Source organism: Demequina sp., from assembly GCF_049841215.1.
In the GTDB taxonomy this organism is placed as follows: Bacteria; Actinomycetota; Actinomycetes; order Actinomycetales; family Demequinaceae; genus Demequina.
In genome coordinates, this window is record NZ_JASGEO010000013.1 from 344,701 (window position 1) to 395,788 (window position 51,088).

Sequence of the window (51,088 nt, forward strand, 5' to 3'; positions counted from 1 at the left end):
AAGGGGCGCAACAACTCGCTCAAGGCGGAGGCGGGAGACCCCGGCAGCCCGTACGCGATTGGCGCTGCGGAGGGCGGCCACGACGCCATTCACCCGCAACTGGGCACGCTGCGGCAGTTCAAGAACTTCACGGCTCGCGCGCGCGAACTTGGGCTCGAGGTGGCGCTGGACCTCGCGCTCCAGTGCTCGCCCGACCACCCGTGGGTAACCGCGCACCCGGAGTGGTTCACCACGCGGCTCGACGGCACCATCGCGTACGCGGAGAACCCGCCAAAGAAGTACCAAGACATTTACCCGCTCAACTTCGACAACGACCCGCAAGGCATTTACGAGGCCATTCGGGACGTGCTCGAGCACTGGGTGGCCGCGGGTGTGACGCTGTTCCGCGTTGACAACCCGCACACCAAGCCGCTGACGTTCTGGGAGCAGTTGCTCGCGCACTTCGCGCAGCACCATCCGGACGTCATCTTCCTCGCGGAGGCCTTTACGCGGCCGGCGATGATGCACACGCTCGCGAAGATCGGCTTCCACCAGTCGTACACGTACTTCACGTGGCGTCAAGACGCCGCGGAGATGGCGGAGTACCTCACCGAGGTGAGCGGGCCGTCGTCCTTCTATATGCGACCCAACTTCTGGCCCACAACGCACGACATCCTCACCCCAGACATGCAGCACGGCGGGCCCGCGCTGTACCGCATGCGCGCGGTGCTTGCGGCGACCGGCTCCCCCAGTTACGGCATCTACACGGGCTATGAGTTCGTGGAGAACGTGCCCCGGCCCGGCGTCGAGGAGCAGATCGACAACGAGAAGTACGAGTTCAAGGCGCGCGATTGGGCGCAGGCCGATCGCTACGGCATCGAGACGCTGCTCACTACGCTCAACCGGCTCCGCGCTCGCCACGTGAGCCTGCGGCGGCTGCGAGGGCTCACCGTGCACCCAAGTTCCAACCCCAACGTGCTGTGTTATTCACGCCACTTGAGCGCGGAAGAGTCACCCACGGGCCGCGCGGACACGGTCATCACCGTGGTGAGCTTCGATCCCCACCACACCCAAGAGGGAGTGGTGTGGCTAGACCTCGGCGCACTTGGGTTAAGGGACGACGCTGTGCTCACCGTAGACGACGCCGTCACCGGTGCCTCGTTCCAGTGGGGGCGTGAGTTCTTCGTGAGGTTCGATCCCCACGTGACCTTGGCGCACGCGGCCGCCGTCCGCCCGGGGGTGTCGTCGTGAAAGAACTCTTGCGATCACTTCCCAAGCGCGAGCGCGATCTCACAAAGGACCCCCTGTGGTACCGCACCGCGGTGTTCTACGAGGTGCTGGTGAGGGGCTTTAGGGACAGCGACGGCGACGGCCTTGGAGACCTTCGCGGTCTCATCAAGCGCCTCGACTATCTGGCGTGGCTTGGCGTGGATGCGCTGTGGCTGCCGCCGTTCTACCCGTCGCCACTGCGCGACGGCGGCTACGATGTTGCGGACTACCGCTCGGTGGATCCGCGGTACGGCACCATGGCAGACTTCGAGGAGCTCATCGACGAGGTCCACAAGCGCGGCATGCGCATCACGATCGACCTCGTGATGAACCACACGAGCGACCAACACCCCTGGTTCCAGGCCTCTCGCCACGATCGCAACGGCCCGTACGGGGACTACTACGTGTGGTCGGACACGAACGACAAGTGGACGGATGCGCGCGTTATCTTCACCGACGTGGAGACCACTAACTGGGCGTGGGATCCGGTGCGCGAGCAGTACTTCTGGCACCGCTTCTACTCTCACCAGCCCGACCTCAACTTCGAGAACCCCGCGGTGCGCCAAGAGATGCTCGACATCGCGAGTTTCTGGCTAGCAAAGGGCATCGACGGCTTCCGCCTCGACGCCGTCCCATACCTGTTCGAGGACGAGGGCAACGCCGGGGAAAACGACCCCCGCACACACGCGTTCCTGCGCGAACTGCGCGCCCTCGTGGACCGCGAGGCGCCCGGCGCGGTGCTGCTCGCCGAGGCAAACCAGCCCCCTCATGAGGCCGCCGAGTACTTCGGCACCGACGAGGAGCCGGAATGCCACATGTGCTTCCACTTCCCCGTCATGCCCCGCATCTTCTACTCGATCAAGGCGGAGGACGCGACGCACTTACGCGCGGTGCTCCACGACACCCCGGTACCGCCAGCCAACGGGCAGTGGTCCACATTCCTGCGCAATCATGACGAGCTCACGCTTGAGATGGTGAGCGAGGACGAGCGCGCCCAGATGCTCGCGTGGTACGCGCCGCACCCCCAGATGAAGGCCCACACCGGCATCCGCCGGCGCCTCGCTCCCCTGCTCGACAACTCGCGGCACGCGCTGGAACTCGCCCATGCGCTCATCCTCAGCCTGCCCGGCACCCCGTGCCTGTACTACGGCGACGAGATCGCGATGGGCGACAACGTGTGGCTCCCGGATCGCGACTCCGTCCGCACCCCCATGCAGTGGACCCCTGACCGCAACGCGGGCTTCAGCGCTGCAGATCCCGGTGCGCTCTACCTGCCTATCGTGCAATCCCTGGTGCACCACTACAACGGGGTCAACGTGGAGTCGTCGCTCGCTCAGGACACCTCGCTGCTGTACTGGTTGCGGCGGTTTCTCGCGGCGCGCGCCCAACACCCCGCGTTCAGCGACGGCGGCTATGAAGATGTGCCGTGCGACAACCCGTCAGTATTCTCGTTTCTCAGGACCCATCCGGAGGAGTCAGTGCTGGTGGCGATGAACTTCTCATCGCGGCAAGCATCTGGCCTGCTATCCCTCCCGGAACACGCGGGCAGGAAGGTGAGTACGATCGTCCATAAGACGCCGTTCCAGGACGTGTCGGAGGACGGTACGTTGCGCCTCACCTTTGCTCCGCATTCCTTCTATTGGTTGGTGGTTCGCCGTGGCTAAGGTTGACGACTCCGTACTCGCCGACGTTGCGGCCGGCACCTACTATCAGCCGCACTCGGTTTTGGGTCCCCATGTGGCCGACGGCGTGGTCACCATTCGCGTCTTGCGTCCGCTTGCGTCGTCTGTGGTCATTGAGACGCTTGACGGCGATGTCGACGCAAAGCACGAACACCACGGCGTGTGGCGTGCCGAGGTGCCCGGCAAGGAGGCACCCGACTATCGCGTGCGGGTGACCTACGATGCCGAGCCCGTCACCACTGATGACCCGTACCGCTTCCTTCCGACGCTTGGCGAACTTGATCTGCACCTCATTCGCGAGGGCCGTCACGAACGGCTGTGGGAGGTGCTTGGCGCCAACGTCAAGCGCTACCCGTCGGTGCTCGGCGACGTGACGGGAACGGCGTTCGCCGTGTGGGCTCCAAATGCTCGCGCAGTGCGCATCGTTGGCGACTTCAACATGTGGCAAGGCGCTAGCCACGCCATGCGCTCGCTTGGTGCCTCCGGCGTGTGGGAGCTCTTTGTGCCGGGCGTAGGCGCCGGCACCACCTATAAGTTTGAGATTCTTGGCAAGGACGGGCGGTGGCGCCAGAAAGCCGACCCCATGGCCAAGTCCGCTGAGCGCCCGCCGCAAACTGCGTCGGTCGTTGCCGAGTCTTCCTACACGTGGAGCGATGGCGCGTGGATGGAGGACCGCCCGCGTCACCAACCGCACCAGTCCCCCATGAGCGTCTATGAGGTGCACTTGGGCTCATGGCGTCAAGGGCTCTCGTATCGCGACCTGGCGCGCGAGCTCGTCGCGTACGTGAAGGAGCTGAACTTCACCCATGTGGAGTTCATGCCCGTCATGGAGCACCCGTTTGGGGGCTCGTGGGGCTACCAGGTGTCGTCGTACTTCGCGCCCACGTCCCGCTTTGGCTCTCCGGACGACTTCCGGTTCCTCGTGGATTCGCTGCATCAGGCGGGAATCGGCGTGATCCTCGACTGGGTGCCAGGGCACTTCCCCAAAGACGAGTGGGCACTTGGGCGATTTGACGGCACCCCCCTCTACGAGCACCCGGATCCGCTGCGCGGAGAGCAGCCGGACTGGGGCACGTTCATCTTCGACTTTGGGCGCCCAGAGGTGCACAACTTCCTCGTCGCGAACGCCTCCTACTGGCTGCACGAGTTCCACGCCGACGGCCTGCGCGTGGACGCCGTCGCGTCCATGCTGTATCTCGACTACTCGCGTGAGGCCGGTCAGTGGCGCCCCAACGTCCATGGAGGCCGCGAGAACCTCGACGCGATCGCGTTCTTGCAGGAGGCGAACGCGGTGGCCTATCGCGCCAACGCGGGGATCGTGATGATCGCGGAGGAGTCCACCGCGTGGCCCGGCGTCACGGCGCCGACGAACGCGGGCGGGCTTGGCTTTGGCCTCAAGTGGAACATGGGCTGGATGAACGACACCTTGCGGTACATGCAAGAGTCGCCAATCAACCGCTCGTACCACCACCACGGGATCACGTTCTCACTCATGTACGCGTTCTCAGAGCAGTTCATGCTGCCCATCAGCCACGACGAGGTGGTGCACGGCAAGGGATCGCTCATGGACCGCATGCCGGGCGACCAGTGGCAGAAGGTGGCCGGAGTGCGCGCGCTGCTCGCGTACCAGTGGACCCACCCGGGCAAGCAGTTGCTGTTCATGGGTTGCGAGTTTGGCCAAGAGGCGGAGTGGTCAGAAGGCCGTTCGCTCGACTGGTGGCACCTGGAGGATGGCCTGCACGCGGGCCTGAAGGACCTCACGCGGGACCTCAACGCCCTCTACCGCTCCACGCCGTCGCTGTGGGAGAAGGACTCCGACCCCACGGGCTTCCAGTGGATCGATGCAGACGACAGCGAGCACAACGTCTTGGCATATGCCAGGTACGACGCCGCCGGCAACGTGGTGGTGGTAGCCGTGAACTTCGCGGGCGTGCCGCACGAGGGTTACCGCCTTGGCCTCCCCTTCGCCGGTGGCTGGGACGAGGTGCTCAACACGGACTCCTCCATCTACGGAGGTTCCGGCGTGGGCAACATGGGCCACATCGAGGCGCAGGCCAAGGGCTGGAAGGGTCAGCCAGCGGTCGCGACGCTCCGCCTGCCCCCGCTAGGCGCGGTCATCCTGCGCCCCTCGAACTGATCACCCCTCCACACAACCCAAACAACTCTCCACACAAAATGTGGTCGTGAAGGAGTCTGCGACTTCACTCCCCGCACACACGCTGCGTCACACGCAGGCCGCTGTGTGGAGAGGCATTCGCTGTGTGTGGAGAGGTGATTCTCAGTAGAGGGCTGCCGCCAGGGCTCGCCTTGCCGCCGCCACGCGCGGATCCTCCGCACCAACGATGTCGAAAAGCTCCACAAGACGCTCGCGCACCGCATCGCGCTCGTCGCCCGCGGTGGCGCGCACTACGTCAATGAGCCGCGCAAACGCGTCCTCCACGGCTCCCCCAAGCACGTCCAGATCGGCAACCGCCAGTTGCGCGGCAACGTCGCTGTCCGACGCTGCGGCGGCTGAGCGCACGGCCTGCGGATCGGCGTCACGAGTTCGGTGCATGAGCCGCACCTGCGCAAGGCCGGCTTTGGCTTCGGCATCGCGCGGGTTCTCCTTGATGGCCTTCTCGTACGCGGCGATTGCGGCGGGTAGGTCGTCCCGCTCGATCGCGTCGTACGCCTCTTGGTGCAAGGGCGGCAAGGGGGCCTCGACGGGCTCCTGGGGGGCGTCGCCGTCGGCCGCGCCAAGTCCTGCCTCGCGGGCCACCTGGACGATCTGCTGCACCACGGAGCGCAGCTGCTGGTCGTCCGCGGACCCCTGGAACACGGGGGCCGGCCGGCCACCAAGCAGCGCCACCACGGAGGGCACCGCGTTGATCTGCAGCGCCTGCGCGATGGCGGGCTGAGCGTCAACGTCGCACACGCCGATCACCACGTCGCCTCCCTCCTCCGCGCTTAGGGTGGCGAGGCGCTGTGCGAGGTCGTTCGATGCCGGGGACGCAGAGGACACGAACACCATCAGCACGGGCGTGGTCAGCGAGCGCTGTGCGAGGTCGTTCAGCGACTGTTCGGTGATTTCCACGGCACCCTGGGGCGTGCCCTGTTCTGAGCGGCGAGCCTGGGCCGCGAGCGCGGCGAGGTCTACCGCGCCGCGCACGGGCGGAACTGTCACTTGGGGCTCACCTTCACGAGGTTGTGGTCCGCGGCAACGACTCCGGGATTGGAGTCCGTGGCCGGGCCGGGGATGTAGAGCACGAGCTGGTCGCGGTACGTGTGCACCACCTGGGTGGTGAGCTTCCCGCCGCTAAGCAGCGCCTTGTCAGCGGCGGGCACCGAGACCTTCGCGCCCTTGACCTTGAAGGTTGACTTGATCGTCACTGGAGCGAAGATCAGCGCTCCCCCATCCGCGGTCTGCAACACGTACGCCGACTCTTCGTCGTAGGCCACTGTGTCCTTGTACGAGCCCTTGGCCTTCTTCGCGGCCGCGGTCAATACCTTGCGCGCGGTGAAGAGCTGTTCCCGGTACGTGTCCGGAGCAAAGTCGTCGTTCAGCTCGCTGCTCTTTCCTTCGGTAAGCAGTTTGACGTAGTTCTCGAGCACCGTGCCCGGCGTGGGGTCCATGTCGGGGTCGTTGAGCGCAAGCTGCGCGGCGCCCGTTGCGGGGCTCGCCATCGCGGGCAGGGTCGCTCCAGGGATCATGTGCGCCCAACTGCGCAATTGGTAATCGGTGTCCACGGAATCCTGCACCCACAGCATCACCACGGGTGTGATGTCCTCTGCAGGCTGCTCCGTGACGCCAACGAGCACGCGCGGCCACGTGTCGGCGCCGCTCACGTAAACGGCCTGCATGTCGTCGGGCAGCACGTCTGGCGTGAGTTTCTTGTCCGCCTTCGCCTGCTTGTATTGCGCGGCACGCACCGTCTTGGCGTCGCCGCCTATCCGGTTGGTGAGCAGGCTCGAGTCTTGCGCCTCGTCCGCGGCGGCTAGCTCGGTGAACGTCTCAGGGATGATGCGCTCCGCTTGCGACTCCACTACTGCCGCCGCCTCGGAGGGCGAGGGAGCGGGAGACACCACGGGCACGGGCGGTGTGCATGCGGACAGCGTCAGCACACCCGCGGCGGCGACGATGAGGATGGCCGTGCGCTTCATGAGCGGTCCTCCTCAGTCTCGGTTGCGGGTGGTTGGAACGCCTCCAAGGCAGGCTCTGCCGCCGCGGGAGGCGGTGCTGGCTGCCCGCGCTCGGCGATCGCGATCATTGGCACGTCCCCGGTGGACGGCTGCTCCTCCACGAGGATCGGAATGGACCCGGTGGTGGTGGGCTCCGCGGGAAGCAAGGCGACGGGCATTGCCGCGCCACGTTCGCGTCGCTCGCGGCGGCTACCGGGCTTAGGCGCCTGCTTTCCGGAACCGATCGCGGAACGCTGAGCAATCCACTCCTCGCCCTTCTTCTGCGCGGGCCGCACGTCGACAAACAGCGCGATAAGCGCGATCAGTCCAATGATCGTGAGGCCAACGCCCCACCAGATCACTTGCATGATCCAGTCGTCGTCGACGGTACGCGGCAACGTCAGGGACGCGTCGGTGAGCTTCGCATCGCCAAGCGCCTCCACCACAAGCGCAAGGCCAGCCGGCACATCCACCGTGGCGATCGTGTACTCGTTTTCGCTTTGCGCGGTGTTGCGCCAAATGTCTTGCGAACCCAAAGGCGTAGGCCCGACGCTGGGGCTGGGGCTCGCTGTTGGGCTCGGCGAGGCGCTCGTCGAGGGGGAGGCAGTGGGCGAGGAGCTCGGCGAAGTGCTTGGTGACGCACTCGGGGAGGGACTCGCCGACGTCGTTGGAGAGACAACAACGGGGTCTGCCGTATCAAAGGTGAGGGTGTCCCAATCGGCAACCCCAGTCAGCGTCACCGCACCGCGCGAGGCCGTCCAGGCGTCGGCATCCTGCACCCGGGCCGTGTGCGTCGCATAGGCGCCGCTTGCCTCGATGGTGAGCACGCCGTCGGGCGAAAGGGCAAGGAGGTCAGGGGTGACCACCACAACGGTGGTGTCAAAGGCTGCGCTTGGCGAGCCCTCGGAGGCCGGTTTGACCGCATTGGCGATGAGTCCCACCGCCAGCAGGATCACACCAAGCACACCTGCAATGAGGCCTGCTGTTCGCAACGTCACTGGAAAAACTCCTTACATTCGTCAAGACACTCTAGAAGTAACGCACGAGAGGGGCCAACCGTCGCTTTGTTCCTCATCCTGGCGCGCACTACCCTGTTACCGGCGCACTTTTGCGGCGCTACTAAGGAGCACACATGTCCGACGAGAACCTCCCCTTCCCCGTAACGATGCGGGGCTATGACCGTGATGCGGTCTCGGCCCACATCGCCCGCCTCGAAGCGGAAGTTGCGAGCGCGAAGAAGGCGGCGGCGGACAACGCGGAGAAGGCTGAGGCCGCCGCGAAGTCGCTCGACGAGGCCAACAAGGCGCTTGGCGAGGCGGAAAAGCCCACGTACAAGGGCCTTGGCGCGCGCGTGGAGAACCTCTTGCGGTCCGCAGAGGAGCAGTCCTCAGACGTGCTGGCTCGTGCCACAACGCACGCTCAAGACACCGTTGCCCGTGCCACTGTCGCGGCGCAACAATTGCGCGCGCGAGCGGACAATGAGGTTGCCGAGATCCTCGCGCAGAGCAGGCGCGAGGCGGATGAGATCAAGACGCAAGCGGAGAACGCTGCCGCGGCGCTCAAAGAAGCCTCCGACCGTCAGGCTCAAGAGATCCTCGACCGGGCCAAGCGCGAGGCAGAGCGCAACGCCCAGAACGCCGACGCTGAGATTGCCGACAAGAAGGCGTCCACCGATCGCGAGCTTCACACGCTGCGCGCCACGACGGAGCGCGAGACCACAGAGGCGCTCGTCACGAGCCAGCGCGAGGCCCAAGAGCGCGTCGACGCCGCCCAGGCCGAGGCGGAACGGCTCACGGCGGAGGCCAACGAGGCGGCGAACGCCCAGCGCGCCGAGGCGGAGGCAATCCTCGCCGCCGCCCGCAACGAGGCGGAAGCCCTGTCCACGGCCACCCAAGAGGAGGCGACGCGCCTCACGAGCGAGGCCGAGCGTCGGCTTGCTGACGCTCGCGAGCACGCGGACGAGCTGCTAGCCAACGCCGATGCGGACATCGTCAAGGCGCGCACCCTCGCGGAGGCCGAGGCGGCCGATCTCCGCTCCACTGCGGATGCGGAGGTCACGCGCCTGCGGGCAGAGTCCGCAGAGGCATTCGCCGCAGCGGAAGAGGAGGTCGCAGAGATGCGCGCCTCCGCGGCCGCCCAGGTTGACCAGGAACGCGCGGCTCACGACGCGATTCTCAAGCAAGAGCGCTCGCGCCACGAGGGCGAGATCGCCAAGGGCAAGGCCCAGTTCAACGCAACGATCGCCGAGGAGCGTCAGGCTCACGACGCGCGGATTGCGCAAGAGCGCTCCGAGCATGAGGCGGCCATCGCCGCGGAGCGCGCGGCCCACGAGGCCGCTATCGCGGACGAGCTCGCCGCACACCGCTCGCGCATCGCCGCCGAGCGCGCGGCCCACGAAGCCACGATCAAGGACGAGCGTGCGGCGCACGACGAGCAGATCGCGTCCCAGCGTGCGGAAGTTGCTGCGGCGCTGAGCCAGGCGAACACCGACATCGCCAAGGGACGCGCGGAGCACGAGGCCACCCTCGCCGCCGCGCGAGAGGCGCACGAGGCGCAGATCGCGAAGGAACGGTCAACGCACGACGCCCTTATCGCCTCACAGCGCGCGGAGGCCGCATCCACTCTCAAGCAGGCCAAGCGAGACGCACAGGAACTGCGCGCCGAGGTTGACGCCGAGGTGGCGGAGCTCCGCGAGACCGCCGCTCGCGAGACCGCGGAGCTTCGTGCCAGCGCAGACGCCGACACCGCGGCGCTGCGTGCAGAAACCGACGAGCACGTCGCGGGGTTGAAGTCCAAGGCAACGGCCGCGTTCGAGGCCGCCGCTGCCACGGCAGCGCGACTACGTGCGGACGCGGAGCGGGACGGCGCGGCGGCCCTCGAGGCGGCTCGCGAAGAGGCCACTGCGCACCTCGTGGAGGCCCGCGAGGCGGCCGCGAGCGAGCGGTCGGCAGCGAATGCCGAGGCGGAGGCCGTGCGTGAAGAGTCGCGCCGCGCCCGCGAAGACCTGCAGATGGAGATCGCAAAGAAGCGCGAGGATGCGGAGCGCGAACTCACGCGCCGCAACCAAGAAGTGCAGGCGGAGATGCAGTCGCTCGTCGCCGATGCTCAGGCACGCGCGGAAGAGGCAGAGGAGCGCCTCGCCGCGACCCTAGAGCGCGCAGAGGTGGTGCGCCGCGAATCCGAGGTGCACTCGCAGACCCTGCTGTCCAACGCCCGCAACAACGCGGACGAGATCGTCTCCGAGTCCCGCGAGCACGCGGAAGGCATCATCTCCGAGGCCGTCGCGGACGCCGAGCGCGAGCGCACCAACGCCCAGAAAGAGGTTGAGGAACTCAACCGCCAGCGCGAGTCCATCACGGGCTACCTCGACGACCTGCGCTCGCTGCTGTCCAACGACCCCATCGGCAACCTCGCCGCCGCCGCCAAACTCAAGGCGCCAGAGGTGGCGGAGGAGCCCTCCGAGTCGTGAGCGACAACCCGCACGTTCGCAAGGCGCAGGCGATGGCCCGCGCCCGCGAGGCGGAGGCCGCCACGGCGCGAGTGCTCGTGGAGCAGTTCGCTCGTGACGCCATCGCGGCTGGAGTTCGCCCAGAGCGGCTCACGGCTCGCGCCTACAACGGATCTACCAGGTACAAGACTCAGGTCACGGGCTGGTACCTGAAGCGCGATCGTTCGCTCGGCATCTCCACGGACGGCGTCTTCTACGTGCTGTCCACCGCCGGCGGCGTCGCCGCCCGGTTCACGGGCGTGACGCTCGAGCCGGGAGAGCCGCTGCTTGAGATTGGCCGTGGAGCCCGCGATGGCGAGTCCATGCCCCTCACCGACGCGCTCGCGGGGCGCCTCGCGGCAGGCAACGACTGGAAGCCTGCCTAGGTAACCGTCTGAAACTCGGCCTTCCCAGCGTCGGCAGTGACCAGCCGCACCCGCTGGCGCTCCCCCACCTTTACCTCGCCCGCGCACGTGGCGACGACGGCCGGGTTCTCCAGTTGGATGGTGCGGTCGTCCAGCCCGACGGCGGTGAAAGTCTCCCCAACGTGCGGCTTGAGCACGGCGGCCTCCACGGCATCGACGCACTCGCGGTCAATGGCCGAGCCGACGCGCACACCGGCCATCATCGTTTCGCCGAGTCGCGGAAGTGCCGCGAGTACCCACTCCGGAACAGCGCGGCCCGAGGTGTGCGCAAGGCACACCTCGGTGCCGTAGCGATCCACGAGGCGCCGCAGCGGCGCCGTGACGTGCGCGTAGGGGCGGGCCAGGGCCCCGTGCGTGGTGTGTTCGGGCACCGGCAACGCTTGGCCATCGAAGGGTTCCCACGCGGCGCCGCGGAACAGCCTCGTTGCCTGCGTGAGGAACGCCGCGGCCTTGGGCGTTGCGGGGTCCAGCGCGTCGAGAACCTCACCGTATGAGGCGCCGTGCGGCCACTCCACGCCGATCGCGAGCGCTTGCCTCCGCAGCCGCTCAATGTCCTCTGGCTGCGCGGGAGGCATGGTGCGCAGCACGCCAACGCCGGCCTCAAGCATCATGCGCGCGGCGGCCTCCCCAGTCAGGAGCGAGATTTGAGCATTGTCATCCTCAATACCCGTAGCCGCGCGGAACTCGAGGGTGAGCTGGCCGTTGTCCACGTCCACCTCTTGGCTGGGCTTGGGGAGCGTCACGCCGCCTCCGGCGCGGACATACTCGCGGCGCGCGTCGCCGAGCGTTCGCATGACATCTACCAGGGATTTTGCCTCATCGGGAGGCGCCAAGCGTAGCTCGTCATACGAGTACTGGCGCCTGGACGTGACCCACGCGCGCTCCACACGCGCCGCGCCGAGCGCCCCGTCGCTCGCCACCTCGAGGGACCACAACACGGCCTTGGTGCGCTGTCCGGGGAGGAGCGAGGCGAAGCCTTCCGAGAGCTGCGGCGGGTGGAGTCCCACGCGCTTGTCGGGGCAATAGACCGTCTCCACGCGCGACCACGTGTCGCGGTCCAGCGCCCCTCCGGGAGTGACGTGCGCGCCAACATCGGCGATCGCGTAGTGGACCAGCCACCCGGCGTCAGTAGCCTCGACCGCGAGCGCCTGGTCAAGATCCCGCGAGCCCTCGGGGTCAATGGTGACGAGTTCGAGATCCGTGCGGTCCGCGCGCTCCCCGTCAACATGAGCCAGCTCCCCGCCATGGGCATTCGCCGCACGCGCGGCGTCAACGTCCGCGAGCGCATCCCGCGGGTACACCTCCGCCACCTCGTGGCGCCTGCGGATCTCGGCAAAGGTGGGCGCGAGCTCATCCAAGGGCACGCGCGCGACAAGCCTGCGGACCGCCACCGGTAGCCCTTACTCGAACAGCGGCGCGAGAGCTCGCGCCACCGCATCGGGGGCCTCAAACGCGGCGAGGTGACCAATCCCGGTCAGCACCACCGGTTCCACCCCTAACGCCGCAGCCATTGCCTCCGCGTCCGCGCGGGGCACCAGGCCGTCGTTCTCCCCGATGACCACCACGGCGGGAGCGTCCACGGTGCGCAACACCTCGGTGCGGTCGGGGCGCGCCGCCATGGCGCGCTGACCCCAGGCAATCCCGGCGCCGGAGTGGGTGGCGACGTTCGCCTCAATCGCGCTCACGAGAGCCGGCCGGCGCTCCCCCTGTGTGCCGATGAGATCCTCCGCCACCTGGCGCGGGTTGGGGTGCCGCTCCGCATCCTCCACGGTGCGCGCAATCTCCAAACGCTTTGCAGCACCCGCCGCGTCGTCCGCCGTTGCCCTGGTGCCAATGAGACCTAGGCCAGCCACCGCCGTCGGCTCGCGTTCAGCAACCGCCATGGCGATGTAGCCGCCCATCGAGCAACCAACCCACACCGCAGCGTCATGGCCCGTTGCCTCGCGCATAGCCACCACCGCGGCGTCCGCGATGAGTTCCAGCGAGGGCTCCTCCTCGGTCATCGGCATCTCGCCAATACCAGGGATGTCGAACGCGATGATGTCGCCGTGCACAATGTCCGCGAGTTCCGCGATGAGGCCCTCCCACTGGCTGCGATCCACGGGGAACGCATTGAGAAGGACCAAGGGCGTGCCGTCCGGAGGGGTGCTCACTCCCCTATTCGACCACGGACGCGTCCACCTCGGTGGGCAGCGGGGCCTTGTGGGGCGCAACCACGGAGACGATCTCGTCGAGCACGCGCCGCACGTACGGCTCGCCCACCCAGAGGTGCTTGGCGCCCTCGACGGCAATCAGCTCCGCTTGGGTAAGCGGTTCAAATGCCTGGGTGGCGGCCTCCGGGCGCAAGTAGTCGTCGTGCTCAGGCACCAGCACGGTCACCGGTTTGCCCGACGCCGTCCAGGCTTGGAGGTCCGCCTCGCCTGCGCGGTGCAAGGGTGGGGAAAGCAGGATGGCGCCTTCCACGTCGAGCTCGGCTCCGTGCATGAGCGCGAGCTCGGTGCCGAAGCTCCAGCCGACGAGCCACCGGTTGGGAAGGTCATGCGTGACGGCGTAATCGACGGCGGCGTGGACGTCCGCCTCTTCCGGTCCGCCTCCTCCAAACTCTCCCTGGCTGGTGCCGCGCGGCGAGTGGGTGCCGCGCGTGTTGAACCGCAGCACGGCCACGTTCGCGAGGTGCGGGAGCCGCCACGACGCCTTGCGGTAGATGTGCGAGTCCATGAAGCCGCCATGTGTGGGCAGCGGGTGAAGTGTGATGAGTGTGGCCTCGATGGGGCCGCTCGCGGGGGTCGCGAGTTCGCCGACGAGGGTCAGCCCGTCCGAGGTGCGCAACTCGATGTCCTCGCGGTGCGCGGGGAGCACGGTCATGGACTTGAGTTCTTGGATGCCCACGTCAACTACCGCCAAACCGGCGCCAACAGGCTAGGTGCCAGTGCCGTCGGGCATCTTTCGCGGCCGCCTCGCCAAACATGTGCTCAACCGGCCAGGCGGCGATGTGCTGCATATCCCCTGGTATTTCCTGCTGGCAGCCGGGGCAGATGTAGGTCTTGTCCGTGGGGCGAGGGGTGGCGACATAGAACCTCTCCCCGCCGGGGCCAGGCTCGATGCGAGGGCCGCCGCCCATGGCGCGCTCGGGATCGAACTCCTCGTGAGGCTTGCCGTACGGGCGCTTGTTGGAGCGACGACCGGTGGGCATGAGATAAGTCTAGGTTGGCCCCGGAACGTGACGGACTGGCTGGCCGTGGGTCCGTTGGATTCCGCGATTCCACGGAACCCAACGGACCACAGCGCTGTTGGTCCGTCAGTACGCCCTCGGCGGAGTCGCGACCAGACCCTCGATCGCCTCCAGCGGCGTCACCTCGCGATTGCGGATGGTCTCTGCGTACCAATACGCCGAGTCCTTCCACGTGCGCACCTGGGTGTCGTAGTCCACGCGAAGCATGCCGAAGCGCTTGGAGTAGCCCCAGCCCCACTCAAAGTTGTCCATGAGGCTCCACGCCATGTATCCGCGGATGTCGGCGCCCTCCGCGCGGGCGAGCAGCAAGGCGCTCAGGTGGTCGTGGTAGTACGTGTAGCGGTCGATGTCGCGGATGCGGCCGTCCTCGTCCACCTCGTCGGGCCACGACGCGCCGTTCTCGGTGACGATGATCGGCACGTCGAACGCGCGCGAGATGCGCATGAGGTGCGCGTGGAAGCCGCTTGGGTCCACGTTCCAGCCCATCGTGGTGCGGCGGCCGATGAGCGGCATGAACTCCACGTCATCCGCGCCGGGCCAGCAGCTGAAGCGCGTGGTCTTGTGGCCGTCCTCGCCCGTGTCGTGGCGCGGCCCGTCGTGGTGGCGCACCGAGTGGCTCGAGTAGTAGTTGACGCCGATGAGGTCCAGCGAGCCCTTGATGGCGTCGAGGTCACCGTCCTGGACAAACGCCCAGTCGGTGATGTCCTTCGTGGACTCAAGCGTGATCTCCGGGTAGCGACCAAGCGTGAGTGGCTCGATAAACACTCCGTTGGCGAGCGCGTCGATCTTCTGCGCGGCGTGAAGGTCACGCGGGTCCGCGACGTTCCACGGGCGCGGAAGGTGAGAGTTCAGGACGATGCTCACGGTTGCCTCGGGGGCAACCTCCTTGATGGCGCGGTACGCGAGTCCGTGGGCGAGGTTGAGGTGGTGCGTCGCGGCAAGTGAGTCCGCATGGTCGCTGCGCCCGGGAGCGTGGGCGCCGGAGCCGTACCCAAGGAACGACGTGCACCACGGCTCGTTGAACGTGGTCCAGTACCGGATGCGGCTACCAAACTCCGTGGCCATGATCCGCGCGTACTCGACGAACGCCTCCGCCGTGGAGCGCACGGGCCAGCCACCTTGCGTCTCGAGAGCCTGAGGCAGGTCCCAGTGGTAGAGCGTGGCGATGGGCTCGATGCCCCTGGACTCCAGCTCGTCGAGGAGGCGGTGGTAGAACGCGATGCCCTCGTGGTTCACCTCGCCGCGGCCCGTGGGCAGAATGCGCGGCCACGAGAAGGAGAAGCGGTAGGCGGTGAGGCCGATCTCTGCCATCGCCGCGACGTCGTCCGCGTAGCGGTTGTAGTGGTCGCACGCGACGTCGCCGGTGTCGCCGTTGAGGGTCTTGCCTTCGGTGTGAGAGAAGGTGTCCCAGATCGAGGCGCCGCCACCGCCGTTGGTGGCCGAGCCCTCGATTTGATACGCGGCCGTTGCCGCACCGAAGAGGAAGTCTGTGGGGAACTGAGAGGGGGACTGCGTTGTCATGCGGGCCAGCCTACCGGGCGGTAGGCGCGCTCGCGAAACGTTTCGCCATACAGGACGTTGCATCACGCCAACCCGCGTGCGATGCTGGACCCAACACCGGTCTGCAGTGAGACGCTGAGCGACTTCTGGGCGCAGGAGGATAACCTTGACGGCACCAAAGATCCCCCAACGAACCGGGACGGCACTAGCCCTGGCTCTATCCCTGTCCCTCGTTACGGCCGCGCGAGCCTCCGCGTACTGGATATCGCCGTATATCACAGACGACTCGGGAAACTACTACTTCCCCGATCCAGGGTGTACGACCTCGGGATTCGCATTCTCGACAAACGCCACCGTGCACGAACTGTCAGGCACCTGTTCCCATGACATCGGTGGACGAGCGTGGAACACGAGTGGCTCGTATTCAATCGTCTTCTGGTACTCGAGTTACGGGCCCGCGGTGGTTCCCTCCGGAACCCTGGCCAAATACAAGATCTACCACGAGGACGCGAGCGGCAACTAGGGCCCCACTCCGCCGTGAGAAAGTCGACGCCTAACGGTTGGGCATCAATTGCCGCCTCAGCGTCGCTTTCGGTCTGCTTGATGCTCGCTGGCTGCGGCGGAGGCGCCGCATCTCCCAGCGCGACGGAGGATGGCGGCGAAGGGTTCGATGAAGTGATCGGGCAGGCGCTCGAAAGTGCTCGCGAGGGCGAAGCGAGTACGGCCCAGATTGCGTTGCTTGAGGACGCGGAGCGTGTGGGCGAGGTCACCCTGGAACACGCCCACGAGGCAGCACTCAATGCCGTCCAGTGCATGACCGAGGCAGGAGTTAGCGCATCATACGTGCTGTACACGGTTCAGGGTTTGGACATCCCGGGATACGAAGCACACGTGGGGCTCGAAGACAACAGCAAGCTCGAAGCGCTCGCAGACCGGTGCGACACGAAGGAGTTTCAGTGGATCTCTCAGGTGTACCAGACACAACCGGCAGCGACCGAGGCCCACGCCCAGCATTTCGTTGAGAGCGTCCCTCTCATCAGAGCGTGCCTAGAGTCACATGGGGTGCGCGTAGACGCAGATGCAACCGCGGACGAAATCGAGCAGGCGATGACCCAGGCGCTCACGGACTCTGCAGGAGATGTCAACTGCTTCACGGTTCTCGACGGTGGAGATCCCGCCAAAGGCTAGCCATTCACATCCGCTGGAACTCGTCGCGGTCGTGCTTGCCCTCGACGTACGTGAACACGTCAGGAAGCGGCGGGCGCTCGCGGATGATCGTCCATCGAATGCCCGCGGCGAGCGTGCGCCTGCCCACGATGGAACTCACGGCCCCCAAGAGCGGCGACGCCCACATGAACCCCGCGAACGCCGAGGCGTTCCAGAAGTCAAGACTTCCCTCAGTGTTGTACGCCTGCACCAGGATGAGAGAGACGATCGCGAGCAGCCACAGGCCTATCGCCCCTGCTATTGCGTACACCGTGTAGTGCACCCAGGTGCGGAAGTCGAACCGCAGCCGATGGAGCAGCCCGTAACTCATCAGTGCCCACAGAGTCGCAAAGATCGCCAACACCGCGGGTCCAATGATGAAGCCGCCCATCGTCAACGTCTGCACCGCGGCGCCAAAAGGCTGCGTCGTGAAGTAGATGATCATGAATGGGATGAGGCTCGCGGCCCCCGCGCGCCAGTGCACCCCAAACTGGGCGTACAGAAAGGCGCCGGGCTCCTGCTCCTTCACGGAGGTGCGCAGCGGCTTGGGTGCGGTGGCCATGGATCAAGGGTACGCGGCTTTGAGCTTGGCTATCCATGGGCCAGATTGCGGTTAGGGCACGTTTGCCCGCCTGCCCGACGCTGGGGCGAGTACGCGGGGACCTCACCTCTGCCTGCGTGGACCAGGAGAGGCTAGAAGAGCCGCTTCTCGGCGTCGTCTTCGCCCTTCATCTCCTCGTAGTTGAGGATGACGCAGCGGATGCCTCTGTCCTCGGCGAGCACGCGCGCCTGAGGCTTGATCTCTTGGGCGGCGAAGACGCCGGCCACGGGTGCTAGCAGCGGATCGCGGTTGAGCAGCTCCAAGTAGCGGGTCAGCTGCTCCACGCCGTCAATGTCGCCGCGTCGCTTGATCTCCACGGCAACGGATGCTCCACCTGAGTCGCGCGCCATGATGTCCACCGGACCAATCGCGGTGGGAAACTCGCGGCGCACCAGGGTGTGGCCCGCGCCGAGCAGAGTGATCTGCTCGGCGAGCAGCACCTGCAGGTGAGCCTCAACGCCGTCCTTGATGAGGCCGGGGTCCACGCCCAGTGCGTGTTCGGAATCGGAGAAGACCTCGTAGAGCTCTATCTCGAGGCGATCGTCCGTCTTGTCGTGCTGAACCACCCACACGGCCGTGACGCCACGAGAACTTGCCTCAGCGTCGGGCAACGCGGAGCGCAGAGTGCATGGTGGGCTCATCCAGTTGAGCGGCTTGTATGAGCCGCCGTCGGAGTGCAAGAGGACGGAGCCGTCTGCCTTGACCATGATCGCGCGCGTTGCCAGGGGCAACGACGCGTTGAGACGGCCCGTGTAGCGGGCCGCGCACTGCGCAATCACAACACGCATGCGATGAGGACCCGCACGCTCGTCTACGCGTTGTCGAGCTCTACGGGCTCCGCGACGATCGTGATCACATTGTGGTCAAAGGAGACGAAGCCGCCAGAGATCTCCACGGCCGTGTCGCCAGCCTCGCCGTGCACGCGCACCGTGCCGGGACGCAGCACGGAGAGCACGGGCTCGTGGTTGGCGAGGAAGCCGAGGTCACCCTCAACCGAGGGCGCGACGACGCGATCCGCGGTGCCGGACCACAGCACGCGGTCCGGCCCCACGATGTCGACGGTGAGAGCGTCGGCCATGGCTTAGCCGATCTCCTTCTGGATGCGATCCCAGTTCTTCTCGAGGTCTTCGATGCCACCGATGTTGAAGAACGCCTGCTCCGCAACGTGGTCGTACTTACCGTTGACGATGCCGCTGAAGGCCTCGATGGTCTCGGACAGCGGAACCGTGGAGCCGGGCACCGAGGTGAACTGGGTGGCCATGTAGGTGTTCTGCGAGAGGAACTGCTGGATCTTGCGGGCGCGAGCCACGATGATCTTGTCCTCTTCGGAGAGCTCGTCCACACCGAGGATCGCGATGATGTCCTGAAGCTCCTTGTTGCGCTGCAGGATCGACTTGACGTCGTTCGCGGTGGTGTAGTGGTCCTGGCCCACGTAGCGGGGGTCGAGGATGCGGGACGTCGAGGTGAGCGGGTCCACGGCGGGGTACAGACCGCGCGAGGCGATCTCACGGGAGAGCTCCGTCGTGGCGTCAAGGTGCGCGAACGTCGTTGCCGGGGCGGGGTCCGTGTAGTCGTCAGCGGGAACGTAGATGGCCTGCAGCGACGTGATGGAGTGGCCGCGCGTCGAGGTGATGCGCTCCTGGAGCAGACCCATCTCGTCGGCAAGGTTGGGCTGGTAGCCCACGGCCGACGGCATGCGGCCCAGCAGGGTCGACACCTCGGAACCCGCCTGCGTGAAGCGGAAGATGTTGTCGATGAAGAGCAGCACGTCCTGGGCCTGCACGTCGCGGAAGTACTCCGCCATCGTCAGGGCCGAGAGCGCCACGCGAAGACGCGTGCCCGGCGGCTCGTCCATCTGGCCAAACACAAGAGCGGTCTGCTTGATAACGCCAGACTCGGTCATTTCCTGGATGAGGTCGTTGCCCTCACGGGTGCGCTCACCCACACCGGCGAACACCGACACACCGTTGTGGTTGTTGGCGACGCGGTAGATCATCTCCTGGATGAGGACGGTCTTACCCACACCGGCACCACCGAAGAGGCCGATCTTTCCACCCTGCACGTACGGCGTGAGGAGGTCGATGACCTTGATGCCGGTCTCGAACATCTGGGTCTTGGACTCGAGCTGGTCAAAGGCCGGGGGCTTGCGGTGGATGGGCCAGCGCTCGGTGATCTCGAGCTTCTCGCCCTCCTCGGCGTTAAGCACGTCGCCGGTCACGTTGAACACGTGACCCTTGGTGACGTCGCCAACGGGGACGGAGATCGCCGCGCCGGTGTCCTGCACCAGGGCGCCGCGCACGAGGCCGTCGGTGGGCTTCAGGGCGATGGCGCGCACCATGTTGTCGCCGAGGTGCTGCGCAACCTCAAGCGTCATGTGCAGAACGCCCTCATCCTCACCCTGGCTCGACAGGTCGATGTCGACCGTGAGCGCGTTGTAGATGTCGGGAATCGCGTCCGCAGGGAACTCGATGTCAACGACGGGGCCGATGACGCGGGCGACGCGGCCCACGACGACGTCGGGGTTGGCGTCCTTCTTCGCGGCCGGAGCCTTCTTGGCGGGAGCCTTGGCTGCGGGAGCCTTCGTGGTCTTCGCGGTGGGGGTCATGGTCTCTCGTTTCCGATCACGAAGCCGAAGCGAGCGCATCCGCGCCCGAGACGATCTCGCTGATTTCCTGGGTGATCTCAGACTGGCGCGCCGAGTTGGCGAGCCTGGTGTACTTACGGACGATCTCTTCGGCGTTCGACACCGCGGTATTCATGGCCCGCTGACGGTTAGCGAGCTCAGACGCGGCGGCCTGGAGAAGAACTGAGTAGAGGCGTGCCTCGATGTAGCGCGGCAGCAACGCGTCGAGCACGTCTTCGGCGCTTGGCTCGAAGTCATACAGCGGAGCAACGCCCTCTCCGGGCTCGCTGACGCCTTCCACGATCTCGAGCGGAAGCAGGCGAATCACGCGGGTCTCTTGCGACACCATCGACGTGAAGTGGGTGTAGACCACGTGCAGCTCGGCAACCCCGCCGTCCTCGGGCGCGGCCGTGAACGCGTCGAACAGCTTCGCCGCGATCTCCTTGGCGCGTGCGTGCGTTGGGGCGTCAGAGCCGCCGGACCACTGCCCCGCGAGCTCACGGCGACGGAAGCCGTAGTAGCTCACCGCGCGCCTGCCAGAGGCAAACTGCACTACCTCGTGACCATCGCGAGTGAGGCGCTCGCGCAAGCGCTCCGCCTCACGCAGCACGTTTGCCGTGTACGCGCCCGCCATACCGCGGTCGGCGGCAACGGTGAGCACGGCAACCCGGTTGGTGTCCGTACGCATCGTGGTGAGCGGGTGGTCCACAGACGAGTGAGTGGCGACGGCGCTGATGGCACGCGTCAGGGCGCGCGAGTACGGCGTGGCCGCGGCCACGTGCGCTCGCGCCTTTCCGATGCGTGAAGCCGCAATGAGCTCCATCGCACGGAAGATCTTCTTCAGCGACTGTGTCGACCGGATCCGTTGCCGGTAGACGCGCTGCTGTCCACCCATTCGCTACTTCTTCTTTGCCGTGACGATCTGCTCCTGCTCGACCTCAACCTCGCCGCCACCTTCGATGGTGGACTCGGTGGTGAGTTCGACGCCCTCGCCCGCAAGGAACGTCGAGACGTAGTCGTCGACGTTCTTCTCGAGCTCGGCCTCTGTCTCCTTCGCGAGCACGCCAGAAGAGGCGATGTCGGTGAGGATCGAGGTGTTACGACGCAGGTGGTCAAGCAACTCGCGCTCGAAGCGGAGAACGTCCGCAACGGCGATCTTGTCGAGCTTGCCCTTGGTGCCGGCCCAGATCGAGACGACCTGCTCCTCGACGGGGTACGGCGAGTACTGGGGCTGCTTGAGCAGCTCCATGAGGCGCGCGCCACGGGTCAACTGAGCACGCGATGCGGCGTCAAGGTCGGACGCAAACATCGCGAACGCCTCGAGCGAGCGGTACTGCGCGAGGTCGATCTTGAGCGTTCCGGACACGGACTTCATGGCCTTCACCTGAGCCGAACCACCAACGCGAGACACCGAGATACCCACGTCAATGGCGGGGCGCTGGTTGGCGTTGAAGAGGTCGGACTGGAGGAAGATCTGGCCGTCCGTAATGGAGATGACGTTCGTGGGGATGTACGCCGAGACGTCGTTTGCCTTGGTCTCGATGACGGGAAGACCGGTCATCGAGCCCGCGCCCATGTCGTCGGACAGCTTGGCGCAACGCTCAAGCAGACGGCTGTGCAAGTAGAAGACGTCTCCGGGGTACGCCTCGCGGCCCGGGGGACGGCGCAGCAGCAGGGACACGGCGCGGTAGGCCTCTGCCTGCTTCGACAGGTCATCGAAGATGATCAGGACGTGCTTGCCGTCGTACATCCAGTGCTGGCCGATGGCAGAGCCTGTGTAGGGCGCGAGGTACTTGAAGCCCGCGGGGTCCGACGCAGGAGCAGCGACGATCGTCGTGTACTCCAGGGCGCCTGCCTCCTCGAGCGCTCCACGCACGGACGCAATCGTGGAGCCCTTCTGGCCGATGGCGACGTAGATGCAGCGCACCTGCTTGGTGGGGTCACCGGAGTCCCAGTTGGCCTTCTGGTTGATGATCGTGTCGATCGCGATGGCGGTCTTGCCCGTCTGGCGGTCGCCGATGATCAGCTGGCGCTGGCCGCGGCCGATCGGGATCATCGCGTCGATGGCCTTGAGGCCCGTCTGGAGCGGCTCGTGCACGGACTTACGGGCCATCACGCCCGGGGCCTGCAGTTCGAGGGCGCGGCGACCGGAGGTCTCGATCTCGCCGAGGCCGTCGATGGGGTTGCCGAGCGGGTCAACAACGCGACCGAGGTAGCCGTCACCAATCGCAACGGAGAGCACCTCTCCGGTGCGGCGAACTTCCTGGCCCTCTTCGATGCCGGTGAACTCGCCGAGCACAACGACACCCACCTCGCGAACGTCAAGGTTGAGCGCGAGGCCGAGCGTGCCGTCCTCGAAGCGCAGCAGCTCGTTCGCCATGCAGCCCGGCAGGCCCTCAACCTGCGCGATGCCGTCGGCAGCGAGCACCACGCGACCCACCTCGTCGCGAACGGCGCCCTTGGGCTCGTACGACTTCACGTAGGTGTCGAGTGCGGCCCTGATCTCGTCGGGGCTGATCGTCACGTCAGTCATGGTTACTTCTCCTGTCAAAGGTGCGTCGGCTTAGCCGACCAGGCGTCGTCGTGCGTCGTCGAGGCGGGCCAGGACGGTACCGTCCACAACCTCCGCCCCAACCTGAACTCGAATGCCACCGAGGACCTCGGGGTCCACGTTGGCGTTGATCTGGATTTCGCGGCCGTACGCCTCGCCAAGAATGGTGGCAAGCCGCGAGCGCTGGGCCGCGCTCAGCTCCACCGCGGCGGTGACGTTCGCAATGATGCGGTTGCGTCGGCGCGCTGCGGCCTCCAGAAGGAGGTTGATGGTGGGAACAAGCCGACGGCCACGGGGCACTCCCACGGTGCGCGCCAGCATGGCGGTGGTCACCTCGGAAAGCTTGCTGTCGAAGACGTCGTTGAAGACGCTGAGGCGCGCCTCTTTGGTGGCCGAGCGGTTGCTCACGGCGGTGAGGAGGTCACGGTTCGCGGTGAGCACTCGCTCCACGCGGAACAGCTCTTCCTCCACCTCGCCCAACGTGCCCGCCTGCTCGGCGTACGCGAAGAGCGCGTGCGCTCCGGCGTACTCGACGGACTCGGGAAGGTCGCGGTCGTCAGACCAGCGCGCGTGCGCGAAGTCCTTGAGGACCGCGACCGTGCGGGGGTCGAGCGAACCGAACAGTGAGTCCACAAGCTCGGCCTTGTCGTGGCCTGGGCGAGCGGGGTCCGTGAGCGCGCGGCGAAGCGAGCCGGAAGAGTCAAGGACGTCGACGACGGAGTACAACTGCTCCGCAATCGTGAGCGCGTCCTTGCCCGCGGCGGTGGCCACGGGGTCGAACGTCTCCAGCACGTCGTCACGCGACGCCTGACTCGTTCCGCGCATGCTTACGCCTCCGCCTTGCTGTTGGTGACGGTGTTCTCGAGGTCGTCGAGGAACGTGTCGATGACACGCTGCTGACGGGCGTCGTCGGCCAGGGACTCACCGACGATGCGCGAGGCGAGCTCGGTCGCGAGCGCGCCAACCTCGGAACGCAGAGCAACGATCGTCTGCTGACGCTCCGCCTCAAGGGCCTTCTGTGCGCCAGCGGCGATGCGCTCGGCTTCCTTCGTGGCCTTCTCGCGGGTCTCCGCGAGAATCTGCGAAGCCTCCGCACGCGCATCCTCGCGAATGCGTGCAGCCTCAGCCCTAGCGTCGGTCAGCTGTGCCGTGTACTCCTCAAGGGCAGCAGCAGCCTCTGCCTGAGCCTTCTCAGCCTTGGTGATGCCACCCTCGATGAGCTCAGCGCGCTTGTCGAGGTTGCCAAGCAGCGACGGCAGCACCCACTTGAAGAACGCGCCGAAGATGATCGCCAGGGCAACGAACGACCAGAAGATCTCGAAAGGCTCCGGGAGCAGAGGATTGTGCTGTGCACCTTCCTCCGCTGCCAAAACCACGCTTGCAAGCGTCGTCATGGCTTATTTCGGGAGGAAGAAGGGGGTGGCGATACCGATGAGCGCGAGCACCTCGATAAGACCAATACCGATCCACATGATGCCCTGGAGCTTGCCGGCCATCTCAGGCTGGCGGGCCGTGCCCTCGACGACCTTACCCATCAGAATGCCAAGGCCGATGGCCGGGCCGATTGCGGCGAGGCCGTAACCGATGGTGTTCAGGTTGCCGTTGACGGCGACCTCAGCAAGCGTCGTGACGTCTGCCATGGTGTTTCCTTTCGTGTCCGGTTGCGGCCCGGACGGTTAGTGGTCCTCGCTGATGGCCATGTTGATGTACACGGCCGAGAGGATGGCGAAGATAAACGCCTGGAGGGTTGCCACGAAGATCTCGAGGCACGTGATGAAGAGGATGCCAACGAACGTGATGGCACCGTAGGCAAGGTTGAAGTTGGACGGCGCCTGCACCCAGAAGTAGTTGGTTGCGGAGTACGTCAGCACGATCAGCAGGTGGCCGACGATCATGTTGATCGTGAGTCGCAGCGCGAGCGTTGCAGGGCGAATGATCAGCACCTGCAGGAAGTCGATGAACGCGATGAGCGGCTTGAGCGCGACGGGTACGCCCGGCGGGAACAGTGAGTGCTTCACGTAGCCGCCCGCGCCGTGCTTGCGCACACCGTTGACGACGTACACGATCCACGTGGTGGCGGCGAGCACGAGGCACACGCCGATGAGGCCCGTGGAGGCGATGTTGAGGCCGGGAATAATGCCCGTGATGTTGAAGGCGAAGATGCCGAAGAACATCGTCAGCAGCATCTTTTCGTACTTCTTGCCCTCGACCTTGCCGAGCGTCGAGTACACGACGTTCTCGCGCAAGTAGTCGATGATGATCTCCACCACCGACTGGCCGCGCGTGGGCACAACCGTTGCGCGGCGAGCAACAAACATCATGATGCCCACGAGCAGCACGGCGGCGATGAGGCGAACCATCATCACGCGGTTGAACTCGTAGAACGTTCCGTCGCCGAACAGGGCGTCGGGATAGAAATCGTTGATCGTGGGCGCGTGGAAACCGTCGCCACTTTCAGCGGCGATGAGGCGGGTCAGCGCGACGTTCAGAGCACACTCTCCGGATTTGGGGCCGCGCAGGGAGGCAGGCCAAGAAATGGTCTGGATCGGGGACTAGCGTACCCCATCGTCGGGACCTTTGGCTCCCTCAGAAGCGGCAGGCTGGACGTATGGGATGCGCCCACGCTGGTAGACGATGATGTCGATGATAATCGCGGCAATTGAGCCGGCGAGCAGGGTGGCGCCAAACGCGGGGCGCACCAGGGCGTCCACGTTCTGAGCCACCATCGCGGCCACGATAAGCAGCAGGATTTTCGCCATCGACGAGACGGCAGTTGCGCCAACGAAGATGAGCGGATCCTTGCGCACTGTGAGCAGCGCAACCACCTGCGTACCGAGCCCAAACACCGCAGAGAGCCCCGCTCCCGCGAGCGCGCTCCACAGCCCCGGCAGCCCTGCGGCAAGGTACGCAATGGCGGAGCCCACCACGGCAACGATCGCGATCGCGATCGACGACCACACCAGTCCCTTGCGGAACACCTTCTCTTGAGGGCTGATCTCGACGCTCACGCGTCCTCCTTTACAACGTGACGGCCCGACGCTCCGCGCACCCCTCGTAGCACCACTCCCCAGAGCGAGGTGATGGCCATGCGGCACCGCTCGGAAAAGGTCACGAGGCAGGCAACAAGTATCCCGGCCCCAATCAGGATCGCGGACTCCCACCATGGCAAGAACACCACGGACACCGTGCCAAACGAGAGCACGAACGTCCACAAATACATCACGCCTACCGCCCACCGGTGCGAGTGCCCGTGGCGCAGCAGCACATGGTGCAAGTGATGCGCGTCCGCGGCGAACGGAGATTGCCCTTTGAGCGTGCGGCGGATGACAGCGAGCGACATGTCGATGAGCGGCACCGCCACCACCATGAGCGGCAGCAGGATGGGGATGAAGGCGGGAATCCGCTCGCGCTCGGAGACCACCTCGGGGTCAATCTGCCCGGTCACGATGATCGCCGCTCCCGCGATCGTGAGCCCAAGCACCATCGAGCCCGAGTCGCCCATGAAGATCCGCGCGGGATGCACGTTGTGCGGCAAGAAGCCGATACACGCGCCCACCAGCACCGCCAGAATCAGCGTGGCGAGGGACGAGTAGTCGCCTGGCGATGCGCTGCGGGCGAGCACGTAGGTGTACGTGAAGAACGCGAGCCCGCCAATGGCCACCATGCCCGCGGCAAGTCCGTCGAGCCCGTCCACAAAGTTCACGGCATTGATGGCCACGAGCACCACCACCACCGTGACGATGAGCGAGACGTACGGCGAACCGATTGTGAGCCCAAAGATGGGGAATGTCACCAGCTGCACGCCACCCCACGCCATGATGAGCGCCGCGAGCACCTGGCCCGCGAGCTTCGCCATCCAGTCGAGGTCGTAGATATCGTCCGCGATGCCAAGCGCACACACGAGCGCTGCCCCGCCAAGCACTCCCCACGCGCCGCTGCGCGAGGAGAACACAGGATCGAGGAACGGGATGGCGCTGGCAAAAACAACGCCCGACGCTATGCCCACAAAGATTGCCACCCCACCTAGGCGCGGGGTGGGCACCTTGTGCACATCCCTGTCGCGCACGGCCGTCACCGCGCCAACGCGGAACGCGAGGTGCCGCATGGCGGGCGTTGCGACGTACGCGAGCAACGCCGCGATCGCCATCAGGATGAGGTAGACCTTCACGCAGGTGATCCCTGGGTGTCTGCAGGCTCGAGCGCATCGCTGCCGATGACGTCGACAATCTCGTCGCGCGACACCCCACCCTCGCGCACAATCCGCAACCGCTCCCCCGTCGCATCCACCATCGTCGACGCGAGCCCAAGCGGGCTCTCCCCCGCGTCAAGGTAGATCGCCACAGAGTCCTTGAGCTGGTCGCGGGCATGCTCCGCGCGCGTTGCCGCAGGGGCGCCCGCCTTGTTGGCGCTCGTCACTGCCAGCGGACCGGTGCGCTCCAAGAGGGCCAGCGCAGCGGCGTGCGCCGGAACGCGCAGCGCGACCGTGCCATGAGTCTCCCCCAGGTCCCACGCGAGGCTCGGCTGGGCCCAGACGATCACGGTGAGCGCTCCCGGCCAGAACTTCTCCATGAGCGCCCGCGCGCTATCCGGGACGTCCCTCGCCAAGCCGTCCACCGTGCGAACCGAAGGGATAAGCACAGGGGGCGGCATCTGCCGTCCCCGCCCCTTGGCTGCGAGCACAGCTGCCACAGCGTCGGGCTGGAAGGCGTCAGCGCCAACGCCGTACACCGTGTCCGTGGGAAGCACGATGACCTGGCCGCGTTCAACGGCGGCGACGGCGGCGTCGAGGGACGGGCCCCACGTTGCGGGGTCAAAGCAGGGCAGGATCACGGGGACCAGTGTCCCAGAATCAGGCGCCGATGCGGCGCGCCACCAGCATGCGGTCCCTGCCCGTGAGGTCCTTGAGGGTGCTCACGCCTTCCCAATACACGGAGGACTCGGCGAAGGCGCGCATGGCCTCGCCCTGGCGGTCGCCGTGCTCGAGGATCAGCACGCCGCCGATGCGAAGGAGACGCACCGCCTCGTCGGCGATGTCCCGCGGCACCTGCAGGCCGTCGTCGCCCAGACCGTAGAGCGCCTGCGGGGGGTCGTAGTGCTCCACCTCGGGATCAATGGGCACCATGTCGCTCGGGATGTACGGCGGGTTCGTGACGACGACGTCGGCACACGCGTCCATGTGGCGCAAACAATTCCGCGCGTCGGCGAGCACCGTGCGGACGCGCTCGCGCACCTCCACCGGTTGGGCGCGCACGTTGCGGCGCAAGTACACCCACGCGTCTTCGCTTGCCTCGACCATGGTCACGAGCGCGTTGGGCACCTCGTTGGCGATGGCGAGCCCGATGGCTCCGGAACCCGCGCAGAGGTCGGTGACGCGCACCGGGTTTCCGCTTTCTGCGGCCGCGCGAGCGGCGTCGATCGCGGCCTGCGCCACCATCTCCGTCTCCGGGCGGGGCACGAACACGCCGGGCCCCACCTCGAGCGTGAGGTTGCGGAAGTGCGCCTTGCCCGTGATGTGCTGGAGCGGTTCGCGATCAACGCGCCTGGTAACGCGGGCCTCAAGCAAGTCAAGGTCGGCGCCATCCGGCCAGTGATCGTCCCGTGCGGCGGCCAGGCGAACGTCCTTGACGTCCCAGCCAAGCGTGTGGGCGATGAGTTCAATGGTGTCCACCTCGGGAGAGGCGACCCCAGCGTCGGCCAGTCTTTGGGCGGTGGCGCGAACGCGCTGCCCGATGGTGGGCACTTACTCGCCGCCAGCCGCGAGGCGAGCGGCCTCATCGGCGTCGATTGCCGACTGAATGACGGGCGCAAGCTCGCCCGCGAGCACCTGGTCAAGGTTGTAGGCCTTGTAGCCCGTGCGGTGGTCCGCGATGCGGTTCTCGGGGAAGTTGTAGGTGCGGATGCGCTCCGAGCGGTCCACGGTGCGCACCTGCGACTTGCGCAGGTCGCTGGCCTCGGCCTCAGCGGCCTCCTTCTGCGCGGCAAGCAGGCGCGCGCGGAGGATGCGGAAGGCGGACTCCTTGTTCTGGAGCTGGCTCTTCTCGTTTTGGCAGCTCACGACGATGCCCGTGGGGATGTGGGTGAGGCGCACGGCGGAATCCGTGGTGTTGACGGACTGCCCGCCGGGGCCGGAGGAGCGGAAGACGTCGACACGCACCTCGTTGGGATCAATCTCAATATCACCCTGCTCCTCCGCCTCGGGGAACACGAGCACGCCCGCCGCCGAGGTGTGGATGCGACCCTGCGATTCCGTGGCGGGGACCCGCTGGACGCGGTGCACGCCGCCCTCGTACTTGAGGTGAGCCCACACGCCGTCCTCTGGCTGCACGTTGCCGGGTGCCTTGACGGCAACCGAGACGTCCTTGTAGCCGCCCATGTCGGTGTGGTTGGCCTCGAGGACCTCGGCCTTCCAGCCCTTGGACTCGGCGTACTTGAGGTACATCTTCAGCAAATCGCCTGCAAAGAGGGCGGATTCCTCGCCGCCCTCGCCGGACTTGATCTCAAGGATCGCGTCGCGAGCGTCGTCAGGATCGCGAGGGATGAGGATGCGGCGCAGTGTCTCCGTGGCCTCGTCGAGGTTCGCCTCAAGGTTGGGGATCTCCTCGGCGAAGTCCGGATCCAGCTCCGCCATCTCGAGGCCTGCCGCAAGATCATCGGAGGCCGCGGCCCACGCAGTGTGGGCCGCGACCACCCGCCCAAGCTCCGCAAAGCGGCGCCCAAGCGTGCGAGCCCGCCCAGCGTCGGCGTGGACGCTGGGGTCGGCTAACTGCCGTTCGATGTCTGCGTACTCATCCAGCAAAGGCTGGACGGCCGCGAAGGCCTCGGCCAAGTGGGGGCGGCGTTACTTCTTGGCGCCGTAGCGCTTCTCGAAGCGCGCAACGCGACCACCGGTGTCCATGATCTTCTGCTTGCCCGTGTAGAACGGGTGGCAGGCGGAGCACACCTCGACGCTGATCGCGCCGGACGTGACCGTGGACTTGGTCTCAAAGGTGTTACCGCAGGTGCACGTGACAGTGGTGGCCACGTACTCGGGGTGGATGTCCTTCTTCATGATCTCCCTTAAAGGTGGCGCCGGGTCCTTGCTCGTACTTCGGGGTCGGTGAACCGGCTGGCCAGCGTTCCATTGTGCCAGGTTTGCGGCTGAACCGCTAACCCTCAGCAGGTATAACGAACGGGCATTCCCGGCGGGCGCCGTGCTCCCTGAGTGCCTGGGTGCCGGATTCCGCGCAAAGCCAGCACTGAGGCACTCAAGACGTGGCCCGACGCTGTGGCAAGTTCGGCTGCCCGCGTCACCGCAGCGTCGGAACGTTCCCTGAGTGCCTGAGTGCCGGATTCCGCGCAAAGCCAACACTGAGGCACCCAAGGAGCGCTCGGCAAGTTGCGTCCCCCATCCGCGACGAAATCCGCTTCATCCACAGATCGCCCCTGCGGCCGGGCCACCTACGTGGGTGGGATGGTTCGCTTCCCGCATGCGCCTGCCCATCAATCCCCCGGCCCCACGCGAGACGCTATCCGCGTATCTCGAGCGAACCGCCGCTAGTCTCACCCGGGCGGACGTGCTCAGACACTGGACCCGCGCAGTGCTTGATCGAGCCCTCCACGACGGCAGCGTGATGCGCATCCTGCCAAACGTCTACTGCGCAGCATCGCACAGCAACACCCCCACGACGCTAGGGCAGGCGCTCAATCTGTGGATCCCCAGGGGCCTCGTCACCGGCCCGCTCGCGCTCGCGCTGATTGCTCCCAAATTGCCTGCCCCCGGCCGAGCGCACGTCATCGTTCCCTACGGTCATCATCTCGAATCGCCGTCGTGGGTGCGCCTGCTGCAACGGCCAGCGTTGCGCACCGCGACGGTCGCTCAGTCCGTTCGTTGCGTCTCTGGCGAACGAGCACTCCTCGACGCGTGGGCCCACGCCCCCGCCGGGGCTCGTGTTGACCTGTTGTACCGGGCGCTCTGGGAACGCGCATGCACGTGGAAGCAACTCAAACGGGAACTCGATCGCACGCCGAGAGTTAGTGGGCGCCGGGAGCTCGATGAGCTGCTGGGATGGTTCGAACGCGGCGCTACAAGCCCGCTCGAGGTCAGAGCCCATCGCGATGTCTTCACCGGCCCGCGTTTCGCGGACCTTGAGTGGCAAGCAGACCTCGCCGTGCCGCTAAGGAAACCGGTCGCGGACATCCTGCATCGCAAGGCGAAAGTGGTCGTCGAACTGGATAGTCGAGAGTTCCACGGCGATCGCGAGGGCTACGACCGCGAGCGCGACATCGACCTCGCCGCGGCCGGCTATGTGACTATCCGCCTCACGTGGGACGACATCGTGACACAACCGGAATGGTGCCGAGAGCGGGTACTCGCGGTGATCGCGGCTCGGCTCGCCGCCCTGTGAGTGCCTGAGTGCTGGACTTGTCGCAAAGCCAGCACTCAGGCACTCAGGGAAGCGGCCCGACGCTGGGGCGGCTTGGGAACGCAAGGTCACCACAGCGTCGGGCGGTTCCCGGGTGAACTACGACACGGAGACCGTCGTGTAGTTCTTGTGCTCCGACTCCACCCGGATCTTGACGCCAACCGCGGGCAGCTTCACGCCGTGGTTGGGAAGTTCCGGGTACCAGTACTTCTTGGTGTCGTCGAAGACGGGCGCCGCCTTGGCTCCCGTGATGCGGCTCTTGACCCCGTCAACGTGGAGCGTCAGCGACTCGGGCCCACGCAGGCTGAAGGGAGCGTCGTATACCTGCACGCGCGCCCGCCAGTAGTTGCCGTTGACGTCCTTGACCGGCTTGGGGTGAGCGTCGATGTAGAGGTTCCTACCGCTTCCCGGGTGGTCGAAGGTGTCGTTGTCCTCGTATGACAGATCCCAGTACGAGATCAAGAGGCCTTCCTGATACGAGAAGTGATCCACGAAGTCGGGCTTGGTGCTGGCGTAGCCAAAGAAGTACGGCCCGGTCTTGAGGTACTTGTCGAACGACGTGTACGAACGCGTCGCGGCGATGTAGTAGTTGGGGTACTCCTCTGTGCTGGTGTCGCCAACGGCCGCGAAGCCGTCCGCCGTCCACCCGTTGTCGCCGTCCTCTGCCCCGTCCTGGAGCACGCCATCGATAGCGATGTCGTCGAGGAAGATGCCGTCCACAACCGCGGGGTCGTTGCCCGCAACGGCGCCGTCGGTGGTGTACCGGAAGCGCAACTGCACCGTCTGGCCGGCGAAGGCACTGAGGTCGTAGCTCGCCGCTGTCCAGTCGGCTTGGGTGCCGTCGGTGCCAACCACATCGGGCGCGGACGTGATGCTCCCAACAACCGGAACAAACCCGCTTCCGCTGTCCACCTCGACGAAGAAGTAGTCATACCCTTCCTCGATGTCGTAGCGAGTCTGGAACGTCAACTCCGGATTGCCTGCCGGCAACACCACCTCGCGCGTGAGCGTGCTGTTGAGGTCGTTGCCCGTGCCGCTGTACCACTGGGCATCACCGGTGGCTGGCGACCCAAGGTCAACCGTCACCGACTTGAGCGGCAACCCAACGATGAGCGCCTGCGGCCTGCTGGTGTTGTACTCCGACGGGCCGAGGGTGATCTTGGCCTTGGTGCCCGCATCGACGTACTTGTAGTTGAGCCACCCCAGTTGGAGTTTGTTCCACGCGCCAAGATCACCGCCGCGCTCACCGAGCCCGCCGTCATTCTTCGCGGACAACCTGCTCTGCGCCATGAGGGTCCAGTACTCGTTGTTGTTGTCCCCGCCGTTGGTGACGTTGTAGTCGTCTGGCAGCCCTAGATCGTGTCCGTACTCGTGGTAGAACACGCTGCGCCCACCGTTCTCCGGCTGCATGGTGTAGTCGCCAACCCAGACCCCAGAGGTGCCGATCTGCGTACCACCGAGCGGATTGTTCGCGGGGCCAGCCGCGCCCACCTGGTTCACGTAGGCGTACCAGCGGTGAGACCAGATGGCGTCGTCGCCGTAGATGGGATCGCCGTCAGCTTGGTCGCCACCCGCGTGCACGATCTGGAAGTGATCGATGTACCCGTCCGGCTCGTTGAAGTCGCCGTCGCCGTCGAAGTCATAGCGGTCCCAGACGTCGAACGACTGGAGGTCCGCATTGACCTCCGCCTCGGAGCGTCCCTGATCCAGTTGGTCCTGGTACCAGACGTTCGCCGCATCGCGCACGAGCGCCCACACACTCGTGCAGACGTTGTCGCCGCAAAGGTCGGTTCCGTAACGGCCCTGGGTGTAGTCAACCTTCACCCAGTCGGTCACCTCTCCCTCGACGCTGTACCGGCCAGACGACTCCGTCTCGTAGTACGCGCGCAGCGACTCCGCGTTGTCGTCGAAGTAGAGGTTCTGGAAGTAGCCCTGCGAGTAGTCAGCGCGCCACACGGTGCTGTTGTCCACCTTGCGCTTTGGCTTGGGAATCTCGTTGTGCAGTGGGCCCTCCGTGCGCTGCGCGTTCGCAGCCGGGGCGTACGGAGACGGGGTGTCGCCGAACTCGGCGAGGATCACGAAGATGCGGTCTGTGGTCTCGCGAGACAGCTCCACGTACTGACTGCGGTGCTTGGACTTCGAACTGCCGCGAGCCGCGGCGCCGGCGCTTGACGCGACGGTTTCCGAGCCCACGTTGACCACGGTGCTATCGCCGTTCTGCTCCACCTCGAGGTCGCCACTCAGCACGCCGGTGATGGCGGTCTGGCGTAGCGCGGTGCGCTTGTCCTCGAGCGGGTTTGGCAGGTTGTCAGGAGGTGTCACCTCCGACGATGCGGGAGCCACCGGTGGTGCTCCACTGGCCGTTGGGGCAACGACCAATGCCGCCCCAAACATCGCTACTGCTGTCACTGCAACTGCGGTTCTGCGCACGTTCTACCTCCTTGTAGGTGGAGCGCCGCGGGCGCTACTTGCCCCCGCAACGCGCATGAGGAGAGGGCGCGTCGGCGCCCTCTCCTCAGTCATGTGCTGGTGCCGCTCCCCCGATCAGGGCGAGCGACTCGTCCATACTGCCCAGTTTTTCCGGATTGCGCATTTCGAGAGCGGAATCCCACTTACAGTGGCGGTCCTGCCCGACGCTGAGGCCACGTGGGTGCGGGAGGTTGCCACAGCGTCGGGCAGGAAAAGCAGAAGGGCCGGGCCGCCTTTCGGCGAGCCCGGCCCTGGAGCGAGAGACGTTACTTCTCGTCGAGGTTCGTGTCAGGGGTGGTCTTGGCCACCTGCATGAGGAACTCGGCGTTGGTCTTGTTCTCCTTGAGGCGACCAAGCAGGAGCTCCGCCGCCGCCTGGGTCTCGAGGCCGGTAAGCACGCGGCGCAGCTTCCACGACACCTTGAGCTCCTCGGGGCTGACCAGAATCTCCTCGCGGCGTGTGCCGGACGCGTTGACGTCCACGGCCGGGAAGATGCGGCGATCAGCAAGCTGACGCGAGAGCTTGAGCTCCATATTGCCCGTGCCCTTGAACTCCTCGAAGATGACCTCGTCCATCTTGGAGCCCGTCTCTACCAGGGCAGTTGCGAGGATCGTGAGCGATCCACCGTGCTCGATGTTGCGTGCGGCACCGAAGAACTTCTTGGGCGGGTACAGCGCAGAGCTGTCCACACCACCGGAAAGGATTCGGCCCGACGCTGGAGCGGCAAGGTTGTACGCGCGGCCAAGGCGCGTGATGCCGTCGAGCAGGATAACGACGTCCTGGCCCATCTCCACGAGACGCTTGGCGCGCTCGATCGCGAGCTCGGCAACCATCGTGTGGTCCGCGGCAGGGCGGTCGAAGGTGGAGGCGATGACCTCACCCTTGACGGAGCGCTGGAAGTCGGTGACCTCCTCGGGACGCTCGTCCACCAGCACGATCATGAGGTGAACCTCAGGGTTGTTGGTGGTGATGGCGTTCGCGATGGACTGCATCACAAGCGTCTTACCGGCCTTCGGCGGCGACACGATGAGACCGCGCTGACCCTTACCGATGGGAGCGACGAGGTCGATCACCCGGTTGGTGAGGTTGCGCGAGTCCGTCTCGAGGTGCAGGCGCTGCTGCGGGTAAAGCGGCGTGAGGTCGCCGAACTCAGGGCGAGCCTTGGCTGCCTCCGGGTCCATGCCGTTGACGGTGCTGATGGTGCCAAGCGCAGAGAACTTCTGGCGCTGGCCGCGCTCGCCCGGGCGGGGTGCGCGAGCAGTACCGGTCACGGCGTCGCCGCGGCGCAGGCCGTAGCGCTTGACCTGGTTCATCGAGATGTAGACATCCGACTTTCCGGGCAGGTAACCCGTGGTGCGGATGAACGCGTAGTTGTCGAGCACGTCGACGATGCCGCCAACCGGGGTCAGCTCCTCGTCCTCGCGCACCTCGTCCTCGTCTGGCGAGTCGATCTGCTGGCCACCCTGGGGGCGGTCGTTGTTGCGACCGCGGCCACGGCCGCGTCCGCGACGGCGACGACCGGAGCGGTCGTCGTCATCACCCTGGTTGTCGCCGTTGTTGCGATTGTCGTTGCTGCGGTTGTCGTTATTCTGCCCGCGGTTGGACTGCTCGCCGCGCTGGCGCTGCTGACGCTGGCCATCGCCGGACTGAGTGTCACCGCCAGAGCCGCCCTGGCCGTCGGCCTTGGGAGCCTCAACGCGCACGCCGTCGTTCTGCGCGGCCTCCGTCACCGCGAGCGCGGCGCGGCGAGCGCGGTCGGCCGCGTCCTCCGCCTGAGGCTGCTGGGGAGCTGCGTCCTGCTGAGGAGCGGCGTCCTGCTGCGCGGGCGCGACAGGCTTCTCGACGGGCGCGCCGCCGTTCTGAATTGCTGCCACGAGGTCACTCTTTCGCATCTTGGCAGTGCCAGATACGCCCAGCTCGGAGGCGAGAGCCTGCAACTGGGGAAGCTTCATGGCACTGAGGGCCGCGCTGTTATCCGCGGCGGTAGTGGTGGTGTCTGTCACCTTGGTAATCCCTCCCTCGCACGAGCCCGGGTGGCTCCAGAAGTGCGAGATTGTCCACGTAAATGCGCTTGGCAGAACTCCATCGCCCGCAGGCGCGTGAAACGTGGATTGCTGTCCGACGGGGCGATATGCGCCTTCCGGGGGAAGCGTGTTTAGCGTAGCACCGTGCGCCGTTCGCGAACAAACCGCCGCGCCGTGCGCCAGCCGTTGCTCGGCGCGTGGCGGGGGCCTACGCTCGCAAGTAGAACGGGCATTGGGCCCGTCCTATTCCATTGAGGAGGTGCACCCGTGGGTGCAGGACCTGTAGAGATCGTCACGATCGGGTTCGAGAAGGGGAAGTTCGACGGTTCGATCATCGCCGAACTGTCGAAGGTTGTTGCCGACGGCACAATCACCCTGATCGATGGCGTCTTTGTTCACAAGACCGGAGAGCACTCATTCGAGATCGCCGAACTCTCAGAGGACCCAGACCTCAACGAGCTCGTGGGCATCGCGGCGCGCGTTGACGGCCTGCTCTCAGAGGACGACGTCGACACCGTCGCCGATACCCTCCCCGTGGGTAGTGCCGCCGCCGTGCTCGTGTTCGAGCACACCTGGATCATTCCCGTGCGGGACGCGATTGTCGCCGCTGGTGGCGAGCTACTGGACACCGTGCGGATCCCCGGACCCGCAGTAGACGCACTGCTCGACGAACTCGCCGAGCTTGAGGAAGAGGAGTAGGACATGCCTATTGGACGGATCGGACGCCCGGGGCTCGTAGGCACGATGGCCCGCACCGCGGTGATCGCGGGTACTGCGCAGGCGGTTGGCGGCGCCACGGCACACCGCCAGCAGCAGAAGTGGGCCAATCAGCAGGCCCAGCAGGATCAGGCCGCTTACGAGGCTCAACAGGCCGACTACAACGCTCAGCAGGTGGCGCAGATGCAGCAGCAGATGGCGCAAATGCAGGCCGCTCAGCAACAGCAGCAAGTTGCTGCCGCCCCTGCCGGAGACGACCTCATGACCAAGTTGCAGCAACTTGCGGACCTCAAGGCCCAGGGAATCCTTTCTGACGAGGAGTTTGCAGCCGCGAAGGCGAAGCTGCTCGCGCAATGACCGACGCGTCAGCGCCGCGCACCACCAAGTGGGGCGCGGCGCTGAACAGCGTTGACTACATGCGCGAGGCCGTCTTCTTTGACGGCCCAAGCAAGCGCGCGCAGTACACGCGCTTCTGGTTGCTCCTCACGCTCGCCTCGGCAATCGCTGCCGCTGGAGTTGTCGCGAACTCCACCGCCACGGTCATCGGAGCCATGATCGTGGCGCCCCTCATGCGCCCCATTCAGGGCACCATGCTCGCCGCGGTGCTCGGCGACCGAGCCAACTTGCGCCGCTCCATTCTCACGATGATCGCGGGTGCGTGCGGCTCTATCGCGGTTGGTGTGATCGTGGGCCTGCTCGTGGTTCAGTCGATCACCGCGCAGACAAACGACCAAGTGGCCAGCCGCGTCTCCCCCGGGCTCATTGACCTCTTCGCCGCCCTCGCCACGGGCGTCGTCGGCTCGATCGCCTTGCTGCGCTCCGACATCTCCGACACGCTTCCCGGCGTCGCTATCGCCATCTCGTTGGTGCCGCCGCTGTGCGTGGTTGGCCTCACGCTCGAGTCGGGCGAACCGGGCCAGGCGTTCGGTGCGCTGCTGCTGTTCCTCACCAACGTCGCGGCAATCCTCGGCTCCGGCGCGGTGGTCATGGCGATCTACGGCTTCTCGCGCGTGCGCATCGAAGAGGCCGAAGACAAGGAAGCCGCGCGCAAGCAGCGCGCCACCGCGTACGTCACGATGGCCGCGCTCGTGGCGATCATCGCCGTACCGCTTGCGTACTCCACCGTGCACGCCATCCAGACTCGCTCCGCGCTTGGGCGCATCACGACGTACGTCGAGGAGGCCACGGCCGGCACGGCGTGGGACCTCGTGTCCATCTCGCAACAGGAGAACGACACGTTCCACGTCATCGTCAAGGGCGAGCCGCCCATCCCTGACATCGGCGTGGTCTACGACCGACTCAGTGAGTCAGGGCTTGACCCCAGCAAGGTCACGGTGGAGTTCGTGCCCGCGTACAGCTTTGACTCGACCCACACGGCGGTTCCCGACGCCGTAGCCCACTAGCCGAGCGACCGCCCTCTACTTATGACGGCCAACATACGAAAGTTGTCCGTTTAGGCTGTCGGCGGCGAAGATTGGGAGCCCGCGCGCGATAGGATTTTGAGCATGCTCGACGCACGCGGACAAGAGACCCTCACGGGTTCCGCGCAGTCGGAGATCTTCCAGATTTTGCGTGACGGACAGCCGCGCACCCGTTCGGAACTCGCCGCGCTGACCGGCCTCGCGAGGTCGACCGTCGCGGCGCGCGTCGACGCCCTCTTGCGCGCAAAACTCATCTCACCGATCGCCGATGCTGCCTCCACAGGCGGGCGGCCGTCTCGTCAGTTCACTTTCGACGGGACGCGGCATAGCGTGCTCGGCGTCGACATTGGCGCGACGCACGTGCACATCGCCCTCACCGATCTTCACGGCACGATGCTCGCCGACATCCAGGAGTCCATCCCCGTCGCGGACGGCCCCGAGCGCGTGCTGGGATGGGTCATCGACGAGGCCCGCCGCTTGCTCACCGAACACGGCACCGGCCTTGCGCTCCGCGCAATCGGCGTCGGACTTCCGGGACCCGTAGAACACTCCACAGGGCGCCCAGTCGATCCCCCGATCATGCCGGGATGGGATCGCTTCGACGTGCCGGGCATGCTCTCGCAAGCGCTTGGCGTGGCCACCCTGGTCGACAACGACGTCAACGTGATGGCGCTCGGCGAGCACCACGACTTCTGGCCCGATGTTGAGGACCTCCTCTTCCTCAAGGTCGCCACGGGCATCGGCGCAGGCGTGATCACCGGCGGTCGAGTTCACCGTGGCGCCCAGGGCATCGCGGGGGACATCGGTCACGTCTGGGTACCGGAGGCAGAGGGCGTGCTGTGCCGCTGCGGCTCCATCGGGTGCCTTGAGGCGATCGCGGCCGGTCCAGCGATCGCCGCACGCCTCAACGCGGGTGGAATGGATGTCGCTGGCACGCAGGATGTTGTCGCCGCGGTTCTGCGGGGAGACATCGAAGCCATTCGCGAGGTCCGCGAGGCCGGCAGGGTCATCGGGAGGGTGCTCACCACCTGCGTGAGCCTGATGAACCCCTCGGTGATTGTGCTCGGGGGACCGATTTCGAACGCTGGCGACCACCTGCTCGCCGGCGCCCGCGAGATCATCTATACGCGCTCGGCACCGCTCGCGACCTCAAACCTCCAGATAGTTCGCTCGCGCGGCGGCGACAAGGCCGCGGTCTCCGGCGCCTCGTCGATGGCCATTCAGCACGTGCTGTCCATCGATTCGGTGGAGGCGCTCGTACGCGACGCCGCCTAACCGCTCACCGAGCTGCCCACGCAAGGCCCCTCTCGATCAGCGCGCGCACCGGCGGGTTCTCGAGTGAGTCAACGGTGTGTCCAATTGAGGTCGCAAAAATGCGGCCCTTCCCCCACGTTCGGGTCCACGCGACCGGCATGGTGACAGGCTCCGCCCATTCGTCTCCGTTCCCGGGAACAAGCACACAATCGGCCAGAACCTCGAGCAGCGGGTCGGTGAGCACCCAGTACTGCTCGGTGAGGACGTCAAAGTCACTCATTCCCTCGGTGATTGGGTGAGCCTTTCCCGCTGGCGTGAAGCGCACGGTGTACTCGCGATACGCCTCAACGTCGATCCGGCCGCGGTCTGCCGGGGCGTGTGGGTGCGCAGCGAATTGCGCTCCAACAAGCTGCAGGTAGTCCGTCGACGCGCGGAACGAGTCGATGATCCCGCCGTGCCATCCGGCAAAGCCGGCACCGTTCGCCACCGCCCTGCGAAGACCTGAGATTTCGTCGACCGTTGCGCTGCCCATCGTGAGGCATTGCACGATGAGGTCATAGCGCGCGAGCGTCGCTTCGTCCGAATAAACCTCAGGACTGTCTTCAACGTCCACGAAGAAGCCCGCGTCTTCGAGCGCCGGGATGAAAACCTCCGTGGCGCGCACAGGATCGTGTCCGTCCCAACCGCCACGAACCACCAAGCACAGCTTGCTCATGCACAACCCCTTCGTCATCACGAGTGTGCCCTGATTTTAGTGGGGTTTGCTCGCCTTACGACAGTCCGCCGTGCTGTTCCGCTAGCTCGCGGGAACCGCTCCCTCAACCTCGTCGATCGGCGCGGAGAACTGCGCCTCGTAGAGCCTGGCGTACGCACCCTTGGCCGCAAGCAACTGCGTGTGGTTTCCTTGCTCGACGATCGCACCGTGCTCCATCACCAAGATGACGTCCGCATCTCGGATGGTCGACAGTCGGTGCGCGATCACGAACGCGGTGCGATCCTTGCGCAGGTCTGCCATCGCGCGCTGCACGAGCAACTCGGTGCGGGTGTCCACAGAGCTGGTCGCCTCGTCGAGGATGAGCACGCTTGGCCGGGCAACGAATGCCCTGGCGATCGTGATGAGCTGGCGTTCTCCCGCGGAGATGTTGCTCGCATCGTCGTCGATGACCGTGTCATAGCCCTCGGGAAGCGAGTGCACAAAGCGATCCACGTAGGCAGCCTTCGCGGCGTCGAGAATCTCCTCTTCCGTGGCGTCGATGCGGCCGTAGGCGATGTTCTCGCGGATGGTTCCGCCGAACAGCCACGCGTCCTGGAGCACCATGCCCGTGCGCTCGCGCAGGTCTGCGCGTTCCATGTGCGCGATGTCCACGCCATCGAGAGTGATGCGCCCACCATCGAGCTCGTAGAACCGCATGATGAGGTTCACGAGCGTGGTCTTGCCAGCACCCGTGGGCCCAACGATCGCGACCGTCCTGCCAGGCTCCACGGTGAGCGAGAGGCCCTCGATGAGCGGCTTGTCCTCCGAATAGGAGAACTCAACGTTCTCGAAGACCAACCTGCCGTGACCGTCCTGAGGTGAGGGAGCGTCGGGCAGATCCGGCGACTCATCGGGAGAGTCGAGGAGGTCAAAGACGCGCTCCGCGCTCGCCACACCCGACTGCAGCAGGTTCGCCATGGACCCCAACTGGGACAGCGGCTGCTGGAACTGGCGCGAGTACTGAATGAACGCCTGCACGTCACCGAGGGGAAGTGAGCCATTGGCCACCATGATGCCGCCCACCACGGCCACGCCAACGTAGACGAGGTTTCCCACGAACATCGTCGCGGGCATGATGATGCCGCTCACGAACTGCGCCCCAAAACTGGCCTTGTAGAGCCTCTCGTTGGTGTCATCGAACTCGGCCTGCGAGCGCTGCTGGCGACCAAAGACCTTGACGAGAGCGTGACCCGTGAAGTCCTCTTCGATCTGGCCGTTGAGCTCACCTGTCCTCCCCCATTGCTCCACGAACATCACCTGGGAGCGCTTGGCCACCACGGTGACGATCACGAGCGTAAGCGGGATGGACACCACGGCGATGAGCGCAAGCCATGGCGAGATGACGATCATCATCACGAGCACGCCGATGACCATAAGGATTGACGTGAACAACTGGCTGAGCGTCTGCTGGAGCGTCTGAGAGACATTGTCGATGTCGTTGGTGACGCGTGAGAGGAGCTCGCCGCGCGGGTGCTTGTCAAAGTAGCTGAGCGGCAAACGGTGAATCTTGTCCTCCACTTGCGCGCGCAAACGCAGCACGGTGCGCTGCGTGACGCCGTTGAGGATCCAGCCTTGCGCAAGCGACAACAGCGACGACGCCACGTAGATGACGATCACCCACCCCAAGATTCGGTGCAGGTGCCCAAAGTCGATGCCCGTGCCAGACATCAGGCCCTCGAAGATGATCGTGGTGGCATTGCCGAGCACCTTGGGGCCGATCACCGCGAGTGCCACGGATGCCGCGCCAAGCGCGATCACGCCGTAGACCAGCCACTTCTCTGGCTTGAGCAACCCCGCGAGGCGCTTTGACGAGCCCTTGAAGTTCATCGCCTTCTCTGCGGGAAGGCTCGCGCCTCCGAATGGCCCCATGCCGCCTGGGCGCGCGCGACGCTTGGTCTCTGCGTCTACCCGACGCTCGGTTGGCTCTGCCTGTGGAGAGGATGCCGCGCTCATGCCGCCTCCTCCGCTCGTAGCTGGGTACTGACGATCTCCTTGTAGGTGTCGCTGGACTCGAGCAGCTCGGCGTGAGTTCCGCGGGCGACGACAACGCCGTCCTCGAGCACGAGGATTTGGTCGGCATTCATGATGGACGAGACCCGCTGCGCAACCACCACCACGGTGGCGTCGGCGGCGGCCTTCGCGAGCGCCGCGCGCAGGCGCGCGTCCGTTGCCGTGTCGAGCGCGGAGAACGAGTCGTCGAACACCAAGACGGGGGGTTTGCGCACCAGGGCGCGGGCGATGGACAGCCGCTGGCGCTGGCCGCCGGAGACCGTGGTTCCGCCTTGCGCAACGGCCGTCTCCAGCTGCTCGGGCATGGCCTCCACGAAGTCCCGGCCTTGGGCCACCTCAAGCGCCGCCCACAGGTCTTCGTCGGTGGCGTCTGGGGCTCCGTAGCGAAGGGTGGAGGCGACGGTGCCGCTGAAGAGGTACGGGCGCTGCGGTACGAGGCCTATCTGCGACCACACGGTTTCGAGGTCCAGCTCGCGAACATCCACGCCGCCAAGCAGCACTTGCCCCCCGGTCGCGTCATAGAGGCGCGGGATGAGGTTCACGAGCGTCGTCTTGCCGGCGCCAGTGGAGCCGATGATCGCCGTCGTGGTACCGGGGGTGGCCGTGAAGCTCACGTTGGACAGCACCGGGTGCTCGGCGCCAGGGTACGAGAAGGTGACGTCGCGGAACTCAAGCGAGCCAGCGTCGGGCATATCAGTGAGCGCAGACGCGGGGTTCCTGACCGCGGTGTCCGTGCCAAGCACCTCGCCGATGCGATCCGCGGCCACCGCGGCGCGCGGGATCATCACGAACAGGAAGGTGGCCATCATCACGGACATCAGGATCTGGATGAGGTACGTGAGGAATGCGGTCAGCGCGCCCACCTGCATCTCGCCCGACTCCACGCGGGGGGCGCCAAACCACAGCACCGCGACCGAGCCGAGGTTCATTATCAGCATCACGACGGGGAACATCGCGGCCATGTACATGCCGGCCTTGTAGGCGGACTCGGTGACGTCCTCATTGGCTTTGGCGAAGCGCGCGGTCTCTTGCGGCTCGCGCACGAAGGCGCGCACCACGCGGATTCCCGTGAGCTGTTCGCGCAGCACGCGGTTGATGACGTCGATGCGCACCTGCATGCGGCGGAAGTGGGGAACCATGCGGTTCACGATGAATGCCACAAAGATCAGCAGCAGCGGGATCGCCACCACCATGATCCACGACAGTGCAACATCTTGCTGGAGCGCCATGATGATGCCGCCGATCGCCATGAAAGGGGCAGATACCAGCAGCGTTGCAGTCATGAGCACCAACATCTGCACCTGCTGGACGTCATTGGTGGAACGCGTGATGAGGCTCGGGGCGCCGAATCGCTGCACGTCAGACTCAGCGAAGGTCATCACGCGGCTCATTAGCTTGCCGCGCAGGTCACGACCTACTCGCATCGCGAGCTTCGCGCCGAAGTAGACAGCGACGATTGCACAGATTACTTGCCCGAAGCTCAGGGCAAGCATGACTCCGCCTGTCTTCCAGATGTAGGCGATGTCTCCGGTGGCGACGCCGTTGTCGATGATGTCGGCGTTGAGCGTGGGTAGGAAGAGGTTCGCGATGGATTGGGCCAACTGGAAGACGATGACACCTGCCAACAGCCTCCAATAGGGGCGCACGGACTCGACGAGCAGACTCCAGAGCATGACTTAGGCCTTTCCAATGCCGTTGACAATGAGGTGCGCGAGCACTTCGGTGGTGACCGTTGGGGCTCCCGCGAAGGGCACGACCGTGGAGCCGAACACGGCCGCACGAATGAGGCTTATCGCCTCCTCAGGCGAGACTCCCAGTTGCGACTCGTGGCGTCGCAACACAGAGACGGCGACCGAGTTGGCGAGATCGCCGTCGGAGCGCGGAGGGTGGGCCGGGTGCTTGCGCATCCCGACCGCCTGCATGATCCCCATGACGCCCGCGATGCGCTCGCGGAGAATGTCGATCATCGCCACCACGGTGGCCTCGAGGTCGAGGCTGTGGTCGATCTCCGCAAGGCGGTGGAGGGTGGGAGTGGGATCCATGAAGCGCGCGACTGCGGCGTCCACGATCGCGTCTTTGTCCTCGAAGACCCTGAAGATCGTTCCCTCTGCGATGCCGGCAGCATCCGCGATCTGCCGAGTCGTGACGTCGGCGCCACTCGTCATGAAGAGCGGCACGGCGGCGTCGAGGATCGACTCTCGCCGCTCTTGCGCAGAGAGCGGCTTCGCGCGAACGGTCCGAGTGGCCACCATCGAACCTTAAGTGAGTGAGTGCTCACTCCGCAACCGGAGAACCTCCACTTCCACTCACATCCTGTCCGCATACACGTGCCTCTACGCTGGGCACCTGGCAGGCGACATCCTCGAGATTCCCCTCGCGATCGACGTGGTCGCGGTGTTCGTCGGTGCGCTCGGCGGCGCCGTGCGAGCAGGCGAGGACGAGCACGTCGACGTCGTAGGTGTCCTGACACTTGCGACCGTGACGGGCTTCGGCGGCGGCATGATCCGCGACGTCCTGCTGGGCGACCTTCCTCCGGCCGTGCTGCGAAATTCCTGGTATATCGCCGCTGCGGTGATCGCTGCGGCATTCGGCGCGTTCTTCCTCTACTACGTGCGCAAGCTCCGGAGGGTGCTGTGGGTCTTGGACGCGCTGTCCATCGGACTATTCGCGTGCGTAGGCGCCAACGCGGCACTCCTCTCTGGGCTCCCGAGCCGTTCCGCCGTCCTCATCGGCACTGTCGCGTCCGTAGGCGGGCCGATTCTTACGGACCTGTTTCAGGGGGGCCGTCCTCGATCATGTACGTCGGCCCGCCGAACGCGGCCGCCGGATTGTGCGGCGCGCTCGCCTACGCGCTCATCTACGACGGCTCGCATGCGCTCGTGACGGCCGGCGTTGCGATCGCAATAACCTTCGCGGTCAGGCTCGCCGGGCCTGTACTGCACCTGCAGGTTCCGCAACCGCGCAGGCGCGCGCACTAACTCGAGCAGAAAGCCAGAACGTGCGCCACCAAGCGAAGGCCAAACTAGGCCCGCACCTACTCGCTTGAGCTGAACGCGGAGTCAAACGCAGCGTCGGGCGCATCAAAGGCGAGCCGCCGCACAAAGTCAAGAGCCTCCGGGGCGCCGAGCAGGCGATCCATTCCAGCGTCCTCCCACTCCACAGAGATTGGCCCCGTGTACCCAATGTGGTTGAGCATGCGGAACGCGTCCTCCCACGCCACGTCGCCGTGTCCCGTAGAGATGAAATCCCACCCACGGCGCGGATCCGCCCAAGCGAGGTGCGAACCGAGCCTGCCATTGCGACCGTTGACCATGCGCTTGCGGGTGTCCTTGCAGTCGACGTGATAAACGCGATCGCGGAAGTCCCACAGGAAGCCAACGGGATCGAGGTCCTGCCACACCATGTGACTCGGGTCCCAGTTGAGGCCGAACGCCTCTCGGTGACCGATCGCCTCGAGGGTGCGGACGGTGGTCCAGTAGTCATAAGCGATCTCGCTCGGGTGCACCTCGTGCGCGAATCGAACCCCCACCTCGTCATACACGTCGAGGATCGGGTTCCAGCGATCGGCGAAGTCCTGGTAGCCGGCGTCGATCGCCTCTTGGCTCACCGGCGGGAACATCGCGACGTACTTCCAGATGCTCGAACCCGTGAATCCAATCACCGTGTCCACACCAAGTTTCCGCGCAAGCCGCGCGGTGTGCTTCATCTCCTCTGCGGCGCGTTCGCGCACCCCCTCCGCGTCGCCATCGCCCCACACCCGCGAGCCGACGATGTCCTGATGGCGGTGGTCAATGGGGTCGTCACAGACCGCCTGGCCCTTGAGGTGGTTAGAGATTGCAAAGACCTTGAGGTTGTACTTGTCGAGCAGTTCAAGCTTGCTCTCGACGTACCCGTCCTCGTCGTGCCGCCACGGATCCAGGTGGTCGCCCCAGCAGGCGAGCTCAAGCCCGTCATAGCCCCAGCCCGACGCTAGGCGAGCCACTTCCTCAAGCGGCAAGTCCGCCCATTGGCCAGTAAAGAGGGTGATTGGTCGCGCCATTGCGATAGTCCTTTCGTTCGCCTGTCAGTCGGTGCTTGTCCAAGCGCTGCCGGCACCGGCACTGCGCTCAACGGCGTCGAGTACGCGCTGCACCTGGTAGCCGTCCTCGAACGATGGCGTTGGGTCGGTACTGCTTGCTACCGCCTCAACAAAATCCTTCACCTGGTGAGAGAACGCGTGCTCGTACCCAAGCATGTGCCCAGCGGGCCACCAGGCCTTGACGTACGGGTGGTCCGCCTCGGTCACGAAGATGCGCTTGAAGCCCTGTTCTGTGCCAGGCGCGGTGGCGTCGTAGTACTGCAACGCGTTCATGTCTTCTAGGTCGAAGAGAATCGCGCCCTTGTCGCCCGCGATTTCAATGCGCAGTGCGTTCTTACGGCCGGTGGCAAAGCGGCTGGCCTCGAAGAGGCCCGCCTGACCGCCCTCAAACTGGGCGTTAAATGCCGCGTAGTCGTCAACGGTCACCGGGCCGCGCTCTGTGCCCGCCGAACCGGACAGACCGTGGCCCTCCCCCAGCACGGGGCGTTCGGTGACGAAGGTGCGCATCACGCCGGAGACATCGGTGATGCGCTGTCCCGTGATGAATTGGGCGAGGTCGATAGCGTGAGCTCCGATGTCGCCGAGCGCACCGGAACCCGCCTTGGACTTGTCGAGCCGCCACGTGAGCGGCGCCTCAGGATCCGCGAGCCAATCCTGCAGGTATTGGCCGCGCACCTGGCGAATCGTGCCAACGGCGCCGCGCTCAACGAGCTGCTTCGCAAAGGTGGCGGCAGGGACTCTGCGATAGGTGAATCCCACCATTGAGCGGATCCCACCGGCCGACGCTGTGGTTGCGGCCTGCGCCATCCTCCGGGCCTCTTCGGCCGTGTTGGCAAGAGGCTTCTCGCAAATGACGTGTTTGCCTGCCTCGAGGGCCGCGATGGCCATCTCGCAGTGAGTGTCGCCCGGCGTCACGATGTCGACGATGTCGATGTCGTCGCGGGCTATCGTGGCCGCGAAGTCCTCGCTGGCCTCTTCCCAGCCCCAAGCGTCGGCCAGATGCTTGTTCTTGGCCGCATCGCGGCCAACCAGAACGGCCATGGTGGGGTTTGCTGGAAGGCCAAAGAACCGCGGGGCCACCCTCCAGCCCTGCGAGTGGGCGGCGCCCATGAATCCATTGCCGATCATCGCAACTTTGAGTGGCGCAGGCATGGTGCTGTCTCCTTACATCGGTGCTGAGAGGGGTGAGTTGGGGCGGCCCCGCCCACCGGAGGGCGCGGCCGCCGCAGTCCCCTCCTAGGACTCGAAGCCGATCGGCAGGTACTCGTCGACGTTGTCCTTGGTCACCACAGGCGCGTCAAGCACGATGCGGTGGGGCACACCCGGAGAAGCCAGGTCAGCCATGCTCTTGTTCTGCACCAAGAGCCTTGCCAGAGCGATGCCGTCCGCGGCCTGCGTGGACGGGTAGATGACGGTGGCCTCAAGAACGGTGTCTCCCGCCTTGATGGCGTTCATCGCGTTGAGCGAGCCTGCGCCGCCCACCATGAAGAACTCGTCGCGGCCAGCCTCGTCGATGGCGGCGAGTACGCCGACACCCTGGTCGTCATCGTGGTTCCAGATCGCGTCGATCTTGGGGTTCGCGGAGAGCAGCTGCTCCGTGACCTGCTGACCACCGGCGATGGTGAAGTCCGCGGCAACGCGGGCGTCCACGTTGAGGCCGCACTCGGCGAGAGCGTCGCTGAAGCCCTTGCTGCGATCCTGCGTGAGGGGCAGGGAGTCAATGCCCGCGATCTCCGCGACCACAGCATCGGGGTTGTCGCCGAGCTTGCCGCAGATGTACTTGCCTGCACTCTTGCCCATGCCGTAGTTGTCACCAAGGATGGTCACGCGAGCGGCATCGTCTGACGAGAACTCGCGGTCAACGTTGATGACGGGGATGCCCGCGTTCATGGCGTTGATTGCCGCCTCGGTGAGAGCGGCACCGTCGGTGGGCAGCAGCACGATGGCGTCGACGCCGTCGTTGACGAACTGCTCAACCTGGCTGATCTGCAGCGCGGCGTCGTTGGTGCCCTCCGCGATCTTCAGGTCCACGTCAGGGAAGCTGTCGCCCATTTCCTTGGCCGCAGAGTTGATGGCACCCAGCCAGCCGTGGTCTGCGGCAGGGCCGGAGAAGCCGATGACGACCGTGTCGCCTGCTGCGTTGTTGTCTCCGGGGGCGGCCGAGTTGTTGCCCGTGCCCGGCTCGTCACTGTCATTGCTGCACCCTGCGAGCAGGGAGACCGCGGCGATCGCGGTGACTGCGGCAACGCCAAACTTCTTGCGCCTCGAGAGGTTCGAGTACATGAGTTCCTCCTCAATAAATCACTGTCGTCTTTGCCAGCAATCCGAGGCCACCTAGGGAAGAGCCGCTTGGGGGATCTTGGGCCCATGATGTCCGCACTGACACGGCCAACGTAGCAGAACTCGTCGGGGTCTGCGCAACTTATGTATGCTGCTCGTCATAACGATTTCGCAACGAACGAAGCGCTCAGTCAACGTGGATTGGCGCCGAATCGCGGTGATTTGCAGGCGATATGCGGGATCGTGGCGATTCTGGCCGTCAAAAGGTCAGTGTGTTATGTTGTGCCTGTGATCGAAGACGACCACCCCGCGTCATTACTTGAGGTGCGGGGCCTCACCAAGTCCTTCGGCCCCGCGCGTGCGCTGATTGGGGTCGACCTCGACGTTGTCGCTGGCGAAGTGCATTGCGTACTTGGCCAGAACGGCGCCGGCAAGTCCACCCTCATCAAGACGCTCTCTGGCGCCCACCAACCCGACGGCGGTGAGATCCGTTGGAACGGCGAGGCCGTCACCATCGCGAACCCCGTTGCGGCCCTCGAGCTTGGCATCGCGACCATGTATCAGGAACTCGATGTGGTGGATGGCCTGACAATCGCCGAGAACATCTACCTGGGCCACGAGATAGCGCGCGGCGGCGTTCTCAACCGCCGCGGCACCCACAAGGCAACTCGGGACCTCATGGCCCGCCTTGGCCACCCAGACCTCAGCCCCAATCGCGAGGTGGGTAGCCTCTCCCCCGCCAACAAGCAGATCGTGTCGATGGCGCGCGCGCTGAGCCACGACATCAAGCTCATGATCATGGACGAGCCAAGCGCGGTGCTCGATTCCGAAGAAGTCAACAACCTCTTCCGCATCGTCAACGAGCTCACGGATCAGGGCATCGCGGTCATCTACATCTCCCACCGGCTGGAAGAGATTGAGCGCATCGGCGATCGCATCACCGTACTGAAGGACGGCGGGAGCCCGGCCTCCAACCTCTTGGTCTCGCAGACTCCAACGCGAGAGCTCATCGCCCTGATGACGGGCCGCACCATCGAGCAGGTGTTCCCCGCTCGCGTTGGTGTTGCTGCGGACGCTCCCGCGTTGCTGGAGGTCTCAGGGCTGTCGCTCAAGGGCAGCTTCGAAGACGTGAACCTCTCCGTGCGCGCGGGCGAAATCGTGGGACTCGCGGGACTTGTCGGGTCCGGCCGTTCCGAGATCCTCGAGACCATTGCCGGGCACCGCAAGGCGAGCGCGGGAACGGTGCGCGTCGAGGGCAAAGAGATGAGCCCCGGATCCGTAGAGGACGCCGTTGCCGCAGGAATGGGGCTGTCGCCAGAGGAGCGCAAGAGCCAAGGGCTGCTTCTCGAGGAGCCGATCTTCAAGAACGCGACCCTGTCAACGTTCGCACGCTTTGCACGAGGTGGGCTGCTCAACGAGGCAGCGGAGCGCAAGGCAACGGCACAACAAATGGCCGCACTCCACTTGCGCCCCGCTGAGCCGGACCGCGTCACCCGCACGCTGTCCGGCGGCAATCAGCAGAAGGTGATGCTGGCCCGCTGGCTGATTCACGGAACGCGCGTGCTGCTGCTCGACGAACCCACCCGCGGCGTGGACGTTGGCGCGCGCGTAGAGATCTACGGACTCATCCGCGAACTCGCCGCCCAGGGCACCGCGATCCTCGTGGTGTCGAGCGAAATTGATGAAGTGATTGGCCTTGCCGACCGTGTGGTGGTGGTGGCCGACGGCCGGGTGCTCGACGAGCGCCCCGCCGAGCAGATCGACGAGCACGGCGTGCTCGACCTTGTGATGAAAGGAAGTGCCGCGTGAGCGAGCAGAGCACCACTCCCGGCGCGGAGTCCACCGCCGTTGTTGAAACCCCTGCAGAAAAGAAGGCGTCGCGACGGCCTTCAGTTGGCCGCAACATCGGCCTCGTGATCGCGCTTCTCGTGCTCGTCGTCGTGGGGTGGGTGACGGCCGAAGAGAACTTCATGAGCATCGACAACTTCCTGGTGATCCTGCGCCTGGCGTCGGTGATCGGTGTGGTAGCTATCGGCATGACGTTCGTCATCACGGCAGGCGGCATCGACCTGTCCGTGGGATCCGTGCTCGGCCTGTCCTCCGTGGTGGCGACGATCGGCGCGATCCAAACCGCAGCGTCGGGCTTCTGGCCGTTGATGGTGTTCGTAGCGATCGCCACCGGTGTGGTGGCGGGCCTCACGAATGGCCTCATCATCGCGTACGGAAAAGTGGTGGCCTTCATGGCGACGCTTGCGATGCTCGTGGCCGCTCGTGGTGCCGCGGAGCTCATCTCTCAGCGGCAGACGCAGGTGGTCAACAACCAGGGCTTCCTCAAGTTCTTCCGAGGCGAGCTGCTGGGCATCTCGTGGGTCATTTGGATCTTCGCGATCGTTGCGATTGCCGGCTGGTTCTTGCTCAACCGCACCACGTTTGGGCGGCGCACGGTGGCGATCGGCGGCAACGCGACGGCCGCGCGGCTCGCGGGCGTGAACGTCAAGCGCCACACCATGTACCTCTACATGCTGTCCGGGGGCGCGGCGGGAATCGCGGCGACGATGCTGCTGTCGCGCACCACGGCCGGCACGTCGACGCACGGTCAGCTGTACGAACTCGACGCGATCGCGGCCGTCGTTGTTGGTGGCACGCTGCTCATTGGCGGACGCGGGACCATCGGCGGCACCGTCCTTGGTGTGCTGCTGTTCGCGACCCTGACGAACGTGTTCACTCAGAACAACCTGTCCACGTCGGTGCAGTTGGTGGCCAAGGGCATCATCATCGTCGTGGCGGTGATGCTGCAGCAGCGGTTCGCGAACCGCGAGGGCACGTCGAGTCCATAGGTGCCGGCCGGGGGCTCCCGGCGGCGGCCCTGACGCCGGGCGCTCCGCCCCACCGCCCCTGACGCCGGGCGCCCCACGCGGCGGCCCTCCGAATGGGTCGTGAGTCCGGCTATGGGCACGAATAGCCGG

48 protein-coding genes (1 of these 48 cut by a window edge) are annotated in these 51,088 nt (G+C 65.8%); 15 read left to right on the forward strand and 33 right to left on the reverse strand.

The window, feature by feature from the left end; all coding sequences use genetic code 11:
- The 3 genes in view from QM618_RS07545 to glgB are tightly spaced (each overlapping or abutting the next) and all read left to right on the forward strand, a layout consistent with a single transcriptional unit that may run on beyond the window.
- A protein-coding gene (locus tag QM618_RS07545; protein ID WP_428096306.1) for an alpha-1,4-glucan--maltose-1-phosphate maltosyltransferase crosses the window boundary here: on the forward strand, nt 1-1,230 show its 3' portion. Its footprint begins 780 nt before the window's first position; 1,230 of the gene's 2,010 nt are visible here — the last part of the coding sequence; the start codon falls outside the window, past its left edge; it ends in the stop codon at nt 1,228-1,230.
- Nucleotides 1,227-2,912 carry a maltose alpha-D-glucosyltransferase gene (gene treS / locus QM618_RS07550; RefSeq protein WP_428096309.1) on the forward strand — a complete coding sequence of 562 codons (1,686 nt, stop codon included), beginning with the start codon at nt 1,227-1,229 and terminating at the stop codon, nt 2,910-2,912. The genes QM618_RS07545 and treS overlap by 4 nt, the downstream gene beginning before the upstream one ends.
- Nucleotides 2,905-5,067 carry a 1,4-alpha-glucan branching protein GlgB gene (gene glgB / locus QM618_RS07555; RefSeq protein WP_428096312.1) on the forward strand — a complete coding sequence of 721 codons (2,163 nt, stop codon included), beginning with the start codon at nt 2,905-2,907 and terminating at the stop codon, nt 5,065-5,067. The genes treS and glgB overlap by 8 nt, the downstream gene beginning before the upstream one ends.
- A 141-nt stretch (nt 5,068-5,208) precedes the next feature.
- Here glgB and QM618_RS07560 read toward each other — a convergent pair whose 3' ends face one another.
- From QM618_RS07560 to QM618_RS07570, 3 genes are read right to left on the reverse strand one after another with little or no spacing between them, the layout of a single operon-like run.
- Entirely contained in the window at nt 5,209-6,093 is an 885-nt protein-coding gene (locus tag QM618_RS07560; protein WP_428096315.1) for a tetratricopeptide repeat protein, read from the reverse strand.
- Nucleotides 6,090-7,070 carry a hypothetical protein gene (locus QM618_RS07565; RefSeq protein ID WP_428096318.1) on the reverse strand — a complete coding sequence of 327 codons (981 nt, stop codon included), beginning with the start codon at nt 7,068-7,070 and terminating at the stop codon, nt 6,090-6,092. Before QM618_RS07565 ends, QM618_RS07560 begins: the two co-directional genes overlap by 4 nt.
- Nucleotides 7,067-8,086 (reverse strand): hypothetical protein, encoded by a 1,020-nt coding sequence (locus QM618_RS07570; protein WP_428096321.1) that lies wholly within the window; start codon nt 8,084-8,086, stop codon nt 7,067-7,069. Before QM618_RS07570 ends, QM618_RS07565 begins: the two co-directional genes overlap by 4 nt.
- 134 nt (nt 8,087-8,220) lie before the next feature.
- Here QM618_RS07570 and QM618_RS07575 point away from each other — a divergent pair, with 134 nt between their 5' ends.
- Nucleotides 8,221-10,557, forward strand: coding sequence for a hypothetical protein (locus tag QM618_RS07575; RefSeq protein WP_428096324.1), 2,337 nt, complete (start codon nt 8,221-8,223; stop codon nt 10,555-10,557).
- Complete coding sequence (locus tag QM618_RS07580) at nt 10,554-10,961, forward strand: hypothetical protein (protein ID WP_428096327.1); 408 nt, start codon at nt 10,554-10,556, stop codon at nt 10,959-10,961. Before QM618_RS07575 ends, QM618_RS07580 begins: the two co-directional genes overlap by 4 nt.
- On the opposite strand, the gene QM618_RS07585 is transcribed toward QM618_RS07580, so the two are convergent.
- The 5 genes from QM618_RS07585 to QM618_RS07605 all read right to left on the reverse strand — a co-directional run bounded on the left by QM618_RS07585 (nt 10,958) and on the right by QM618_RS07605 (nt 15,753).
- Nucleotides 10,958-12,391 carry an RNB domain-containing ribonuclease gene (locus QM618_RS07585; RefSeq protein WP_428096331.1) on the reverse strand — a complete coding sequence of 478 codons (1,434 nt, stop codon included), beginning with the start codon at nt 12,389-12,391 and terminating at the stop codon, nt 10,958-10,960. The genes QM618_RS07580 and QM618_RS07585 overlap by 4 nt on opposite strands.
- A gap of 9 nt (nt 12,392-12,400) precedes the next feature.
- Nucleotides 12,401-13,153 carry an alpha/beta fold hydrolase gene (locus tag QM618_RS07590; RefSeq protein WP_428096334.1) on the reverse strand — a complete coding sequence of 251 codons (753 nt, stop codon included), beginning with the start codon at nt 13,151-13,153 and terminating at the stop codon, nt 12,401-12,403.
- A 4-nt stretch (nt 13,154-13,157) separates the two neighbouring features.
- On the reverse strand, nt 13,158-13,865 hold the full coding sequence (locus QM618_RS07595; RefSeq protein ID WP_428096498.1) for an alpha/beta hydrolase: 708 nt from the start codon (nt 13,863-13,865) through the stop codon (nt 13,158-13,160).
- A gap of 25 nt (nt 13,866-13,890) precedes the next feature.
- Complete coding sequence (locus QM618_RS07600; RefSeq protein ID WP_428096337.1) at nt 13,891-14,193, reverse strand: hypothetical protein; 303 nt, start codon at nt 14,191-14,193, stop codon at nt 13,891-13,893.
- 105 nt (nt 14,194-14,298) lie between these two features.
- A complete protein-coding gene (locus tag QM618_RS07605) occupies nt 14,299-15,753 on the reverse strand; it encodes a GH1 family beta-glucosidase (protein WP_428096340.1) in 1,455 nt (484 codons plus the stop codon).
- A gap of 334 nt (nt 15,754-16,087) precedes the next feature.
- On the opposite strand from QM618_RS07605, the gene QM618_RS07610 reads away from it, so the two are divergent.
- Together QM618_RS07610 and QM618_RS07615 are read left to right on the forward strand one after the other, a co-directional pair.
- Nucleotides 16,088-16,255 carry a hypothetical protein gene (locus QM618_RS07610; RefSeq protein WP_428096343.1) on the forward strand — a complete coding sequence of 56 codons (168 nt, stop codon included), beginning with the start codon at nt 16,088-16,090 and terminating at the stop codon, nt 16,253-16,255.
- Nucleotides 16,256-16,407: 152 nt separating this feature from the next.
- Entirely contained in the window at nt 16,408-16,920 is a 513-nt protein-coding gene (locus tag QM618_RS07615) for a hypothetical protein (protein WP_428096346.1), read from the forward strand.
- 4 nt (nt 16,921-16,924) lie between these two features.
- On the opposite strand, the gene QM618_RS07620 is transcribed toward QM618_RS07615, so the two are convergent.
- The 16 genes from QM618_RS07620 to rpmE all read right to left on the reverse strand — a co-directional run bounded on the left by QM618_RS07620 (nt 16,925) and on the right by rpmE (nt 29,761).
- Nucleotides 16,925-17,500, reverse strand: coding sequence for a hypothetical protein (locus tag QM618_RS07620; protein WP_428096349.1), 576 nt, complete (start codon nt 17,498-17,500; stop codon nt 16,925-16,927).
- Nucleotides 17,501-17,631: 131 nt separating this feature from the next.
- Nucleotides 17,632-18,327: an endonuclease NucS gene (gene nucS, locus QM618_RS07625; protein WP_428096352.1), complete on the reverse strand. Its 696-nt coding sequence runs from the start codon at nt 18,325-18,327 to the stop codon at nt 17,632-17,634.
- Nucleotides 18,328-18,350: 23 nt separating this feature from the next.
- Nucleotides 18,351-18,617 (reverse strand): F0F1 ATP synthase subunit epsilon, encoded by a 267-nt coding sequence (locus QM618_RS07630; RefSeq protein ID WP_428096356.1) that lies wholly within the window; start codon nt 18,615-18,617, stop codon nt 18,351-18,353.
- A gap of 3 nt (nt 18,618-18,620) precedes the next feature.
- A complete protein-coding gene (atpD, locus tag QM618_RS07635; RefSeq protein ID WP_428096359.1) occupies nt 18,621-20,144 on the reverse strand; it encodes a F0F1 ATP synthase subunit beta in 1,524 nt (507 codons plus the stop codon).
- Nucleotides 20,145-20,160: 16 nt separating this feature from the next.
- The gene (locus tag QM618_RS07640; RefSeq protein ID WP_428096364.1) at nt 20,161-21,057 is read right to left on the reverse strand and encodes a F0F1 ATP synthase subunit gamma; all 897 of its coding nucleotides are present in this window, start codon (nt 21,055-21,057) and stop codon (nt 20,161-20,163) included.
- 3 nt (nt 21,058-21,060) lie between these two features.
- A complete protein-coding gene (atpA, locus tag QM618_RS07645; RefSeq protein WP_428096368.1) occupies nt 21,061-22,695 on the reverse strand; it encodes a F0F1 ATP synthase subunit alpha in 1,635 nt (544 codons plus the stop codon).
- 30 nt (nt 22,696-22,725) lie between these two features.
- Nucleotides 22,726-23,538: a F0F1 ATP synthase subunit delta gene (locus QM618_RS07650; protein ID WP_428096371.1), complete on the reverse strand. Its 813-nt coding sequence runs from the start codon at nt 23,536-23,538 to the stop codon at nt 22,726-22,728.
- A 2-nt stretch (nt 23,539-23,540) separates the two neighbouring features.
- Entirely contained in the window at nt 23,541-24,107 is a 567-nt protein-coding gene (locus tag QM618_RS07655) for a F0F1 ATP synthase subunit B (RefSeq protein ID WP_428096374.1), read from the reverse strand.
- A 3-nt stretch (nt 24,108-24,110) separates the two neighbouring features.
- Entirely contained in the window at nt 24,111-24,353 is a 243-nt protein-coding gene (atpE, locus tag QM618_RS07660; protein ID WP_428096377.1) for an ATP synthase F0 subunit C, read from the reverse strand.
- A 36-nt stretch (nt 24,354-24,389) separates the two neighbouring features.
- Nucleotides 24,390-25,076 carry a F0F1 ATP synthase subunit A gene (gene atpB / locus QM618_RS07665; protein ID WP_428096502.1) on the reverse strand — a complete coding sequence of 229 codons (687 nt, stop codon included), beginning with the start codon at nt 25,074-25,076 and terminating at the stop codon, nt 24,390-24,392.
- Nucleotides 25,077-25,265: 189 nt separating this feature from the next.
- On the reverse strand, nt 25,266-25,721 hold the full coding sequence (locus QM618_RS07670) for a hypothetical protein (RefSeq protein WP_428096380.1): 456 nt from the start codon (nt 25,719-25,721) through the stop codon (nt 25,266-25,268).
- The gene (locus QM618_RS07675) at nt 25,718-26,881 is read right to left on the reverse strand and encodes an MraY family glycosyltransferase (RefSeq protein ID WP_428096384.1); all 1,164 of its coding nucleotides are present in this window, start codon (nt 26,879-26,881) and stop codon (nt 25,718-25,720) included. Before QM618_RS07675 ends, QM618_RS07670 begins: the two co-directional genes overlap by 4 nt.
- The gene (locus QM618_RS07680; RefSeq protein ID WP_428096389.1) at nt 26,878-27,543 is read right to left on the reverse strand and encodes an L-threonylcarbamoyladenylate synthase; all 666 of its coding nucleotides are present in this window, start codon (nt 27,541-27,543) and stop codon (nt 26,878-26,880) included. Before QM618_RS07680 ends, QM618_RS07675 begins: the two co-directional genes overlap by 4 nt.
- Nucleotides 27,544-27,562: 19 nt before the next feature.
- Nucleotides 27,563-28,453 carry a peptide chain release factor N(5)-glutamine methyltransferase gene (gene prmC / locus QM618_RS07685; RefSeq protein WP_428096392.1) on the reverse strand — a complete coding sequence of 297 codons (891 nt, stop codon included), beginning with the start codon at nt 28,451-28,453 and terminating at the stop codon, nt 27,563-27,565.
- Nucleotides 28,454-29,539 (reverse strand): peptide chain release factor 1, encoded by a 1,086-nt coding sequence (prfA, locus tag QM618_RS07690; protein ID WP_428096397.1) that lies wholly within the window; start codon nt 29,537-29,539, stop codon nt 28,454-28,456. It abuts the gene before it with no gap.
- A gap of 12 nt (nt 29,540-29,551) precedes the next feature.
- Entirely contained in the window at nt 29,552-29,761 is a 210-nt protein-coding gene (rpmE, locus tag QM618_RS07695) for a 50S ribosomal protein L31 (RefSeq protein WP_428096401.1), read from the reverse strand.
- 529 nt (nt 29,762-30,290) lie between these two features.
- Between rpmE and QM618_RS07700 the strand changes: the two genes are divergently transcribed.
- The gene (locus QM618_RS07700) at nt 30,291-31,097 is read left to right on the forward strand and encodes an endonuclease domain-containing protein (protein ID WP_428096404.1); all 807 of its coding nucleotides are present in this window, start codon (nt 30,291-30,293) and stop codon (nt 31,095-31,097) included.
- A 117-nt stretch (nt 31,098-31,214) separates the two neighbouring features.
- Here QM618_RS07700 and QM618_RS07705 read toward each other — a convergent pair whose 3' ends face one another.
- Complete coding sequence (locus QM618_RS07705; protein WP_428096409.1) at nt 31,215-33,545, reverse strand: immune inhibitor A domain-containing protein; 2,331 nt, start codon at nt 33,543-33,545, stop codon at nt 31,215-31,217.
- Between the two features lie 305 nt (nt 33,546-33,850).
- Nucleotides 33,851-35,587, reverse strand: coding sequence for a transcription termination factor Rho (gene rho / locus QM618_RS07710; protein WP_428096412.1), 1,737 nt, complete (start codon nt 35,585-35,587; stop codon nt 33,851-33,853).
- 288 nt (nt 35,588-35,875) lie between these two features.
- On the opposite strand from rho, the gene QM618_RS07715 reads away from it, so the two are divergent.
- The 4 genes from QM618_RS07715 to QM618_RS07730 all read left to right on the forward strand — a co-directional run bounded on the left by QM618_RS07715 (nt 35,876) and on the right by QM618_RS07730 (nt 39,021).
- Complete coding sequence (locus QM618_RS07715; RefSeq protein WP_428096416.1) at nt 35,876-36,307, forward strand: DUF6325 family protein; 432 nt, start codon at nt 35,876-35,878, stop codon at nt 36,305-36,307.
- A gap of 3 nt (nt 36,308-36,310) precedes the next feature.
- The gene (locus QM618_RS07720) at nt 36,311-36,682 is read left to right on the forward strand and encodes an SHOCT domain-containing protein (RefSeq protein ID WP_428096419.1); all 372 of its coding nucleotides are present in this window, start codon (nt 36,311-36,313) and stop codon (nt 36,680-36,682) included.
- Nucleotides 36,679-37,728: a TIGR00341 family protein gene (locus QM618_RS07725; RefSeq protein ID WP_428096423.1), complete on the forward strand. Its 1,050-nt coding sequence runs from the start codon at nt 36,679-36,681 to the stop codon at nt 37,726-37,728. The genes QM618_RS07720 and QM618_RS07725 overlap by 4 nt, the downstream gene beginning before the upstream one ends.
- 102 nt (nt 37,729-37,830) lie before the next feature.
- Nucleotides 37,831-39,021, forward strand: coding sequence for an ROK family protein (locus tag QM618_RS07730; RefSeq protein WP_428096426.1), 1,191 nt, complete (start codon nt 37,831-37,833; stop codon nt 39,019-39,021).
- A gap of 4 nt (nt 39,022-39,025) precedes the next feature.
- Here QM618_RS07730 and QM618_RS07735 read toward each other — a convergent pair whose 3' ends face one another.
- From QM618_RS07735 to QM618_RS07750, 4 genes are all read right to left on the reverse strand, one after another.
- Nucleotides 39,026-39,715: a ThuA domain-containing protein gene (locus QM618_RS07735; protein WP_428096429.1), complete on the reverse strand. Its 690-nt coding sequence runs from the start codon at nt 39,713-39,715 to the stop codon at nt 39,026-39,028.
- A gap of 81 nt (nt 39,716-39,796) precedes the next feature.
- A complete protein-coding gene (locus QM618_RS07740; RefSeq protein ID WP_428096433.1) occupies nt 39,797-41,707 on the reverse strand; it encodes an ABC transporter ATP-binding protein in 1,911 nt (636 codons plus the stop codon).
- The gene (locus tag QM618_RS07745) at nt 41,704-43,437 is read right to left on the reverse strand and encodes an ABC transporter ATP-binding protein (protein ID WP_428096436.1); all 1,734 of its coding nucleotides are present in this window, start codon (nt 43,435-43,437) and stop codon (nt 41,704-41,706) included. The genes QM618_RS07740 and QM618_RS07745 overlap by 4 nt, the downstream gene beginning before the upstream one ends.
- Before the next feature lie 3 nt (nt 43,438-43,440).
- Complete coding sequence (locus QM618_RS07750) at nt 43,441-44,016, reverse strand: TetR/AcrR family transcriptional regulator (RefSeq protein ID WP_428096439.1); 576 nt, start codon at nt 44,014-44,016, stop codon at nt 43,441-43,443.
- Nucleotides 44,017-44,026: 10 nt separating this feature from the next.
- On the opposite strand from QM618_RS07750, the gene QM618_RS07755 reads away from it, so the two are divergent.
- Complete coding sequence (locus QM618_RS07755; protein WP_428096444.1) at nt 44,027-44,647, forward strand: trimeric intracellular cation channel family protein; 621 nt, start codon at nt 44,027-44,029, stop codon at nt 44,645-44,647.
- Between the two features lie 151 nt (nt 44,648-44,798).
- On the opposite strand, the gene QM618_RS07760 is transcribed toward QM618_RS07755, so the two are convergent.
- The 3 genes from QM618_RS07760 to QM618_RS07770 form a co-directional block, all read right to left on the reverse strand.
- Nucleotides 44,799-45,803 carry a sugar phosphate isomerase/epimerase family protein gene (locus tag QM618_RS07760; protein ID WP_428096447.1) on the reverse strand — a complete coding sequence of 335 codons (1,005 nt, stop codon included), beginning with the start codon at nt 45,801-45,803 and terminating at the stop codon, nt 44,799-44,801.
- Nucleotides 45,804-45,827: 24 nt separating this feature from the next.
- Entirely contained in the window at nt 45,828-46,994 is a 1,167-nt protein-coding gene (locus QM618_RS07765; RefSeq protein ID WP_428096450.1) for a Gfo/Idh/MocA family protein, read from the reverse strand.
- An 84-nt stretch (nt 46,995-47,078) separates the two neighbouring features.
- Nucleotides 47,079-48,125 (reverse strand): substrate-binding domain-containing protein, encoded by a 1,047-nt coding sequence (locus QM618_RS07770; RefSeq protein ID WP_428096455.1) that lies wholly within the window; start codon nt 48,123-48,125, stop codon nt 47,079-47,081.
- A gap of 285 nt (nt 48,126-48,410) precedes the next feature.
- Between QM618_RS07770 and QM618_RS07775 the strand changes: the two genes are divergently transcribed.
- Both QM618_RS07775 and QM618_RS07780 read left to right on the forward strand, forming a co-directional pair.
- A complete protein-coding gene (locus tag QM618_RS07775) occupies nt 48,411-49,931 on the forward strand; it encodes a sugar ABC transporter ATP-binding protein (protein WP_428096459.1) in 1,521 nt (506 codons plus the stop codon).
- Nucleotides 49,928-50,959: an ABC transporter permease gene (locus QM618_RS07780; RefSeq protein ID WP_428096462.1), complete on the forward strand. Its 1,032-nt coding sequence runs from the start codon at nt 49,928-49,930 to the stop codon at nt 50,957-50,959. The genes QM618_RS07775 and QM618_RS07780 overlap by 4 nt, the downstream gene beginning before the upstream one ends.
- Nucleotides 50,960-51,088: the final 129 nt, after the last annotated feature.

Bases quoted from the DNA above. Each gene is read 5' to 3' on its own strand.
- QM618_RS07565 (WP_428096318.1), bottom strand. From the start codon at position 7,070: ATGAAGCGCACGGCCATCCTCATCGTCGCCGCCGCGGGTGTGCTGACG.
- QM618_RS07575 (WP_428096324.1), top strand. From the start codon at position 8,221: ATGTCCGACGAGAACCTCCCCTTCCCCGTAACGATGCGGGGCTATGAC.
- QM618_RS07595 (WP_428096498.1), bottom strand. From the start codon at position 13,865: ATGACCGTGCTCCCCGCGCACCGCGAGGACATCGAGTTGCGCACCTCG.
- QM618_RS07600 (WP_428096337.1), bottom strand. From the start codon at position 14,193: ATGCCCACCGGTCGTCGCTCCAACAAGCGCCCGTACGGCAAGCCTCAC.
- QM618_RS07605 (WP_428096340.1), bottom strand. From the start codon at position 15,753: ATGACAACGCAGTCCCCCTCTCAGTTCCCCACAGACTTCCTCTTCGGT.
- QM618_RS07620 (WP_428096349.1), bottom strand. From the start codon at position 17,500: ATGGCCACCGCACCCAAGCCGCTGCGCACCTCCGTGAAGGAGCAGGAG.
- nucS (WP_428096352.1), bottom strand. From the start codon at position 18,327: ATGCGTGTTGTGATTGCGCAGTGCGCGGCCCGCTACACGGGCCGTCTC.
- QM618_RS07630 (WP_428096356.1), bottom strand. From the start codon at position 18,617: ATGGCCGACGCTCTCACCGTCGACATCGTGGGGCCGGACCGCGTGCTG.
- atpD (WP_428096359.1), bottom strand. From the start codon at position 20,144: ATGACCCCCACCGCGAAGACCACGAAGGCTCCCGCAGCCAAGGCTCCC.
- QM618_RS07640 (WP_428096364.1), bottom strand. From the start codon at position 21,057: ATGGGTGGACAGCAGCGCGTCTACCGGCAACGGATCCGGTCGACACAG.
- atpA (WP_428096368.1), bottom strand. From the start codon at position 22,695: ATGACTGACGTGACGATCAGCCCCGACGAGATCAGGGCCGCACTCGAC.
- QM618_RS07650 (WP_428096371.1), bottom strand. From the start codon at position 23,538: ATGCGCGGAACGAGTCAGGCGTCGCGTGACGACGTGCTGGAGACGTTC.
- QM618_RS07655 (WP_428096374.1), bottom strand. From the start codon at position 24,107: ATGACGACGCTTGCAAGCGTGGTTTTGGCAGCGGAGGAAGGTGCACAG.
- atpE (WP_428096377.1), bottom strand. From the start codon at position 24,353: ATGGCAGACGTCACGACGCTTGCTGAGGTCGCCGTCAACGGCAACCTG.
- atpB (WP_428096502.1), bottom strand. From the start codon at position 25,076: ATGATGGTTCGCCTCATCGCCGCCGTGCTGCTCGTGGGCATCATGATG.
- rpmE (WP_428096401.1), bottom strand. From the start codon at position 29,761: ATGAAGAAGGACATCCACCCCGAGTACGTGGCCACCACTGTCACGTGC.
- QM618_RS07720 (WP_428096419.1), top strand. From the start codon at position 36,311: ATGCCTATTGGACGGATCGGACGCCCGGGGCTCGTAGGCACGATGGCC.
- QM618_RS07725 (WP_428096423.1), top strand. From the start codon at position 36,679: ATGACCGACGCGTCAGCGCCGCGCACCACCAAGTGGGGCGCGGCGCTG.
- QM618_RS07730 (WP_428096426.1), top strand. From the start codon at position 37,831: ATGCTCGACGCACGCGGACAAGAGACCCTCACGGGTTCCGCGCAGTCG.
- QM618_RS07735 (WP_428096429.1), bottom strand. From the start codon at position 39,715: ATGAGCAAGCTGTGCTTGGTGGTTCGTGGCGGTTGGGACGGACACGAT.
- QM618_RS07740 (WP_428096433.1), bottom strand. From the start codon at position 41,707: ATGAGCGCGGCATCCTCTCCACAGGCAGAGCCAACCGAGCGTCGGGTA.
- QM618_RS07745 (WP_428096436.1), bottom strand. From the start codon at position 43,437: ATGCTCTGGAGTCTGCTCGTCGAGTCCGTGCGCCCCTATTGGAGGCTG.
- QM618_RS07750 (WP_428096439.1), bottom strand. From the start codon at position 44,016: ATGGTGGCCACTCGGACCGTTCGCGCGAAGCCGCTCTCTGCGCAAGAG.
- QM618_RS07760 (WP_428096447.1), bottom strand. From the start codon at position 45,803: ATGGCGCGACCAATCACCCTCTTTACTGGCCAATGGGCGGACTTGCCG.
- QM618_RS07765 (WP_428096450.1), bottom strand. From the start codon at position 46,994: ATGCCTGCGCCACTCAAAGTTGCGATGATCGGCAATGGATTCATGGGC.
- QM618_RS07770 (WP_428096455.1), bottom strand. From the start codon at position 48,125: ATGTACTCGAACCTCTCGAGGCGCAAGAAGTTTGGCGTTGCCGCAGTC.